This is a genomic window from Mucilaginibacter sp. CAU 1740 (assembly GCF_039839285.1).
Lineage (GTDB): Bacteria > Bacteroidota > Bacteroidia > Sphingobacteriales > Sphingobacteriaceae > Mucilaginibacter.
In genome coordinates, this window is the sequence record NZ_JBDOQS010000001.1 from 860709 (window position 1) to 918379 (window position 57671).

Below are 57671 nucleotides of genomic sequence, written 5' to 3' on the forward strand. Positions count from 1 at the left end.
TTGACCGCTGGTTCCTTAATCAGATCCAGGAGTTGGTTAATTTGGAAACTGAACTGCGCCGTTATTCATTGAACAACGTTCCTGAAGAGTTCCTGTTCAACCTAAAACAAAGAGGTTTCTCTGACGTACAGATAGCCCATATTTTGGGTAACGTAACCGAAGAGGACGTTTACCAGCGCCGCAAGGCCTTAGGTATGCACCGCGTTTACAAAATGGTTGATACCTGCGCTGCAGAGTTCCCGGCTAAAACTCCATATTACTATTCAACTTACGAGGGCGAGAACGAATCGATCTCATCTGATAAGAAAAAGATCATTGTATTAGGCTCGGGCCCTAACCGTATTGGTCAGGGTATTGAGTTTGATTACAGCTGTGTACACGGCTTACTTGCCGCTAAAGAGGCTGGTTTTGAGGCCATCATGGTTAACTGTAATCCTGAAACCGTATCAACCGACTTTAACATGGCCGATAAGCTATACTTTGAGCCGGTTTACTGGGAGCATGTTCGCGAGATCATTGAGCTGGAAAAACCTTACGGTGTAATTGTTCAGCTTGGTGGCCAAACAGCCCTTAAAATGGCTGAGAAAATGCACGAGCACGGCATCAAAATTATCGGCACATCGTTCGATAACATGGACATTGCCGAAGATCGTGGCCGTTTCTCAGACCTGTTGAAAGACCTTGGTATCCCATATCCAAAATACGGTGTTGCCGAAAGCGCTGAAGAAGCCCTTGAAGTAGCTCACAAAGTTGGTTACCCAGTGTTGGTTCGTCCAAGCTACGTATTAGGCGGACAGGGCATGAGCATCGTAATTAACGATGAAGACCTGGAAAAAGCTGTAGTAAGCTTACTGCGCAACCTGCCAGGCAACCGTGTACTGATCGACCACTTCCTTGACCGTGCTGCCGAAGCCGAGTCAGACTCGATCAGCGATGGCGAGGATACCCACATTGTAGGCATCATGGAGCACATTGAGCCTGCCGGGATTCACTCAGGCGATTCATACGCTGTATTGCCACCGTTCGATCTGTCGGACAATGTGATCAGCCAGATTGAAGAATATACTAAAAAGATAGCCAAAGCCCTTAACGTGCGCGGTTTGCTTAACATACAGTTTGCCGTTAAGGATGATAAAGTATATGTAATTGAAGCCAACCCACGTGCTTCACGTACTGTGCCGTTCATTGCTAAAGCTTACGATGTGCCTTACATCAACATAGCTGCTAAAGTTATGCTTGAGGTTAACAAACTGAGCGATTTCACTATCGAGCGCAAGCTTTGGGGTTATGCCATCAAAGAACCGGTGTTCTCGCACGATAAATTCCCGGAAGTTACTAAAGAGTTAGGCCCGGAAATGAAATCGACAGGTGAGGCTATCCGCTTTATCCCTAACCTGCAGGATCCATACTTCAGGACTTTGTACAAAGAGAAATCGATGTATTTGAGCAGATAATTAAAACATTAAATTACGGTCTTTTGTAGTTTAAATGCTAATAACGTGAACCTGCAACCCTAATTGCAGGTTCACTATTGTTGTATTTAGTTGTTATAGATTGAAAGTTAATTCGGCTAATGATCAGGCCATCAACCTAAAAAGTGTTGATCCTGAGGATATGAACGATGTTTTAGTGAAAATTGAAAAATCATTTAACATCAGTTTAAACGATACACCGGCCAACGAAGTGCAAAACTTTGGTAAACTGTGCGATGTAGTGGTTGAAAAAGTTAAAAAAACTAATGATGGCTGTACCACACAGCAGGCATTTTACAAACTTCGTAATGCTATTCATGCCTCTGCAGGCCATGATAATGACATCATAAAACCCCAAACTAAGCTTACAGATCTTTTTCCGCGCGATAGCCGTATTGAAGCCATTGCAGCTATAGAAGAAGAGATGGGTTTCGAGATCAAATTGCTTAAGCCAAAACAGTGGATAGTGAACGCGTTTACTATGCTATTGGTGGTAAGTTTTGTGTTCGCTTTCTATTACCTTGCTATTGGTATTGCCGGGATAATTGTTGCCGGTTTAGGCCTGCAACTGGCCGGCCGCCTTGGTAAAGAGATGCACATCAAAACCATCGGCGATTTGGCTGAGAAGATTGCTCGTGAGCATTACATTAAATGTAAGCGCGAAGCATCGGCAGTAAACAAAAACGAAGTTTCTGAAAAATTAAAGCAGCTTATTGTAACAAACGCATAGATATTGTCGTCAAGGTTAATGCAATATCGTTAACCTTGACGATCAATAATATCCTGCTTTGAAAACAATCTTTATCCTGTTTATTGTTCTGGTTGCATGCGGAACAATAAAAGCTAACGCACAAGCCAAAAATGCCATAGGTATTGGCTTTGGCTTTAATACCTCCCGCGAAAATAGCAACGGTTACGGCGGCCTTTTACAGGGCGAAATTAAGGTAACCAAAGTTGTGAGCATTACACCTTATTTAGGTATAGAAGTGCCTTATATAGCACATGCCGGGTTATCTGCCCGGTATTACTTTAACAAAACAATTTACGCTTCGGCTGGCGCTTTTGGCCATATTGATGGAGATTACAGCGGCGTAGGCGGTACAGGAGGAGTGGGGTTTATCCTTGCATCGGGTCGTCACCAAACGTTGGATCTTAACTTTCATGGCGATTACCTGAAAAAAGACCGGGCTACACCCGTGGCTGGTTTCCGGCTTATTTATAGCTTTTCGTTTACCAGGCTCGAATAAGTTTATTTATCCACCACTAATCCCTTTACTTCAAAAGTCACAACCCGTTTAGGGTCGGTTTTAACCTTATGTTGCTTTTTCCCGCTAACTGTATCGCCTGCTAAGTGTTGCAGATCATCCGCGATGAACTGTTTGGCGGCAATGCCCGAGATAATTACTGTTCGGCCTGCCAGTTCTTTCGGGATGCTAACCCCAGCGTTATAAAAATGCGCGGCAATCACCCTGCCTTTCCCGGCGTCAAGCTCAAACCAACCGCCATTGGGTTTGGTCACCCTGATTACCTTGCCTGCTATGGCGGTGGTGATACGCGTTTTCTTTCCCATAAAATCTTCCAGTTTTGAGGCGGGCATCATTACGGTGGTATCGGGCTTTTGTCCGTAAACCATACCATGGGGAATAGGCGTGTGTTTCTGGGCCTCAATTGTGCCCGAAAAGAGTGCCAATAGGATGAAAGGGATCAACTTTTTCATACCAATTGATAACATACCGATTGCAAAAAAGTTGACTGGTATCGTACTGGTTTACCGATGTTTTTTACTTATATGTCGATAATTGATGTAATAAGTATGTTAATAATTGTTAAAATGTTACTTTCGGGCAATTTGCTACGTATTGATAAGTTAATTTTGCATGCGTACTCATAATAACTTTAAACTGACTCGTGAAAAGAAACTTTACTAAGACCTTTTTATTTGCCGCTTTTTTAGCTGTGGTTGCTTTGGCAATTACAAGCTGCGGTAAAAGCGGTACGGCTACCCCGGTTACCGTACCAGATATGACTACTATGGATGTAGTAGTGCCAGCTACCGATGGTACAATAGCTTACACCGGCGGTTTATTTAATGCACAAACAGATGGAACTTTGAGTGCTTATGGCATTTGCTATAGCACAACCAATCAAACCCCAACCACAGCTGATACTAAAACACAGGACACCGTGTTATCGTTGGCATATCTTACCAAGTTAAAAGGCTTAACAGCTAAAACAACTTATTATGCCCGTGCTTATGCAACTAACAGTGCAGGTACCGGTTACGGTAAAGTGGTTCAGTTTACTACAAGCGATGGCACAGCCCCGGCAGGAGGTACTGTTACAACACTGGCCGGTAATAACCAGGATTTTTTAGATGGATTGGGCGAAGCCGCCGCGTTCGACGGGCCGCAGGGATTAACTTTGAGTACGGATGGTAACCTTTATGTTGCCGATTCATATAACAGCGCTATCCGTAAGCTTACACTGGGAGGCAATGTTACAACGTTAGCCGGTAACGGAGAAATAGGTTATGTTGACGGAAGCCTTACAGATGCCAGGTTTTATGCTTCGCAAGGTGTTGTTACTGATGCCAGCGGAAATATCTATGTAGCTGATTACGGAAACAACAATATCCGTAAAATCACTCCTGCCGGTGTTGTAAGTACTTTTGCAGGTAGCGGCGATGCCGGTTACACAGATGCTACCGGTATCAAAGCAACATTCAACAACCCACGTGCCATGGCTATCGATGCTTCGGGAAATATATTTGTGGTTGATCAGGGTAACAACCTGATCCGCAAAATTACGCCAGCTGGTGTGGTAACTACATTTGCAGGCAGCCGTGGTGCAAGTTATTATGATAATGCTACAAATACCAGCGCAACATTTAACAAACCTAATGGTATTGCTATTGACGCGGCTGGTAACCTTTACATAGCCGAGGCTTTAAACCACGCCATCCGTAAAGTTACTACAGCAGGTGTGGTAACCACTTTTGCAGGTGGTAACAAACGTACCGATTTTGTTGGTTCGCCATCGGCAATTACATTTGATGCTTCGGGTAATATGTTTGTAGCCGATCAGAATGGTCGCATTTTGGAAATAACTAAAGACAAAGTGTTAAAAGTTGTTGCAGGTAAAGCAGGTATAGCCGGTTACGCTGAAGGCACTGGCGACGCTGCCCAGTTTAACTCGCCACAAGGTATTGCAGTTGATGCAAGTAAAAACGTTTACATTTCTGATTACTATAATAACCGTGTGCGTAAGATAACCTTGCCGTAGGTTTATTCAATAAAAAATATTAAGCTCCATAGCAGCTTCCGTTGAGGATGTAGCTATGGGGCTTTTTTGTTTAGAAAATTATTAAAAAGGATTAAATGAAATTGATATGTCCCCCGGGCATCATTGCAGATAATAAAAGCTGAGCCATTGAAGGAAGTATGACATTAGGCGGGCGGGCCTGTCACCCTGAGCTTGTCGAAGGGTCGCGCGCAGAGGCCACCCACCATGCTTCGACAAGCTCAGCATGACACCCATTTTTAAACATGTCATGGGTAGTGTATAGGGCAGATTTGCTTAGTCCCTCTGCCTCTTGGGGATTGCTTGGTACCTCGCAATGACGACTTTTATATGATTGTAGCAGCTTTCTAAAGAAAAACTTTGCGGCTTAGCGCCTTTGCGTGCTTAAATCATCACCCAAACAACAAATTAAACACCTCTTCAATAGTGCTGACAATTTTGATATCGATATTATAGCGCGACAGATCCATGCGCTTTTTATCCTGACCGCTGGCGGGGAGATTATATTTGGAGATGAAGATCTGGGTGAAGCCCAGCTTCTGCGCCTCGGCAATGCGTTGTTCAACCCGGTTTACTGCACGGATCTCGCCCGATAAACCAAGCTCGCCCGCGAAACAGGTTTTAAAAGGGATAGGGATATCCTCGTGCGAGGATATGATCGCCGCAGCCAAACCAAGGTCAATAGCCGGATCTTCAACCCGGATCCCTCCGGTTATATTCAGGAAAACATCTTTAACGCCAAGCCTGAAACCGCAGCGCTTTTCTAATACAGCAAGCAGCATGCTCATTCGTTTGGTGTCAAAGCCGGTTGCGGTACGCTGAGGCGTGCCGTATGGCGATGGGCTTACCAATGCCTGGGTTTCTATCAGCATTGGTCTCATGCCCTCTAAAGTAGCCGAAATGGTAACACCGCTCAAAGGCGTATCACGATGGGAGAGCAGGATCTCGGAAGGGTTAGAAACCTCGCGCAGGCCTTCGCCCATCATTTCGTAGATGCCCAATTCAGATGCTGAGCCGAAACGGTTTTTGATGGTGCGTAAAATGCGGTACACATGATGCCTGTCGCCCTCAAACTGCAAAACGGTGTCAACCATGTGCTCCAGTATTTTGGGACCGGCAATCATGCCATCTTTAGTGATATGGCCTATCAGGAAAACGGGTGTTGAAGTTTCTTTGGCAAAACGCAACAGCTCGGCAGTACATTCTCTTACCTGCGATACACTGCCCGGTGTTGATTCGATATGCGCCGAATGCAGGGTTTGGATCGAATCGATCACTACCAGATCCGGCTGCAGGGTTTCTATCTGCTTAAAAATGTTTTGGGTAGATGTTTCGGTAAGGATATAAGCACTTTCGCCAATGGCTTCTCCCTGCGGAGAATGTGGTGCTAACCTTTCAGCCCTCATCTTGATCTGCTTGTCGCTTTCCTCGCCCGATACATACAATACTTTTTGGTGAGGCATATTGAGCGCCAACTGCAGCATCAGGGTTGATTTACCAATGCCGGGCTCCCCGCCAATCAATACCAGCGATCCGGGTACGATGCCTCCACCTAAAACACGGTTAAATTCTTTATCAGGTGTAGGTATCCGGTTCTCTTCGGTGTAAGTAATATCGGCCACCTGCACCGGCTTGTTAGCCCGCTGCTGACTGGTTGACGATGGTTTCCATGCCGGCACCGAACTGCCACCTTTTTCTATCACCTCCTCAACAAAAGTATTCCATTGCTGGCACGAAGGGCATTTACCCAGCCATTTAGGCGATTCGAAGCCACAGCTTTGGCAGAAATAAGCGATTTTGGATTTGGCCATTATTATTGGATATGCAGATTACAGATGTGCAAATATGCAGATTATTTTGATTTTTACTAAATTAATTAGTAATGCCAACATGTTATCTAACAGATCCAGACTTGCGAAGTTTTTAAAACTTCGCAAGTCTTATTCGTTTGGTTATATTATTTCTTGTCTGCGTATTCTCTAAAATATCCACACTCCTTTAGTACTTCTTTATAGTAAGCCGTTTTATTATACTTTTCTTTTAGCTCGGCAAAGTAGCTGTAGTATTTATCCATTACGGTTTGGCTGCCTGTTATATCGGTAAACTTGTCGCCGCCTTTAAATTCCGGATCGCCATAAATATCATTAAGGGCACATTTGCTTAGCATAAAGGTGCAGCGGGCGCGCTGTTCGCCGGTAGCTGCATTTTTGCGGGCAAGTTCATAATACTTCGCTGCAATTTGCATGGAGGTGATCATGTTGTCCATCTTTTCTTCGTTATCGTAATAATACCTGTTTGTTGGCCCGGCTGGTACCGGGTCCGATTCATAAAACATCCGCGCATTTCCGTAGTAGGTAATGTTGTAATAGGCGTTTGCTACCTGGTAAGCATTGCGATATACGTTTTTGCCGGCCTTAATTTCTGTTTGCATATTATTAAGTGTTTGCAAAAAACTAAGTGCGGTAAATTTTTGCTTTTGCGGCGCGGCATGGTCACAATCGTGGCAATCAACCAATCGCCCGTTAAAAGGGTTTCCCAGAAGTGTGGTAGTGTCTGGCTTCATTTTTTTAAGCCAGGTTGTGGCTTTTTCCGTTTCCTGTTTGTAGGCCAGCATAATGCCCTGGTGATAGTAAAGGTTATCAACGCTATAGTGGTAATAACGAAGCATGGCCTGTTCAAATGGTGTTTTTGTAGGCTTGTTCATTAGGTTAATGAAATGCGTAACGTTAGCGCTATCCGTATAAAAAGCACGAGTATCATTATCGCCATCAGCATCAAAACAAACTCGTTTAATGGAGTTGCCCTGCTTTTTATATAGCCTGGCTATAGTGCCCGTGCAACCGGCAAGGGCGTCGCTGAACCTTAAATTAGTTATCTCAATTTTGTTATCGCGCAGGTTGGCCAACCAGTTTAAGGGTTCAACCAAGTTGCCTTCGGCAGTGGCATCTATTTTCTTCAGGCTTTTAACATACAGCAAAATATCCAGTAGTTTACTTTGGGCAGTGAGCATTTTATCGCCTGCAGGTATTTGCTTTTTAGCGGCCGCGTAAAACTTACCGGCAGCCATGTAGTTGCTATCTAAAAAGTTAAGGTAACCGGCTGCCAGGTTCCAATAATATGGCTTGGCGGTGTTATTTTTTAGAGCGATACTTTCAACAAGGCGTTTGTTGTAGGTTTTCACTTTACGCACCGAGTCTGTTTGTTGTGGAGTTTCTGCCCAACCACCCCCTGCTTCCCGGATGTTGATGAGTCGGCTAAGTAATAGATCAAGTTTTTCAGATTTTGGATCGATGGCTACGATCTCTTTAATAGCCCGGCCTTCGTCATATTGTGCGCCCAACAAATGCCATAGCGTAATTTTCTCCTGTGGTGTTTGAGCTAATTTTAAAGTAGCCTGCCAGTCGCTTTCATTTTGCGGATGGAAACTCCAGTAATTGGGGATTTTAAGATTATAGGTATAATCATAACACAGGCTATACAGGTAATTGGATAACGCATAGTTTTTTTGCTGATAGTAATAGCCGGCCACATAACCCATAGTACGGTACCAGGTAAGGTTTTTAGGGAAAGCTGTTTTATACTGCTCAAACACCTTTACAGTTTTATCATTTTTACCAGTGTTGTTAAAGTAATAGTAGCGCACCATCTGAAACCAAAGGCGTTGTTTAATAAATTGTTCGGTTTCTTTATTAAAAGCATTAACCAGCATGTTTTCGATGTTGGCCGGCGAGTGTTTCGGTGTTACCTTATCCCAGCTATAATTGTCGTCGTTTACAGCATATGCTTCGGCGGCTTTGGCCAGTTTAAGATAGGTATAAAAAGAATTTAACAGATCATGAGTAACCAGTCCTGTATTTATAGCGGGGTACCTGGTCGGCAAGGTTTTAAGTGTACCGGTAAACTTTCGGTAAACTGTATCAACCTGGCCCGGTGTAGCTTTCAGCAATAAAAATTGCAGCGAGGCTTTAGCAAACTGATGTTTGAAACGGGCATCCCACTCGTTAACTATAATATCATTGTATTGCGTATTACTGCTTTCGGCATAACCAATGCCATAATACTCGTAGTAGCTGGAATAAAAGAAAGGCGAGTACTGTTTATTAACAAAATATTCAGGCGCGAAAACTGAGTAATCCGAATCGTCCGAATCGGCGCAGGCCCAGATCACCCCAGTAGTGGTGACGGTACAAAAACTAAAGACGAGCAGAAACCTGCTTAAGTGCTTCCGCGTTAAATTTTGACGAATCGATGTTGGCCAGTTCATAGTAGATGATGGTTTTATTTTGCTGATGAGGCAGGTTTTTATTTAGTTGCGTTGCGGCGGTGTTTAACGTGTTAATGTCCGTTTCTTCAAGTTTAAAAATATCATTTTGTTTGATATAGATACCTTCTAAAAAGAAACTCTGTTTGGCGCGGTAATTATTAGCTTGCCGGGTTTGCTCGAAATTATCCCGGTTATCCAGTTGTTGATGCCCTATTTTACCATACACTTGTATAACCCGTCCATCGCGCACATGGATAGCCCAGCCGAACAATGGCAAGGCAATATCTAACCTAAATGGATAAGAACTGATATAACCGGCATACTTATCAGCATCGTCCGGGTTATAAATTGAGTTAGGCTGATCAGGTACCGCGTTAAGCTTGCCCATATTGTAAAACATCAACACACCGGCATCGGCAGGGGGGGTACCTGTTCGCCCTTTATATTTAACCTGGTGCAGGCGGATGGTAACCTGTAATTGCTTTTGGTTAAGCTTTTTAAAAGCCTTGAGAAAACCAAAATATTTGCCACGGGTAGTGAGCGACCAATCGCAATCTACCTGTATTTTACTGTAGTTGATATGGTTTTGAAAAGCGATATCATTTACCAGTTTATCGCAATGTTGGGCGAGGCTGTTTATAGCTGTATCGGCAATGTTTTGGAATGTTTTATTGGTGATATAGATAACCGGGGTGATATTGATACCATTTACTGGTTGCTTAAACTGTACAATGGCGTTTGGATAAGCGCGGTGCAAACTATCATTCCAGGTTACATCAAAAAAGCGGATGTACGCGTTGTTGCCGGTTTGATGTAATAAGTCGGTTTGCTGTTGATTAAGATTGAAGCCGGTTTTCCAATAGTAGAAGGCTGTGGTATTGTTGTTTGGCTTTTTACAGGCCGAGAACAGCAATAAAACGGTGACACAGCTTAGGTAGTATTTGTACATATTGGCAGGTAGCTACCGGCAAATTAAGCGATTTTTAAGTTAAACTGCCGGTATATGCCAAACGGTAAAAAGGAGGTATGGTTTGAGAAATAAATAAAATTATAAACTCATCTGGTCGAAGTTCAGCGATAGCGTAACTTCGACCAGTAAAAAAATAAACCAAATCGCAAAAATGAACTTGGTACTTGATAATCAATTGAAAAACTATGTGTATTCACTGGCAGAGCAAGCTGGTGACGAATCAGAGATACACCCGGTCGACAGGAAGTTTCTCGAAAAACATTTAGATGAGATCAAGTCTTATAATACTCTCTCTTTCCTGTATTACAATTTAGAGATGGTTAATGATCTTTATGTTACCCAATTATTTGCCTGCCTGCCAGAAATATGGAAAGATATTAAGCTGGATAATTTAATAACACTCAGCGAGAACTTCACCAATGTGTTTTCATATTATACTTTAATCAAATTCACTTATAAGTATATAGAGATAGATATAATCGAAATAGTTTTAAATATCATCATCGCTAAAAAGGACCGTAATTGTTTAAAAAGTGTGATTGATTATTTGCACAGGCAATGGAATGTTTTGATAAAGTCGGAAGAAACCATGATGGATTTTGAAGATGGTTTCATTGATGTTGATTACCAAGAATGGATGGATATAAAACAAAAGTTTCTATTGGATAAAAGGGTAAAGCCGGTGTTACTAACATATCCCGAAATGAAAATATATGTACGTGGATTTACTATATAAGCTTACCCGATTTATAAACGCGATGTGCTGAAGTGTATTTGCAACCGGTAAAGCTGATTAAACTATATCATTCCTCCAGTTTAATCTTCAAGCCTCGACCAGTTAAGAGAATAAAAAAACCGGTGCGGTGATTATCTATAGCTATTTTTTCAATTCCTCGTCAATTTTTGCCACCAACTCCTTCTCCATGTCATCGTTATAACCATCTACACTCTTAACAATGCGACCATCTTTATCAACAAGGTAAAAATTAGGTGTTCCCACAGTTTTGAATGCCTTTTTTGTTTGTAATACACCTAAATAAACTGGAAATTCAAGATGGTTAGCCTCTTTATATTTTGATACCTTATCCGCAGCTTCAGAAGTGAAAATACTTACGATAGAGAAATTTGACGAGGCGTATTTTTTGCTTATCCTGTTTAATACCGGGTTGGCAAGCGCGTTGGCCGCGCAATTGGTAGCATCGAAGGCTATTAGCAATATCTTGTTATTAAAATCGGTAAGGGGTACATCTTTATTTTGCAGGTTTTTTAGTTTTAAGGCAGGGGCCATACTACCCTCAGTAAGCAGCTGTTTGTTTTGTAAACTAAATGAAGCCAAATCAAAATTTAGTGCGTTAGCCGGTATTGCCTGGTTAATTTTGATGTTGGTAAAGTGAGCCTCTTCAAAGAAAGTTAACCGCCCAATAGTTTGTCCCCCTTTTTCGGTAATGCCTGCACCAATTTCTTTAAAAAATACAGGGAGGAGTGTAGCTTTATTAATGGCTACGTAATCGTAAGTAAAATCGTGCCTGCCATTTACCATCTCGTCAAAGCTCTTTATGAAAAAGTAACTACAGCTCAGGCCGTTAATAACTGTGTCTTTTCTTTGAAAAATATTTGGCCGGTTCTTTTCAAGCGCATACTGGATCTGCTCAATAACCGACATCATACCCAAGTTTACTTGGTCTGCTTCTGGTTTTGTGTGAAAGCTATAGGTACTATCATCCAAATCAAGCTGGTAAAGGGTATCATTCCTTAAAACAACTTCAAATTGAGGTTGTCCTTTCCCTGAAATAGTTTTATCTCGTTTTTGCTTTGTCAAACCATGTGCGTTAAACTTGAGCAGGCAACGCATGTTGATATAATTTGTATCTCCCTCGCTAAGCGGATTTTTTTGCGTTAAATGATAGCTATAGCTTAAGGTTTTTAAAGACTGTACTTTATCAACAGTTTTTTGCAAGCTTAGGGCTGCCTTGTTTTGCCCATATGCAAAAAAGGAGATGAATAGGCTAATCAGTAATACCGTGATTTGTTTCATTTTATAGGTAGGTTTATCCAAAGGTAAATTTTATTTACTGTAAAATCCAACCTGTAAAATGTATGCTTGCGCTTAAAACAAAAAAAAGAGCAGGTGCTCATCCAAACACCTGCTCTTTTAAATTTCTTTAATGTTGTGCTATTTTCAAACAGTTGCACTTCTGAAAGTTTTACAGTTTAATTTCTTCGTCTTTTGATGAGAAGAAATGGAACTCTGTGATCTGGTAGGATGGGTTACTTTTAACCTTTATCCACTGTCCGTATTTAACAAACCACTTCATTTGGCGGTTGTAGATGCCTTTTTTAATATAGGCTTCAATGTACGGGTGTACACACAGGGTTATGCCCTTTTCGTTTTGCTCGGTCAGGATAAAATTGAAATTGTTTTCAATATCGTCCATCAGCAAAATGGTTGGCCTTATAGTGCCGGTACCGTTGCAGGTTGGGCAAACCTCGCTGGTTACAATGTTCATCTCCGGCCTTACACGCTGACGGGTGATCTGCACTAAACCAAATTTGCTTGGAGGCAAAATGGTGTGCTTGGCACGGTCGTACTGCATTTCGGCACGCAGAAAATCAAAAAGCTCCTTGCGGTTTTGCGGTTTGTGCATATCGATAAAATCGATCACCACTATACCACCCATATCGCGCAGGCGCAGTTGCCTTGCAATTTCTTTAGCAGCTTCCTTGTTTACCTGGTAGGCATTCTCTTCCTGGTTTTCTTTGCTGGCCGTGCGGTTACCGCTGTTTACGTCGATAACGTGCAAGGCTTCGGTATGTTCAATTACCAGGTAAGCACCACCGGCAAGGTTAACTGTTTTGCCAAAGGCCCCTTTAATTTGTTTTTCGATTCCGAAGTGATCAAATATCGGCTCCTTATGCTTGTGCAACCGGACGATATTTTCCATATCGGGCGAAATTTCATGAATGTATGAACGAATTTCTTCGAACATACCATTATCATTGGTATAGATGTGCTGAAAATCGGGGTTCAAAATATCCCGCAGGATAGTTGATGTACGCCCAATTTCGCCTAAAACTTTTTTAGATGGCTCAACTGATGGCAGTTTAGTTATAAACTGTTCCCATTTCGAGATCAGATCGAGCAGATCTTTCTGTAGTTCGTCAACACCTTTACCCTCTGATACTGTACGGATGATAACGCCAAAATGCTTTGGCTTAATGCTTTCAACAACCTTACGGAGGCGGTTACGCTCGGTATTGCTTTTTATTTTTTTCGAAATTGATATCGCTTCCGAAAAAGGTACTAAAACAACATAACGGCCTGCTATTGACAGGTCGGAACTTAAGCGTGGCCCCTTGGTTGATATGGGTTCTTTAGCTATTTGTACCGGTATAAGCTGATTTTTGGTTAATATCTCAGAGATCTTTCCTCCCTTATTGATATCGGCCTCCAACTTAAACCCATCCAATAGCTTTGATTGATATCCCCCGCTACGTACTTGTTTGGTAAGCTTTAACAGGCTTTGCACCTGCGGCCCCAGATCAAGATAATGCAAAAAGGCATCCTTCTCATAACCAACATCCACAAAGGCAGCGTTAAGGCTTGGCATAATTTTTTTAATGCGGCCCAGGTATATATCACCAACAGTATAATTGTTGGTAACCTGTTCTTTATGAAGTTCTACGAGTTGTTTATCCTGTAGTAATGCAATAGTAGCTCCGTTAGGGGATGAATCGATAATTAATTCCTTTATCAATTGCTACTCCATTTTAACGGCAAATACCGTAAGTTAATATTGGGATAAAAACGCTAATAATAAAAAGTACCCGCCCCGTATTGAGGCAGGTAAAACTCTTCTTATTGAGTCTTAAGTTATTAGTCGGAAGTTTAAAATCATAAAGACTTTATACTTAAGACTTAGAACTATTGACTTAATAAAAAAGCTTATTTCTTTTTATGTCTGTTTTTTCTTAAACGTTTTTTGCGTTTGTGGGTAGCCATTTTGTGTCTTTTACGTTTTTTACCGCTCGGCATAATAATAATTTTTAAATGTGTGTTAGTTATTTAATTCCTTGATATATCCATCAATGCGCTGACTGAATACAGGGTCAGGCATCATTTCCTTGCACTTTTGGTAAGCTTCGATAGCTTCCTTTTTCATGCCAAGTTGCTTGTAACTTTCGGCCAGGTAAAACGTTGGCTCAAGTTTCTCTTTTCTGTCAAGCGTAAGCAGTGTTTTAAACCTGCCAACCGCTTTTTCATACTGGCCCGATTTCATGGCGAACATACCTAAGTTAAGGTTAGCGTTCCAGTTGTTCGGGTCTTTTTTAACAACCTCAAGCAAAAGCGCGATGCCTTGCATGGGGCCTGCTGCACCGTTTACGTAAGCTATACCTAAGCCTGTTTTACCTTCAAGGCTTTCGGGTTGCTGCTTTAAAACATTTTGAAATGCTTCGGCGGCGTTGCTTACAAAAGCGGGCTGCAATAAAGTATCCTGTGTTAGTTTATATGCATCATTAAAACGGTTACCTGCGTTTACCCAGTCCTGTACTTTGTTTTGCTCACGGGCAGCAGCCTGGTAGTAAAACGCGGCGGGTGCAGGTTGGTTAACATCGTCCCACTGTTTGGCAAGTTCCCTTTGCAGGGCTACCGCGTCGGTTCCGGATGCTTTTTTTAATTGGCCTTCAAGGTCGTTGATCTTAGCTGAAAGCGCACCCCCAATAGCGGCTTTTGCAGGTTCAGATACCATATCAACGGTAACATTGGCGGCAGGTTTTTTAGCGCCTGCTTCGGCAGTCATGGCCGGTTTGCCTTTTTTATCGTCTTTTGGTTTAACCAGGCCTTTTACAGGCAAAAAATACAAATAGCCCATAATAACAACTACGGCTGCACTAACTGCTATTTGTTTTTTATTCATGATAATGGCGTATAATTATTTGCTGCTTTTGTTACCTGATTTTACTTTCTCAACAAAAGTTTTAGCTGGTTTAAAGCTTGGTACAAAGTGCTCAGGGATAATGATGGCAGTGTTTTTTGAAATGTTACGGGCTGTTTTTTTAGCACGTTTTTTAACCACAAAGCTACCGAAGCCTCTTACATAAACGTTTTCGCCGCCAACCATCGAGCTTTTAACAACTTTGAAAAACGCCTCAACAGTTTCTTGCACGTCTACTTTCTCTATACCTGTTTTTGATGAGATTTCAGTTATAATTTCTGCCTTAGTCATATCTTATTTACTTAAATTTTTTTATAAATACTTAACTGTTTTGGGGTTGCAAAAGTATTGCTTTATCCGTTAACAGCGAAATATTTATCCGATTTTTTTTGTTCAGCCCGTAAAACCTACATTATCGTTACAATTTTGAGTATGAGAGCCTTATAAATGATTGATGAAGTGCCTGTTTTGTGAGAAGTTTTTAAGATGAGAAATGTACTGTTTTACACTAAGTGTATCAGTGGGAATGTAGGCCTGACGTAGGTGAGCGCGTGTAGATTTACTCACCCGGTCTACGCTCCGCTGGACCACCCTCTCTACAGCAAGCTGTAAAGAGGGTGAGGAAAATAAGGAACTTCAAAACCCCTTCTTTACGAAGTAGAGAAGGGTGACGAGCGCAGCGATGTCGGGATGAGTAAACTCGCCGCTCAGATTATCCTTCCTGTGTTTGTTTTTAGCACAGCCAATCCACCTGCACATCATTACATTTACACCGATGAATTTTGCCGACGAAATAGTACAATGGTACTTAGCAAACAAACGAGACCTTCCCTGGCGCAACACAACCGATGCCTACACCATCTGGCTATCAGAAGTGATACTTCAGCAAACCCGTGTAGAGCAGGGGATGCCTTACTTTTACCGCTTCATGGAAAAATACCCCGATGTAAGCAGTTTCGCTGCCGCGCACGAAGATGAGATCCTGAAATTATGGCAAGGCCTTGGTTACTACTCGCGCGGCCGCAACATGCTTAAAACAGCCCGCTTGGTTCAGGAATTACATGGCGGACGGTTCCCCGATAGTTATAATGATCTCATTAAATTAAAAGGCATAGGCGAGTACACAGCCGCGGCTATCTCATCATTTGCAGCTAATGAGGCGAAGGCTGTTGTAGATGGAAATGTTTACCGGGTATTGGCCCGTTACTTTGGCATCTACGAACCCATTAACTCTACCCAGGGCAAAAAAACATTTCAAAAGCTTGCGGATGATTTTCTTAATAAGAAAATGCCGGGATTGCATAACCAGGCCATGATGGAGTTTGGCGCGATGCTATGCAAGCCCAAAAATCCGGCTTGCGGCATTTGCCCCGTACGCCCGGATTGTGGAGCTTTTAAAACCAATGCCATCAACGCTTTACCGGTTAAGCTGAAAACCTTAAAAGTGCGCGAACGCTTTTTTAATTACTTTTTGATAACCGATGGCGATACAGTTTTAATGAATAAAAGGGGCGAAAACGATATCTGGGCCAATATGTTCGACTTGCCAATGGTTGAAACAGCGTCTGTTTTGCCTTTAAATGAATTACTCAAACAACCAGAGGTTTTAAGCGTTTTTGGTAATACGATCGAGGCTACCGAAGTTTCGCCGGTTCATAAACACATTTTAACACACCAGCGGCTTTTTGTAAGGTTGATAAAAATAGATGGTCAACCGGTAATAAAAACCGATAAAAACTGGATGAAAACAGATGTTCAAAACCTGCGGGAGTTGGCTTTGCCGAAAATTGTATTTATATTATTAAAAAATATTTTTAATTTGTAAAATAATTTTGCGTTAATTTAGGGCATGTCTGGAATAAACAAAGTAATACTCGTTGGCCACTTGGGGAAAGACCCCGAAATACGAAATTTAGAAGGTGGGGTGTCTGTAACGAGTTTCCCTTTAGCAACTTCAGAAACATTCAATAAGGATGGCCGCAAGGTTGAACAAACTGAGTGGCATAACATTGTAATGTGGAGGGGATTGGCAGAAATAGCGGCCAAATTTCTGTCGAAGGGAAAGCTGGTTTATATAGAAGGCAAATTACGCACCCGGTCTTTTGAAGACAAAGAGGGCGTAAAAAAGTACACTACCGAAATTGTAGCCGAAAACTTTACTATGCTTGGTCGCAAAAGCGATTTTGATGCCGATACTCAGAAAACCTCATCAAGAAATGGAGAGTCGTTTGTTGACGATTTGCCGGATGAGGGGAATTATTAATTTGATGGTACTTTACTAACCAAACCCCAGAAAACAAAACAGCCCCCGGAATTTTCCGGGGGCTGTTTTGTTTGAGAGTAAATCAATTATAAAAAACGTCATTGCGAGGTACGAAGCAATCCCCGACTTACAGGGTGGACTTGCATGGCCCCTCTGCTTATTGGGGATTGCTTCGTGCCTCGCAATGACGTGTTGGGTTTGGGGTATATCCTACCTTCCTCCCGCAGGGCACTTAGCCTTCAAATACTGCGTAAACAAAGTTTTTAAATGCTGATTAGTACCCTCACCCTCAGAAATAGAGTGCGTACGGTTAGGGTACGACATTAACTGGAACTGACGGTTGTATTTGATCAGCTCATCAATCAGCTCTTCGGCATTTTTGTAGTGTACGTTATCATCGCCGGTACCGTGAATGTACAGCAGGTTACCTTTCAGGTTTTTAGCGTAAGTAATAGGCGAACCTTTAATGAATGCCGCACGACCAGCATCATCTGTAGGTACGCCCATGTAACGCTCCTGGTAAATGTTATCGTAAGTAAGCTGATCGCCTACCGCGGCTACCGCGATGCCTGTTTTATAGATATCACCATACTGGAACATCAGGTTAAGAGTTGAAGAGCCACCACCGCTCCAGCCATGCACTGCAATGCGGCTTGAATCAACAAAAGGCCATTTAATGATCTCTTTAGCGGCCATAGCTTGGTCGCGGATGTTGATGATACCGATGTTTTTGTAAATAGCCTTGCGCCATGCAGCACCTTTAGGCGCAGGTGCACCACGGCCTTCAACCGACATGTAGATGTAACCATCATTGGCCATGCTGCCTTCATACAATCCATTACGACCGGTACCCCAGGTATCGGTTACGGTTTGGCCTGCCGGTTCGCCGTAAACGGTGAATAACACAGGGTATTTTTTATTAGGATCGAAATTGGTTGGCTTCATCATCCAGCCGTCCATTTCAATGCCATCAACAGTTTTTATTTTGAAAAACTCGGGTTTGTTTTTGGCTGATTTATCAACGCTGATCTCAGTGCCGGCAATGTGTTTATGCTCGGGCAGGCTTACTACCTCACTTTGCGGACGGGTGTAGCTGTTGTTGAATTTATGCAAAGCCACCTTGCCATTGGGCGAGATATCGTAGCTGTGTGTGCCCGGCTCATCAGCAGGCGAAACACGCTCGGCCTTGCCGCCGCTCAGTTTAATTTTGTACAGGTATTTTTGAGTTGCATTATCTGGCGAGGCGATAAAATACACATAACCTAAAGCCTCATCAACCATATCAATGCTGATCACATCGTAGTTGCCTTTGGTGATCAGAGTTTCCTTGCCTTCGCGGGTTACTTTGTATAGGTGACGCCAGCCGTCTTTTTCGCTTAGCCAAACAAAGCTTTTTCCTTTTTCAATCCAGCCCCAGCCAACCGGGTCGCCGCCTGCTACACGTTCCTTAACGTCTATCCACGAGTCGTTATGCTCTTCGCGGATAGCGCGGGTTGTGCCGTTTGATACATTGCCGATAAAAATGCGGCTTTCGTTTTGGGCGCGGTTTAATTGCTCCAATACAATTTCGTTTGAGTTTGCTGCCCATTCCATGTTAGGAATATAATGTTGCACGGCATCGCCCGGAACATTGATCCAGGTGGTTTTGCCTGTACCAACAGTAATAACACCAACCTTGCACGAGCTTGGATCTTCGCCAGCTACAGGATACTCAACCGGAACTACAAAAGGATAGATCGAATCGGTAGTGTTGAGCATTTTGTAGGTTTTGATCTTGCTGGCGTCTAACTGCCAGTAAGCGATAGATCTGCTATCCGGCGACCAGCGGAAACCATCGCGGCAGCCAAATTCCTCTTCATAAACCCAATCAAAGGTACCGTTAATCAAGGTGCGGGTACCATCGGTAGTTAACGCTTTAACCGAACCATCGGCCAAATCTTCCATATAAATATTATGGCCACTCACATAAGCTGCCTTAGTTCCATCTGGTGAAAATTTGGCGAACATTAATGATGATTCGGGCAGGTTTTTGCCCAGCTGCCAAAGTTTTTTGGTGTTGCTATCGTAAACCCAATAATCGCCGCGGGTATCATAACGCCAAACTTTTTTGGTGTTGGTGTTGATCAGTATTTTTTTGTTGTCATCACTAACCGTGAACCTTTTAACACTAATAGCGGCATGACCGGCTGGGGTCAATTCTTCTTTGGTAACAAATACAGTTTTTTTCGAAGTGTCGCGTGCGTCGATCATTTGGATCTGGCCACCGGTAATGCGGTAATACTGGTACCCATCGCGGGTCCAGTTAACACCGGTACGTTGCGCTTGAGCATTGAACTGCACCGAAGTTAGCAGCAGCGCGGTAAGGAAAGTTAATCCCGAACGGTAAAATTTCATGTTCATTTAGTTTGAATTAATAGAGTGGCCTTATTTTTATTTATTAAGTAATGCCTCTGTAAATTTTGCGTTAATTTAGCACAATCAACAAATCTAAAGCCATCTGTAATGAAAAAAATACTTCTATTAATCGTTGCATTCGCACTTTTTTCTGCATCGGCAAGCGCACAGCATGCCGATAGGAGCAAGTTCATTAGGGATAGTTTAGATCTGTACATCAGCAAAGCCCTTACCAATTGGCGGGTTCCTGGTATGGCCGTTTGTATTGTAAAAGATGGCAAGATAGTACTGATGAAAGGTTATGGTATTAAAGAGCTGGGCCTGATGAACAAGGTTGATGAGAATACCCTGTTTATGATAGGCAGCAATACCAAGGCTTTTACCGCCACTGCGTTGGCCATGCTGGAAGCTAACAAAAAACTCTCGCTTGATGAAAAGGTAACCAAATACATTCCCGAGTTTAAAATGCAGGATAAAAACTTAACCGATGAGGTGATAGTGCGCGACCTGCTTAGCCACCGCCTGGGCTTTCAAACTTTTCAGGGCGATTTCACTTTTTACAACACCGACCTTACTCGGGCAGATGTGATTCAGCGTTTGGGTAAAATGAAAGCCGTTTATCCCTTCCGTACCCGTTGGGGATATACCAATTCGGCCTTTTTAACTGCTGGCGAGATCATCCCGAGGGTTGCCAACGGGCATTCGTGGGAGGCGTATATTAAAGAAGCTATTTTCGCTCCGCTAGGTATGGGGAATAGTTTGGCGCTAACCAAAGATCTGCCTAAATCAATAAACCGCACCGTGCCGCATACCATTGTTGATGGCAGGTTAACGCCGGTACCTTACGGACAGCTGGATGATATGGCACCGGCAATGTCTATCAGTTCGTCGGTAAATGATATGAGTAAATGGGTTATGGCTTTGCTGAATAACGGAAAGGTTGGCCAACGGCAGGTGATCCCGGCGGCGGCAATTCAGGCCACCCGCCAGCCGCAGGATATTGTGGGCAGCGTTCAACACCTGAACGGCGAAACCAACTTTCAGCTTTATGGACTGGGTTGGTTTATTCAGGATTATTCAAATCATCGTTTAATTATGCACGATGGAGGGGTAACGGGTTACCTATCGACAGTAACGCTTGTACCGCAGGAAAATCTGGGCATCGTGATCCTCACCAATACCGACCAGAACGAAATTTTTGAAGCCCTACGCTGGGATATCCTCGATGCATACCTGAAACAATCATTCCGCAACTATAGCGAAACCTATCTTAAAAAGTTCAGAGCTAACGCTGCAAACGCGCAGGCCATTGATAGAAAGTTGAAAGATTCAATAGCGCTTAACCCCAAACCTGCTTTGCCGGTAAACAAATACCTTGGCAAATACAGCAATGAGTTTTACGGCAATATGGAGATCACGCAAGGGCAAAACAATAACCTCGAGATGCGTTTTGAGCATCACCCTAAAATGTATGCGCTGATGCAGCCCCTTGGCGGCAATCGTTTTTACGTAACTTTTTCGGAACCGATATTAGGCAAGGCTGTTTTCCCTTTTACAGTGCAAAATGGCGATGTTACCAGTGTGCGGGTTAAAGTAGATGACTTTGTGGAACAGGCGGCTTATGAGTTTAAGAAGTTGTGATATAGAGGGCTGGATGTTATATTTGTATGATGCAATTATCAGCTAACGAAATACAAACACTAAAGGATTACTTTTCCGGGCAGCCGGTAGTGAAGGCCTATTTGTTTGGTTCATACTCGCGTAACGAAGCTGAAAATGATAGTGATGTAGATATATTGGTTGATCTTGATTACTCAAAGCATATCGGCCTTGGTTTTGTAACCATGCAGGAAGACCTTGGGCAAAGGCTCCATAAAAAGATCGATCTTGTTTCATCTCGTGCTATTTCCAAACACCTTTCTCCTTTTATCGATAAAGATAAAATCCTGATATATGAAAGGTAAAATAGGAGATAAGCAGCGATTGCTTCATATTGTTGAAGCGATTGATGAAATTCAAACTTACACTGCCAATTCGGATCAGAATACTTTTATAGGTAACTCAATGATGCGTTTTGCATGCGTAAAACAAATCGAAATAATTGGTGAAGCTGCAAATTATATCACGCCAGAAACTAAAGCCCTGTTTATTGATTTAGATTGGAGACAGATCATCGGCATGAGGCACATCCTTGTACATGAGTATTTTGGAGTCGACTTTGAATTAATATGGCAGGTTATTGTTAACGATCTGCCGATATTAAAACAAAAAAGTCTCGACGTCTTAGCCCTTCTTTAATATCTCCCTTAAAACTTCAAATTAACCTTTAACCATTCCTGTACTTCGTCCTGGCGGGTAATTTCGGCGGGGAGTTTATCGTGAATGAGTTTTTCCATTTTATTGCCGGTATTAGCAAAGCGATAATCCCACATCAGCATCAGTTTATTGATGAGGTAAATTACTTCATTGCCCTCATCCTTAGTGAAAACTGTATCATCGGGCTTGCCGGTCACACGCGGATCGTTATAAAGGTAAGCGTTCCATTTGTAGTCGGTGTAATGCAGGTTTCGTTTCGAAAAGAGGATCATGTTGGCGTAATTTCTTTAAATGTACGCATAAATAAGCGCATTACTTGTTAATGCTATAAATGGGGAGGGATGTAAGCAGGTCATATAATAACATTGATATTAAACTTTCCCGATTAAATAGTAATTTCAGCGCAGTTAATTTAAGTTGATGAAAAAATTACTACTATTCAGTGCGGCTTCGCTGTTGGCATTTAACGCTATGGCGCAGGAGACACAAAAAGCCATTTATTACGAAGTTTCGTTCCCTAATGTGGCCCACCACGAGGCCCAAATAACCATGACCGTTCCGCAGGCACCTACGGGGGCGTTTAAAGTGCGGATGAGCCGCTCATCTGCCGGGCGTTACGCCACGCACGAGTTTGGAAAAAACATTTACAACGTTAAAGCTACCGATGTTGATGGAAAAGAACTTGAATTAACACAGCTTGAAGGCGATGTTTACCAGGTTGGCGATCACCCATCGTCGGTAAAAATAACTTATACCCTGTTTGCTAACTGGACTGATGGTACCTATGCCTCTATCGATCCAAGTCACGCGCATTTCAATATGCCTGCAACTTTTATGTGGGTGGTAGGCGAAGATAAACGTCCGCTTACCTTTGCCTTTAACGATCTGGATAAATTGGGTTGGAAAGTATCAACCCAATTAAAACACGTTGATGCCAATGTGTACAGCGCGCCAAATATGCAGTACATGATGGATAGCCCTACCGAGCTTTCAAACAACAATGTAAGCAGTTGGGAAGTAACCAATACCGATGGCAAAAAAGAAAAGATCAACCTCAGCATCCATTCTGATGATAGCCAGGTTGTGGTAGATAATTTCGCTAAAATGATCCAGAAAATGGTAGTGGAAGAAAAAGCGGTGTTTGGCGAATTGCCAACTTATGATTTTGGCGAATACACTTTCGTTACCGATATCAATCCCACCGTATCCGGCGATGGTATGGAACACCGCAATTCAACCTGTATCACTATTCCGGCACCAAAAGTTGAGGGTAGCGAAAAATATTTGATGGGCGTATTTGCGCACGAATATTTCCACAGCTGGAATGTAAAACGCATCCGCCCAAAATCGTTGGAGCCGTTTAATTTTGAGCATGCCAATATGAGCAGTGAGCTATGGTTTGCCGAAGGTTTTACACAATACTATGGCGAGCTGTTATTGGAGCGTTCGGGTTTTGTTTCGCTTGATGATTATACAGGCACCATTGCCGGTTTGGTAAATCAAATTTTAAATACTCCCGGTGCAGCTAAATACTCTGCCGCGCAAATGAGCCGTTATTCTGTTTTTGCCGATGCCGGTGTATCTATCGATCCTAATAATAATACCAACGATTTTACCAGCTACTATACTTATGGCGGGGCTATCGCTCTCGCATTGGATCTGCGTCTACGCAGCGAGTTTAACCTAACGCTTGATGATTATATGCGCGCCGTTTGGTTAAACCGCGGCAAGGTAATGAAGCCATATACTATCCCTGATCTGCAAGCCGATCTGGGTAAAGTAACAAACAACCCAAAATTCGCTGCCGATTTCTTTAAACGTTACGTTAACGGCATCGACAAAAATAACTATGAACAATTACTGGCCAAAGCGGGATTGTTATTGCGCAAAGCACAACCGGGCAAAGGTTGGGCTGGCTCATTAGCCGCGCAGCCCGCACGCGGCAGATCAGGACAGGTACGCCCGGCAGGTGCCGAAGGTTTGCCAATACTATCAAGCACTACAATTGGCACACCTGTTTACAAAGCGGGTCTTGATGCCGGCGATGTGATCCTGAAAGTAGATGGCAAGGATATTAAAGAGCAGAAAGATTTTAACGATATTGTGGCTGGTAAGAAACCGGGCGATAAACTGGTTGTGAACTACAAAAATCGCACTGGCGCTCATGAAACTACCATTACGTTAGAAGAAAGCCCGTATTTTGAAGTGGTAACCTTCGAAAAAGCAGGTATGCAATTAAGTAAAGATCAGGAAACATTTCGTAACAACTGGCTGCAAAGCAAAGTCAAATAAATCATGAAAAAAGTATTTATAACCACTGCGGCTTTATTAAGCCTTTCGGCATACAGTTTTGCGCAAGACGTAAACAAACTGATCGATCAGTCCGATGTAACCCGGATCATCAAAACCCTTTCGGCCGATGATATGCAGGGCCGTGCCACATTTACACCCGGCATTGAGAAAGCAGCCCAATTTATTGAGGCTGAATACAAGAAAACCGGTCTTAAACCAATGGAGGGTAATAAAGGTTACCGCCAAAACTTCAGTATGGTACGTTCAACCCCGGTTAGTTTAAAGGTGAGCATTAACGGTAAGCCCGTAGTTGCTGACAGCGCGTTCGCATCCGCCGCCGAATCATTTACCTGGGCAAGCAATAAAGATGTAGAAGTAGTAACAGTTAGCCCGGATAAGGATTTTCGTGCCGAATACCGTAAAGCCTATAAAAAAGGCACTAATGCGATATTGCTGGTCGACCCTAAATTTCAAGCCTTATTTGGCCGGGTTAAAGGTTTCCTGGGTGCAGGTGCTACCAATTTTAAGGGCAAGGCAAAACAGCCTATTGTATTTGTACTGGGTAAGTTTGACAACGCTACCACTTTCGAGGTTAATTGCGAGGTTGATACTAAGGAGTTGCCTTTGTTTAACGTAGCCGGAATTATTCGCGGTAAAACCAAACCAGATGAGTACGTAGTTTTCTCAGGTCATTATGATCACCTCGGCATTCTTAAACCAGATAAACCCGGCCAAACCGATAGTATAGCTAATGGTGCCGACGATGATGCTTCGGGTACAACCGCGGTACTAAGCCTTGCTAAGTACTACAAAAAGCTAAATAACAATGCTCGTACATTAATCTTTGTTGCTTTCACTGCCGAAGAAATTGGCGAGTACGGTTCGCAATATTTTGCTACACAGGTAAACCCGGATAAAGTGGTGGCTATGTTCAATATCGAGATGATAGGAAAGGCATCAAAATTTGGCACTAACTCGGCATTCATTACCGGTTTTGAAAGATCAGATTTCGGTACCATCCTTCAAAAAAACCTTAAAGGTACTGCCTTTAAATTTTACCCGGATCCATATCCCGATCAGGATTTGTTTTATCGCAGCGATAACGCTTCCCTGGCCGAAGTTGGCGTACCGGCCCACACTATCTCAACAGATCAGATCGATATCGACAAACTATACCACACCGTTGGCGACGAGTTTAGCTCATTGGATGTTAATAATATCACTTCAACCATTAGGGCGATAGCCTTAAGTTCGCGCAGCATAGTTTCGGGTAAGGATACGCCGAAACGGGTGCCGAAGAGGGAGGAATAAAGATTAGTTGTCTGAACCTGAATTTGGGAGAATTACGTGAATTAACAGAATACTAAGTAAATTCATAAATTCTTTAATTCCCCCAAATTCCGGTTCAGACAATATTAACTTTGGCCTTCCATGAACACCATCCCCAAAATAGCAGTAGTAGGCCCCGAATCGACAGGCAAATCAACCATGTCCGAATACCTGGCCGCACACTATAATACCCTTGCCGTGCCTGAATACTCGCGTGAGTATTGCGCCAACCTTGTAGGCGACTGTACCTTTCAGGATGAAATAAACATGTTTCATGGCCAATTGGCACTCGAAAAAAAGCTGCTGCCGCAAGCCAATAAGATCCTCATCTGCGATACTACTTTTTTAACTGTAAAAATCTGGAGCGAAGAAGTTTTCGGTCATGCTCCGCAAGAGGTTCTTGACGAACTTCCCCGCCATCCTTACGACCTTTACTTATTATTAGATATCGACCTGCCCTGGCAAGACGATCCTCTGCGTAACTTTCCCACCAAACGCGAATATTTTATGAACATATGGCACCAGGAGTTGCAGGCCCTCAATGCTAATTATGTAGTAATATCGGGTTTGGGAAGCGATAGATATTACAATGCGTTAAGAGAAATAGACAATTTTTTAACTGCCGATTTGGGTGATTCTGTAGATTTTATTGACGTTTGATTTAATTGTTAGAATCTGGTTATATGTCGTCTGAAAACATATAAAAGCCGTCATTGCTTCGTACCTCGCAATGACGATTTGGAACATAGTAGTTAATTCCTCTCAAGTCGCAGTTCAAATAATCAGCGAAATCAACGTAATCACCCCAAATCAGCGGTCGTAACTCAACAACTTCAAAAAAATTATCCCACATAAAAAATTATTTTACTGTATGCGTGCAACGTTGCAAAATGCCCTGCGTCTATTAACCTGAAGCTGATCACAAACTTGGAAGCGTTATATATTGATAAACATTACAACCTGGTAGTTGAGTGCAAGCAGGGCAGCAAAAAAGCCTGTTATGAACTCTATCGCCTTTACTCGAAAGCTATGCTGAATGTGGCCTTCAGGATTGTGGGCGATATTGCCGAGGCTGAAGATGTTTTGCAGGAAGCTTTTGTGGATGCCTTTGCCAAGCTGAAGGATTTTAGGCAGGATACCACATTTGGCCTTTGGTTAAAGCAGATCGTGGTAAACCGGTCTATCAATATGCTGCGTAAACGCAAGCTGGAGCTGGTTGAGCTGGAAGACGGGCATATGGATAACATTGCCGACGATGAAGGTTGGGACGATGAAGATGTGCAATACCAGGTAGCCCGTGTAAAAGAAGGCATGAAATTATTGCCCGATGGTTACCGTGTGGTATTATCATTGTACCTGCTTGAAGGTTACGATCACGAAGAAATAGGCCAAATATTGAATATATCAGAAAACACATCAAGAACGCAGTTTTTGAGAGCTAAAAGGAAGTTAATTGAAATTTTAAACAGGAAAGGAACAGTATCACATCAAGAACGCAGTTTTTGAGAGCTAAAAGGAAGTTAATTGAAATTTTAAACAGGAAAGGAACAGTATCATGAGCAAGCGATTTGAAGATTTCATGCATAACAACAAAGAAGAATTTAACGACATAGAACCATCGGCTGATTTATGGGGTAAAATTGAGGCGCAACTCAATTTTTTGGACGAGGAGGACAAGCAGCCCAAAAAGCGCGAAGCAAAAACTTTTTCGCTGGGCTTCGTGCTCAAAGTGGCCGCGTCCGTGATCATCGTAATGGGGATAGGGTTCGGCGTGTATTTACAAAGCCAAAAAGGCAGCAAAGGGGTAGATCTGGCCGCCATTAACCCCGAGTATGCGCAACAACAGGTGCATTATGCCTCGCTGGTTGAAACCAAGCTTACCCAACTTAAAACAGCATCTAAAAATGATCCGCAGCTATACAAGGAGTTCAGCGCCGAGATAGCTAAAATGGATTCGACCTATAAAAAACTAAACAATGATTTAGCTACCAGTCCTAACCAGGAACGTGTTTTACGCGCAATGATCCGGAACCTGCAAATACAAACCGAGGTGCTGACTCAGCAATTAAATGTAATTGACCAGTTTAACGAGATGAAAAAGGAACAAAGTAATGAAACCAAAAATATTTAGTGTAGCCCTGCTTGTGCTTATCGGTTTGCTAACCCTAAGCACAGCAAACTTTGCGCAGGTAAAGCCTGTAGCTCCCAAACCCGCGGTGAAGCCTAAAACACCACCTACTCCGCCGCCGGCCGATGAAATGGACAGCGACGATTGGACACCCGCTACCGACAGTAAAGAGTACAAGCAAAAAATGAAGGAGCTGAACGCTAAAATGCGCGAACTGCAAAAGCAAATGAGCAGTCTGCGTGTGCAGCAGCAAAAGCAAATGCGTTTGCAAATGCAGTCGGCAATGAAAAACCTGCAAGGCTTAAGCAAGCTGCATAAATTCAATTTTAACGATAGTAGCTTTAAGTTTAAATCGTTGGATAGCATGAAGTTTCCGAAGTTTGACAGCATGGTGTTTAGCCAGAACTTTGATACGATGGTAAGCCCTAACATCAACTTCGGCTTTAAAAACTTCGACCAGAATTTCAGCTTTAGTTATGACGATAACAGCAGCTACAAAGAAAAAGTGCAAAGCGGCGATATTGTTGAGAAAATCAAAAGCTACAGCAAAAGCTACTCGATTGATGGCAACGACGTAATTAACATCGACAATAAATACGGCAAAGTAATTGTAAACACCTGGACAAAAAACGAGGTGAAAGTTGATGTGCAGATAGTGGTTGGTGCTAATGACGAAGATAAAGTGCAAAAAATGCTTGATGCCGTAACCATCAGAGATAACAAAGATGGCTCGGGCGTATCATTCCGTACCTCAATTAACCAGGGTGATAGTGATGATAATGGCAGCGGAATATGGGGATCGTTGTTCGGGAAAAAGAATTCGGTACGTAAAATGGAGATCAATTATACCGTTTACATGCCGGCTAAAAACCCGCTTAATGTTAGTAACAAATATGGAAGTACTGAACTGCCCGATTTGAGCGGCAAACTAAATATCAGTAATTCATACGGAAGCTTGCGGGCTAAGGCCTTAACTCATCCAGCCAGTCAGATTAGGGTGCGATATGGCAGCGCCACTATCGAAACTTTAACAGGAAGTGATTTAGATGTAGCCTACGGTAGCCTGAGCCTTGGCGATTGCGATAAAATTAATGCAGATGTAAGCTACGGTTCGGCAAAAATTGGCAAGATCACCACATCAGGAAATATCAATGTAAAATTTAGCGGCGCGCTTAATATTGGCGAGGTGGATAAGAATGTAAAAAGCCTGTCGGTCAATTCATCATACTCGAGCGTTAAATTAGGTGTAAGTGATGCCCAGAATGCCGATTTTGATATCACTGTACGTTACGGTAGCTTTAATTATAACGGTCACGATGTTAATATCACCAGCAAAACCCCTGCCGATGGCGAGCGTGGTTATAATCCTACCAAAACCTATAAAGGACATTTAGGTAAGGGGAACAGTGATAAAACTATTACTATCAGTACCAGTTATGGTAGTGTGAGTTTTGATTGATAAATCGCAGATTTTTTAGCACGCAAAGGCGCTAAGACGCAACGTTTTGTATAAAGTAAGCTTTGCCGTCTTAGCGTTCTTAAAACTCTGAAGCCAACCACAAAAAAACTTTGCGTCTTCGCGTCTTTGCGTGAATAAATATTTACCCCGGAAAGCTAAACTTTCCCATCAAAACCTCGGGATTATCTCCTATCTTCACCGGCTCCCCACTCAAGGCTTCATTTCCCAGCAAAGCAAATAATATCGCCTCCTTAGCATCAGGGTTGATGCCTAACGCATTACTATCGTCAACAAAAACATCTGGCAACATTTTTTTCAATTCACCAATCACAAATGGATTCCTTGCTCCGCCGCCGCTGGTGAAGATTTTTAGGTTATGAGTGTTGATATTTTCTTTTATAAAGGAAGTTATTGACGCTGCTGTGAATGCGCTAAGTGTGCTGATTAAATCCTGAGGGCTAATATTTTCGGTAGATGATGCTTTTTGCGCTTCCGCAACCAAGTCAAGATTAAACAATTCTGGTCCGGTAGTTTTAGGGGCTTTTTCTGTTAGGAACGGATGAGCAAGTAAAGCTTCCAATAAAGGCTGGTTTACAGTACCTTTATAAGCTATCGCCGAATCTTCATCAAATGGTTTGTTAAAGTATTTACGGCAGGCAGCATCTATCAGCGTATTACCTGGGCCAATATCTGTACAGAGCACCCTGCTGAAATCATTATCGCCGGGTAGCCATGTTAAATTGGCAATGCCACCGACGTTAAGTAGCACCCGGTTCTCGCCGCTTTTGTTGCCTAACAATACATCGCCATATAAAGCTAAAGGGGCACCTTCGCCACCAGCTGCTATGTGTTTTTGACGAAAATCGGAAATAGTGAAAATCCCGGTTTTAACTGCTACATGATCGCCGTCGCCAATTTGTAGGGTGGCGTTGGGGTAGTTTGCATGCTGATGCAAACGTTTGGGCGCATGGTAAATAGTTTGGCCGTGACTGGCAATGAAATCAACTTCAGCGGGTTGAATGTTCCATTCATGTAGTGCCTGTAATATCAATTCGGCATGATAGGTGCCGATGTAGGCATTAAGCAAAGTCACCTTTTCCAAATCGGCCTGGCGTTTGGCAAATACTTGCTGTACTTCCTGTTTAAAACTTTCGGGGTAGGGGATGGTGATAAATTTTACCAGCTCAAATTGAGTGCTGATGCCATTGCCTGTGAACCTGCATAGGGCTATATCCAGCCCATCCAACGATGTGCCCGACATTAAGCCTATGCCCATTTTTGTTGGTTTTTGGGCAATATTGAACAGGTGTTGCAAGTTGGAATTTAAGGGAACCATAGGCTTAATTTGTTTACCGGCGCGGCCTTTAAAAGTTAATTTAATAGCGGTGCTTTGTAAATATCTGATATATTTGTTTTGGAACAAAAACCTCAAAACATTTCCCAATTACATGGCACGATTAAATTTATTGGAAGAGACACGGTACGAGAAACTACCGGTAAGCGTGTACAGCGACGCGAAAGCTGGTTCGGTAGCAGTAGCCGACAGGATAGCGAAGCTGATTAAAGCCAAACAGGCCCGTGGCGAAAAGGCTGTGCTCGGTCTGGCCACCGGTGTAACCCCTATTGCGGTTTACAGCGAACTGGTACGCCAGCACAACGAAGAAGGTCTGAGTTTTAAAAACGTGATCACTTTCAACCTGGACGAGTACTATCCCATGAAACCCACAGCAGCCCAAAGCTATGTGACTTTCATGTACGATAATTTGTTTAGCCATATTGATATCCCTAAAGAGAATGTTCACATTCCGGATGGTACACTGGATACCGAAGCGGTTGTAGCTTTTTGTTTGGAATATGAGAAAAAGATAGAGGATTTGGGCGGCTTAGATCTGCAGATATTGGGTATCGGCCGTACCGGTCACATCGGTTTTAACGAACCAGGTTCGGCACCAAACTCGGGAACCCGTATGGTAACGCTTGACGACCTTACAAGGGCCGATGCCGCAAGAGATTTTGGTGGTAAAGCCAACGTGCCAACCAAAGCCATCACCATGGGTATCGGTACGATATTCAAAGCAAGTGAGATAATTTTGATGGCCTGGAACAAAAAGAAAGCGCCAATCATTAAAAAAGCTGTTGAAGGTGAGATCTCGGGCGAGGTACCTGCTACCTATCTGCAACTATCAGATAATGTGGAGTTTGTGCTGGATGTTGAGGCTGCATCAGACCTAACCCGTTTTGATACCCCATGGTTAGTGAAAGATTGTGTTTGGGACAATCAATTGAAAAAGAAAGCCGTGATCTGGTTAGCCAACGAGATCAATAAACCTGTACTGAAACTTACTGAAGAAGATTATAATACTCACGGTATGGCTCAACTGGCTGTTGAGCAAGGCCCGGTGTACAATATCAACATCGATATTTTTAACCAGATCCAACATACCATTACCGGCTGGCCGGGTGGCAAACCAGATGCCGACGATTCGCAAAGGCCGGAAAGGGCATTGCCTGCTAAAAAACGTTCCATCATTTTCTCACCACACCCGGATGATGATGTGATTTCGATGGGCGGAACATTTATCCGTTTGGTTGATCAGGGGCATGATGTGCATGTAGCCTACCAAACTTCGGGCAATACCGCGGTATGGGATGACGATGTATTGAGGTATATGGAGTTTGCGATAGATTTTACAAACTCTATCGGCGAAGACGCAGCACATCTTCAAAAATCATATGAAGAAATGCGTGCCTTTTTCCCAACCAAACAACCTAACGAGATCGACACGCAGGAGATCCGTAACGTAAAAGGCTTTATCCGTAAAACGGAAGCTATTTCTGGTGCAAGGTATGCCGGTTTGCAGGACGATCATATCCACTTTATGGCTTTACCATTTTACGAAACAGGTAAAACCAAAAAGAACTCGGTAGGAGAGGAAGACATCCTGTTAACTATCGACTTACTTCAAAAAATAAAACCACAACAGATTTTCGCAGCAGGCGATTTTGCCGACCCTAATGGAACCCACCTTGTATGCTTCAAAATTATCCTTGCTGCATTAGAGAGACTGAAAGGCAAAGAAGCATGGGTAGAGGATTGCTGGTTATGGATGTACCGCGGTGCATGGCACGAGTTTGAAACGCACGAGATCGAAATGGCCGTGCCACTATCGCCACAGGAAGTTATCCGCAAGCGTAACGCCATTTTCAAACACCAATCGCAAAAAGACAGACCGGTATTCCCTGGCGACGATGCACGTGAGTTCTGGGTACGTGCAGAAGATCGCACCCGCGACACTGCTCAACGCTATGACCGCCTTGGCCTCGCCGAGTATGAGGCGATGGAAGCGTTTAAGCGATATATGTTTTAATAGATTTTGACCCAGCGCCCGTGAAAACACGGGCGCTTTGCATAATTGCTGTGAGGAAACTATAGCGGCAGAAAGTAAAAAAAGCGAGGCCTGTGCGATTCCCTCACCTGGGAGGGTGTAGGGAGGGGTTTCATCGCCCAGCTTATCCAATACTTGGCGTATAAACCCCTCCCTTCCACTGCACATTCCAATCGCACCCCTCCCGAGGGAGGGAATTATAAAGCACCATGACAGAAACAACACCTACCATCGATAAACCCAAACGCCTTCTCTCCCTCGATGTATTTCGCGGAGCAACCATTGCCATGATGATCCTCGTGAATGATCCCGGCGATTGGGGCCACATCTATGCCCCTTTGGAGCATTCCAAATGGAACGGCTGCACCCCGACAGACCTGGTGTTCCCGTTTTTCCTGTTCATGGTAGGCGTATCGGTAATTTATTCGATGGAAAGCAAGAAGGCTACGGTTTCGCATACCAAGCTGATATTGAAAGCGCTGAAACGGATGGTGATCCTGCTGCTTATCCCCTGGGCAACACAATACGCCTTCCATCCTGATGGTGGCCTGGCCCATTTACGCTTGCCGGGCGTATTGCCCCGCATAGCCCTGGTATATTTTATCACCACCGTACTCTATCTCAAAACATCGCAAAAAACACGCGACTGGATCTTTGCGGGTTCACTGATAGGCTATTTCGTTATCATGACCTGCATTCACGTACCCGGCGTAGGATACGCTAACCTCGAACCAGAAACTAACATGGGTGCCTGGATAGATAGACTGGTATTTACCCCGGATCACCTTTGGCGCGAATCGCACACCTGGGACCCGGAGGGTTTGCTGGGAACTATACCCGCAATAGCAACCGCGCTATTCGGCATCAGGGTAGGCACATGGCTTAAACGTAAAGATCGTGATGGTCAGGTGAAAACCAACTGGATGTTTACCTATGGTGTATTGGCCGTTTTAGCCGGATTGATCTGCGATCTTTTCTTCCCAATTAACAAAGCCTTGTGGACAAGCTCATTTGTGCTTTATACCGGCGGCTTGGCAACTATTGGTCTGGCACTCAGTTATTGGCTTATCGATGTGCATGGGTACAAGCGCTTTACTTATCCATTTGTGGTATTTGGTGCCAATGCTATCACGGCCTATGTACTATCCGGCTTTATTCCGCATTATATGGGCATGATCAAAATAGGTGGTCACTCCATTTATCAAACGTTTTTTGCTCCGTATTTTTCACCGGTAAATGCATCGTTAGTAAGTGCTATATTTACGGTGGCCATTTTATGGCTGGTGATGTGGATCTTCTACATCAAAAAAGTATTTATCAAAATTTAAAGCTTGTCAAAACATTAATTTCCACAACTATACTTTGTAACTAAGAATTTCGTTTCGCATCTTAGTACCCTGACTATTTAAACTTTATAATGAACCTGAACAAATACGTTCCGATGGCCATGTTGGCCTTAACCCTTTCGGGCGGCAGCGCTTTCGCGCAAATAAAAAAGAAACCTGTTCCATCGCCTAAAAATAAACCCGGAACCGCAGCGGGCATCGCACCTAAAAGCGATGTTTTACCTGTTGATAAAGATGTGATCATTGGTAAATTACCCAATGGTTTAACCTATTATATCCGTGCCAATGCCGAGCCTAAAAGCCGTGCCGAGCTTTACCTCGTTAACAAAGTAGGTTCTGTTTTAGAGAACGACGACCAGCAAGGCCTGGCCCACTTTACCGAGCACATGGCCTTTAACGGCACACGCGATTTTCCGAAAAACCAAATGGTTGATTACCTTCAAAAAGCAGGCGTAAAATTCGGCGCTGATTTAAACGCATACACCGCTTTTAACGAAACCGTTTACCAGTTGCCTTTGCCAACAGATACAGCAGCCGTTTTTGAAAAAGGTTTTAACATTTTGGCCAACTGGGCTGGCTATGTAAGCTTCGACCCTGCCGAAATTGATAAAGAGCGCGGTGTTGTTTTAGAGGAGGAACGCCTGCGCGGTAAAAATGCACAGGAGCGCATCCAGCAGCAAACTTTGCCAATATTGCTTAATAACTCGAGGTATGCGCTTCGTTTACCTATTGGCAAGGAGGAGATCCTGAAAAACTTCAAGCCCGAAACCATTAAAGCTTTTTATCAGGATTGGTACCGCCCCGATTTGCAGGCTGTTATTGCTGTAGGCGATTTCGATCCGAAACGTGTTGAGGCGCTCATCAAACAAAACTTCTCAACCCTTAAAAACCCGGCTGCCGAAAAACCACGTGCAAAATATAGCGTGCCTGCAACGCCGGGCACCGCGGTAAAAATTGTTACCGACCCGGAGTATCCATACACGATGGCTCAGATCATTGTAAGGCATCCAGGCACAGTTACTAAGAATACTGCCGATTACATGCAGCAAATTCGGGTACAATTGTTTAACCAAATGCTGGGTTCACGATTGAACGAGTTACTTCAAAAACCTAATCCACCGTTTTTATACGGTCGCACAACTTATGGTAATTTTATAGGCGATCAGGATGCTTACACCTCGTTGGTAGTAGCCAAGCCTGGTGAGTTGGAAAAAGCTGTTAAAGCGATAGTCGCCGAATCGGAGCGTGCCCGTAAATTTGGCTTTACCCTTACCGAATTGGAGCGTGCTAAGCAAGATGCCCTTGTTGGTATTGGCAATGCTTACCGTGAAAGGGACAAAACGCCATCGACCCGTTTTGTGCGCGAATACCAGGCCAATTTTTTAACCGGCGAAGCTATCCCGGGTATCGATTTTGAATACAACTATTACATTAGTAATATTTATAAAGTAAGCCTGGCCGATATGAACGCCATGGCCGGTAAATTTATCAGCGATCAAAACCGCGTGGTGATTTTACAAGGGCCGGATAAGGATAAAGCATCTTTGCCCGACGAGAAAACTTTGCTTAACTGGATAGCCACCGGTGGCCAAAATGTTACGGCTTATGTAGATAACGTATCGTCCGATCCGCTGTTGGCACAGATCCCGGAAGGAAGCAAAACCGTTAAACAGGATACCGACGAAAACTTAGGTACCACCACGCTTACTTTAGCCAATGGCATTAAAGCTATACTAAAACCAACCGAATACCGTAACGACCAGATATTGGTAAACGGCTATGCCTTTGGCGGTACATCATTAGCAAGTGATGATGATTTTACATCGGCCAACCTTGCAGCGCCAATTATTATGGGCAGTGGTATTGCCCAGTTTAACCAGGGTATGTTGGATAAAAAGCTGGCAGGCAGAAACGTAAATATCTCAACCTACATCAGCGAAACAACCCAGGGTGTTTCGGGCAGTACATCACCTGCTGATTTTGAAACGGCAATGCAGCTTATTTACCTGTATTTTACCCAGCCACGTAAAGATCAGGATATTTGGGATGCCAATATGGAGCAAACCCGTGCCGTACTTACCAACAGGGGCCTTGATCCGGGGAGCGTTTATCAGGATACGGTATCGGCTGTACAAAGTAATTACAACTTCCGCGGCATGGTCACCACTGTTCCGAGGTTAAACGCGGCAACGCTTGATAAAGCCTATAGCTTCTACAAAAAACGCTTTGGCGATGCCAGTGGCTTCACTTTTACCTTTGTTGGTAATTTTACGGTTGATGCTATTAAACCATATATCGAACATTACTTAGGCGCTTTGCCATCAACTAATAGTAAAGAGACTTACAAAAACCTCAATATACAGCCGCCGCCGGGTGTGATCACCAAAACTGTAAACAAAGGCGTAGGTGAAAAAAGCACCGTGCAAATTATCTTTAGCGGCGACTATGATTTTAGCGAAGCCAACAATATCCAGATAGACGCGCTTGAAGAGGTATTGAACATTAAATTGATTGAACGCCTTCGTGAGCAGGAAAGCGGCGTATATGCACCAAGCGTAAGGGCCAGCTACCACAAAATTCCAAGCTCTCGTTATAGTTTCACTATCTCGTTTGGCTGCGCACCCGAAAACGTAGATAAAATGATTGCTGCAACTATCGAAGAAATAGGCAAGATCAAACAAGCAGGGGCCTTGCCTGCTGATATCCAGAAATTTGTAGCCGAAGAAGCCCGCAGTACCCAACAGCAATTAAAGCAAAACGCTTTTTGGGCCGGTTACCTGGCCTCATCGGCACAAAACGGCGAAAACCCGGATCAGATATTGAGCCATGTAAGTAACCTGGAACAGATCACCGCTCAAAGCACTAAAGATGCCGCTAACAAATACCTGAGCGGTAAAAATTTAATTAAATTGATCTTGATGCCGGAAAAGAAATAAGGGTATCTAAATAAGATATAAAAGATAAGGCCTATCCACCCGGATAGGCCTTATCTTTTTATAAAATCCCTTATGCTGTCCGCTGGTTAGCGGATCAGCGCCGCATCATAAAGACTGCCATTGCTAATAAGTCGTTTGAGTATAAAAGCCGTCATTGCGAGGTACGAAGCAATTCCCAAGAGGCAGAGTGGCTATGCAAATCCGCCCTGTACAGTCGGGGATTGCTTCGTACCTCGCAATGACGTGTTGGTTATAGTTGCTCTTTTCGAACTGTTATCTAAAACAGCTTTTCAGCAAGCTTACTTAGCGAGTGGGATGTTGAAACGAGTTCAACACGATATTATTTATAAGATGAGCTTTAATGCATATTCAAATAAGCCGCTGCCGTATCATTAACCTTATGCACTACCACCCCAACGCATTTGCCGCTGCCATCAATCTCGAACGAGATCCCTTTGGCCAGATCCGTGTAAACCTTCACCTCGCCTTTTTTACCGGTGTAGTTACTTGTAGCTTTTAAAGTATAGTTTTTGTCGATATCCGTCTTTACAGAACCAACACCAAGGCCATCGTTGGTTTTAAATTTAGGCGATGTCACCAGAACTTTACGCACGTGGCTCACCGATTCGTCCTTACCACCCATATTGTGGCGTGCGAAAACCGCTGTTCGGTTGCCCGATGGACCATGCCCTGCAAACCAAACCATCAACGAACTGCCCATGGCCGCGTCCGAACTGTCGGGCTTGCCCAATTGCTTCATCACATCACGCACATCGCCATCTAAAACAATATGCCCAATGCCCTTGCCGGGAGTAACAAGCCAGTCGGTTCCTGTGACATTATTGGCCTCACTGGTATCCGAAGCTAAGGTATGGTGTACGGTTGTGTCCTTTTTATCGTCAATATGCTGGCCAGTGGTATCCTTAGGTATTTTGTTGGTATCGGCCAGGGTAGTTTCTTTTTTATTGTTATTACCGCAAGCCATCAAACAGATGGCTATAGAGGCTATTATCAAGCTATTTCTGATCATCATATTACCATAACCAATTTAATAGTTATTTTGTTGGCTCGATTATTTTGCAGGCTATAACCAAACAGCAAAATATTTGTTAACAGGATAATGACAAGCAAAGGCCAACAGGTTATACAGCAATGGTACGCGGAAAAAAAGTGGGAACAATTCCCTTTTCAGGCAGAGATGATGGATGCTTACCTGGGCGGCTATTCGGGCTTGTTGAATGCGCCAACCGGTAGCGGAAAAACCTTTGCGCTGTTCCTTCCTTTTTTGGCCGGGTTCATCAACAAGCATCCCGATACTTATAAAACCCAACAAAATAATGGCCTGCTGATGCTTTGGATAACGCCACTACGCGCCCTAACCAATGATATCCGCAAAGCCATGCAGGAAGCCTGCGACGAGATAGGCCTGCCATGGCGAATCATGACCCGAACCGGCGATACATCAGCTGCAGAAAAATCCGCCCTCAAAAAAAAGTTACCCGAAGTACTGCTCACCACCCCCGAAAGCCTGCACCTGATGCTGGCCCAAAAAGAATATCCGAAGTTATTTAGCCAGTTACAGGTGGTAGTGATCGATGAATGGCATGAGTTGTTAGGGACTAAACGTGGCGTACAGGTAGAGTTGGGATTGTCTAAGTTGAAAGTCTTAAGTCTTAAGCCGGAAGTCTTAAGTTCTAAGTCCGAAGTATTAAGTCAAAAGTCAAAAAACTTAGAACTTAATACTCACGACTTCGGACTTAAAATCTGGGGTATATCAGCGACCATCGGCAATCTCGAACAAGCTGCCGAAGTTTTGTTAGGAAATGATTTCCCTCAGCAACAAATAAAAATGGTGAGGGCCAACCTGGAGAAGAAGTTGGATATCCGCTCTATCATTCCCAAAAACATCGAAAACTATTCGTGGGCGGGGCATATCGGTTTAAAGCTGTTGCCCGAAGTAATGGAGATAGTGGCCAAAAGTAAAACCACGCTGATATTTACCAATACCCGTTCGCAGTCCGAAATTTGGTATCACGCTATTTTAGATAATTATCCTGAGTATGCGGGAATTATGGCTATGCACCATGGCTCGTTAGATAATGAACTGCGTAACTGGGTTGAAGCTGCTTTACATGCTGAGGCTTTGAAACTGGTGGTTTGTACATCGAGCTTGGATTTGGGGGTGGATTTTCGCCCGGTAGATACAGTGGTACAGGTAGGCAGCCCAAAAGGAGTTGCTCGTTTTATGCAGCGTGCAGGTAGGAGTGGGCACCACCCGGGGGCTACATCGCTGGCCTATTTTGTGCCTACTCATTCGCTCGAGCTGTTGGAGGGTGCTGCCCTAAAAGAAGCCATTAAAGATAAAATATTTGAAAGCCGTGACCCGATGTTGCTCACCATGGATGTGCTGATCCAGTATATGGTTACGCTGGCTGTATCAGATGGTTTTCGGGCTGAAGAGCTTTTCAAAGAAATTAAAACTACATACGCTTTTGCCGATCTGAGCCGAAACGAATTTGGGCAACTCCTTGATTTCATTACCAGCGGTGGCAAAACCTTGGCTCAATACGATGAGTTTTTAAAAGTAGAGGTTGAAAACGGCCTGTATAAAGTGAATAGCCGCCGGGTAGCTATGCGTCACCGCTTAAGTATCGGCACTATCACCAGCGAATTGAGTATCCGTGTAAAGTGGCTAAGTGGAGGTAGCTTAGGCACTATTGAAGAATCATTTGTATCCAAACTAAAACCCGGCAATACCTTCTGGTTTGCAGGGCGAAGCCTGGAGTTTGTACGGGTAAAAGAGATGACGGCCTTTGTTAAAAAATCAAACTCAACCAAAGGAATCATCCCAAGCTGGAACGGCGGGCGGATGCCTTTATCATCGCAATTGGCAGCAGTATTCAGGCTGAAATTGGATGAAGTTGCCCATGGCCTTGAACGGGACGTGGAAATTAAAGCACTAAAGCCACTTTTTGATTTGCAGCAACAGTTATCTCATTTACCCCAAAGCCATGAGTTTTTGATCGAATCTTTTAAATCCAAAGAAGGGCATCACCTGTTGTTTTATCCTTTTGAAGGGAGGTTGGTACATGAAGGTATGGCATCGTTGCTGGCCTACCGCATTAGCAAAATTAAAACAGCCAGCTTTTCTATCGCCATGAACGATTATGGTTTTGAGCTGCTCGCCGACGAGGATATCCCTATTGAAGAAGCATTGGAAGACGCGGGCTTTTTTTCGATAGATAACCTGATAGATGATATCCAGCATAGCTTAAATGCCAATGAAATGGCAAGACGAAGGTTTAGGGATATAGCCCACATTGGCGGGCTGGTATTTACAGGCTATCCCGGTCAGCAGATTAAAAACAGGCATTTACAGGCATCGACATCTTTATTGTTTGAGGTTTTTAGTGAATATGAGCCGGATAATTTATTGATCCGCCAGGCTTACAATGAGGCGCTGGCTTTTCAGTTAGAAGAGTTTAGGTTGAGGGCCGCCTTGCAGCGCATCCAGAAACAAAATATTATTTTAAAAGTGATTGAACGGCCAACGCCTTTCGCATTCCCGATAATGGTAGATAGCCTCGGCAGGGAAAAACTCACTACCGAAACGTTGGAAGAACGCATAGCCAAAATGGCACGCAGCTATGGTGCCGAAGGTGTGGCTGAACCTGCTGAGCGTAAAAGCAGGAAGCCTGGGATTACGAGGAAGAAGGGGTTTTGAGCTAACAAACTTGTTACCTGATCCTATTAAACCTATCGGTAACGTTTAAGTCTAAACAACAAAACACCTATCCAGATCAAGTATGAAAAACCTAAAACTGCACCATTTAATTATAGCGCTTTGTTTTGTTATAACATCGTGCGTTACAACAAACTATTTGGGGGATACTTATCCCGCTACCGATAAAATCGACGTATTTTACGATGCCAAAGACGTGAAGAAAGAGTATAAGGTAATTGGCCATTTAATTACCGACTACACAAGCGATTCAATTGAAGCTAAAGAGGCATTATCAGGAAAAGCGAAAAAAGTTGGCGCTGATGGCATTATTATATTGCAGGTTACCGGCAGTGGTGATCATGCATCTATCCGGGCCGATGCTATAAAATATAATTAAAGCGCCTTTTAATCCCCGCTGTCCGTAGACTCCGTCTACGGACTAATATGCCCGGAGTTTGCAACTCCGGTAATAATGCTTTTTTATACCTTTGCCACCATGGAAACCATCACCTGGCATGATTTTGAAAAAGTAGAATTGAGGGTAGGCACCATCCTGGAGGCCATCGATTTTCCCGAAGCCCGTAAACCAGCTTTTAAAGTAAGGGTTGATTTTGGCGAGTACGGCATCCGCTGGTCCAGCGCGCAGATCACCAAGCATTATACCAAAGAGCAGTTGGTTGGCAGGCAGATAGTTGGTGTAACCAACTTTCCTAAAAAACAGATAGCCAATTTTATGTCGGAGTTTCTGGTTACCGGTTTTGCCGATGAGAACGGCGACATTGTATTAACCGCTGTGGAAAAACCTGTGCCAAACGGCAGCAAACTTATTTAAATGAGATACATCAGTTTTGAGGACGAGCCAGCCATATCGCCCGATGAATATTTTATGGGCGAAGCGCTAAAAGAAGCCCGTTACGCTTTAGAGGAAGACGAGATCCCCATCGGCGCCATCGTTGTTTATAATGGCCGCATCATTGGCAAGGGCCATAACCTTACCGAACGCCTGAATGATGTATCGGCCCACGCAGAAATGCAGGCCCTCACCGCCGCGGCAAACCTGATGGGTGGTAAGTATTTGCAAGGCTGCACGCTGTATGTAACCATGGAGCCTTGTGTAATGTGCGCCGGGGCATCATACTGGTTTCAGGTAAGCAAAATAGTTTTCGGCGCTTTTGATAACAAACTGGGCTTTGGCCGCATCAATCAAAAAATAACCCATCCTAAAACTATCATCACCGGCGGCATCCGCGAGGCCGAATGCAGCCAGTTGGTGAAAGATTTTTTCAAGGGGAAGAGGAAGAAATAGGATCAGAATTTACAGGATTTTAGAATTTACAGAATGATTTTATTCGCCAATGTGCATTCTGCTAATTCTTAAATTCTGAAAATCCTGATCAAAAACATGACAATTATTTAGAACAAATCCATTTATCAACCCTTATATTTGTTACGTCACAACAAACATTAAACTTTAAAATTAATAACTAAAATTATGGCATTTACACTACCGGCGTTATCCTACGCTACCGATGCTCTGGAACCGCACATTGATAAACTGACCATGGAAATTCACCACGGCAAACACCACCAGGCTTATGTTACCAACTTAAACAAAGCTTTAGAAGGTAAGCCTGAGGCTGATAGCAACATTGAAGATATCATCAAAAATATCTCAAAATTCCCAGCTGCTGTACGTAACAACGGTGGTGGTCACTTTAACCATACTTTATTCTGGACTTTGTTATCACCAAACGGTGGTGGCGAGCCTACTGGCGCTTTGGCCGATGCTATTAAAAGCACTTTCGGTTCATTTGCCGATTTCAAAACCAAAGTATCTGAAGCAGGTGCAACTCGTTTTGGCTCTGGCTGGGCCTGGTTAATTGTTACTGCCGATAAAAAACTGGCTGTAACTTCAACTCCTAACCAAGACAATCCATTAATGGACATCGCCGAAGTAAAAGGTACCCCAATTTTGGGCATCGACGTTTGGGAGCATGCTTACTACCTGAAATACCAAAACCGTCGTCCGGATTACTTAGCTGCTATCTGGAGCGTAATTAACTGGAACCACGTTGCTGAGCTTTACGCTAAAGCAACCGCTTAATTTTATTTAAGCTGATATTGAAAGCGGCAGGATCTGATGGTCCTGCCGCTTTTTTTGTTATCCACCATGTCATTGAGAGTAAGTAAAAGCCGAAGCCTCTGAAGGGTTTATGACATTAGGCGGGATGGCCTGTCACCCTGAGCTTGTCGAAGGGTCGCGCGCAGAGGCCCTACCCACTATGCTTCGACAGGCTCAGCATGACACCCATTTTAAACTTGTCATGGGCAGGCGCAAAGCAATTTCCTTTACAGGGCGGATTTGCATAGTTGCTCGGCTAATCGGCGATTGCTTCGTGCCTCGCAATGACGTGATGAAGAAATTGCTCTTCAATTATAAACCAAAAGCATATTGCTATTATAATCTACTAACTTTGTGGACTTTTTTACATCATGATCAAAAAGCCCATCGAAACCCTCCTCGCCGAATCAAAAGACGAAGGGGAACACTCATTAAAACGCTCCTTAGGGCCGGTTAACCTTATCCTCATCGGGATAGGCATTATTATAGGTGCCGGTTTGTTTTCGTTAACCGGTATAGCGGCGGGGCAACATTCGGGCCCGGCGGTTACCATATCATTTTTAATTGCGGCGGTAGGCTGTGCTTTCGCGGCACTTTGTTATGCCGAGTTTTCGGCTATGATACCGGTGGCGGGTAGCGCGTACACCTATTCATACGCTACCATGGGCGAGCTGTTTGCCTGGATCATCGGGTGGGATCTGGCCCTGGAATATGCAGTTGGGGCCGCTACTGTGGCTATCAGCTGGTCGCAGTATCTAACCAAATTCTTATCTTGGTTTGATCTGTACCTGCCTCCTCAGCTTACAATTTCGCCTTTTGAAACTGCTAAGGCAGCAAATGGTGATGTAGTGAGAGGATTGATCAACCTGCCAGCCGCTTTGATCGTGATTCTGGTAACCAGTATTATCATCCGCGGTACTAAAGGCTCGGCCTGGGTTAATGCTGTTATAGTAACGTTAAAGGTAGGGGTGGTGTTGGTATTTATAGCGGTAGGCTGGTCGTTTATCAATCCGCAAAACTATCACCCTTACATTCCGCAGAATACTGGTGTATGGGGCGATTATGGCTGGTCGGGGATATTGAGGGGTGCCGGACTGGTATTCTTCGTATTTATCGGTTTTGATGCTGTATCAACCGCAGCGCAGGAAGCTAAAAATCCGCAACGTAATATGCCTATCGGTATTATCGGTTCCTTGCTGATCTGTACTGTTTTGTTTATTGTATTTGCCCATGTGATGACAGGCATGGCCAACTATAAAGAGTTTATAGGCTCGGGCGCACCGGTGGCCATAGCTATTGAGAAAACAGGTTACCAATGGCTGAGCAAGGCCATTGTATTGGCAATATTGATAGGTTATACATCGGTTATTTTGGTTGACCTATTAGGCCAATCGAGGGTTTTTTTCTCTATGTCAAAAGATGGTTTGCTACCAAAAGTGTTTTCGGAAGTGCACCCTAAATTCCGCACGCCCTGGAAATCTAATATTGTACTCTGCGCTTTTATCGCCATTTTCGCCGCGTTTGTTCCCATCAAGGTAGTTGGCGAGATGACCAGCATTGGTACCCTGCTGGCCTTTGTAATGGTATGTGCCGGGGTACTTATTTTACGCAAGCAACAACCTAATATTCATCGCCCGTTTAAAACTCCGCTTGTTCCGTTAGTGCCAATACTGGGCATCTTAACTTGCTTTGCCATGATGACTTTTTTGCCTGGCGATACCTGGTTACGCCTTATCATTTGGCTTGCAATTGGTTTGGTTATCTATTATACTTACGGCAAAAAGAACAGTGTTATCCGCAAAATGCTCGCGGATAAGCAGCAGCGCTACTAATTAATGACGGAAGCTATTTTAAAACTGAAAGTTGAACGCGTAAAGTGGGAATCGGCAGATGTTGCTACGTTTTATTTAAGCGCGGTTAATGGTCGCGTTATACCTTATGAAGCAGGCCAATTCATTACACTGATATTTAATCATAGGCAGGAAGAGATCAGGCGGTCATATTCGCTAAGTTCATCGCCCGCTGAGCCGTACCTTGCTATCACCATCAAACGCATCAGCAATGGCGAGATCTCCCGTTTTATGCTTACCAAAATAAGTGAGGGGGATACTCTTACCGCGTTGACTCCGGCAGGCCGGTTCATCATCAATAATTATCAGCAGCAAAAAGATATTTTTTTATTTGCAGGTGGAAGCGGGATCACGCCGATATTTTCGCAATTGAAATATGTGTTAGCACGCGAAGGTAAAAGCAGGCTGGTGCTCATCTACAGTAACCAAAACGCCAATTCCATTTTATTTAAAGATGAACTGGAAAACCTGGCTGCTGAGCATCCCGAAAGGTTAACCATCATCCACCTGCTTAGCAGCGAGGCTAACCGTTTAAATACGGATAAAGTTGAAAAGTTGGTTAGGCAACATACCCGCTTTAGCGTTGCCGAAGCAGAGTTTTATTTATGCGGGCCGTTCCCTTATATGCGCATGATCAGATTCGATTTGGTTTATATGGGGATTGAAAAAGATAAAATCCGCCGTGAAAATTTTGTGCTTGAAACGGTTCCGGTTACTACAGCTTTTACCAGTTTCCCTCCCCGCAGTATCAAAATACAATACCTCGGTGAGTTACACGATATTGTGGTTGGTGAAAATCAATCTATCCTTCAGGCTGCCCTTCAAAATAACATCCCGCTGCCCTACAGTTGCCGCGGCGGTGTTTGCTCAACCTGCATGATGAAATGTACTGCCGGAAAAGTTGAAATGGCGAAGAATGATGTGTTGACCGATGCGGATATTGCCCAGGGATGGGTATTGACTTGTACAGGCCATCCTGTGGATGATGGAGTGGTTATCGGATTATAGCCAAAAACGTCATTGCGGGGTACGAAGCAATCGCATACTATACGGGGCCGGCCCTGCTTGCGTGCGATTGCCACGCTACGCTCGCAATGACATGTGGGTAGGAGCTACTTAGTTAGCCGGTAAATGCTGCCTCACCGTCCTTCTATGCACCACAGTTTTAACCTTTTTCGATTTGGATTTTTTACGCTTACCCAGCCAGATAATAAAGCCGGTTATTGGCAAGCTGGCGCAAATTAAACTCGCCAAAAAAGCGATGATCTTACCCGGCAAGCCTAAAATTTGTCCTACGTGGATATCGTAGTTCATATAATTCATTTTAGCACCGGCGCTGCGCTGTTCATGAGCTGTGCGGTTTAACAGCCTCCCGCTGTATTTATCAAACGAGTAGCTATCGCTTTTATAATAATGCATGGTTTGCGCGTAAGCTGTAACTCCTACGGCACCGGCTTTAGTGGCATCATCATAAATCAGGTACATTTCGGCTTTTGGTGAACCTGCTCTGGCAGCCAGGAGCGCTTTATTAATAACCTGGGTAGTATCTACCTTACCAATTAATAACGAATCGGATTTAAATACAGCCTTTTCTTCCGGATGTGCTTTGCCAAGGTTGGCCGTGGTGTAAATGCCTTCACGCACCCAATCATATGCGATGGATAGGCCGGTAATTGCTAAAATTATGGCAACGCTTGTAGCATAAAAACCCAATACGTTATGCAGATCATAATTTACCCTGCGCCAGCGGCCGCCCCATTTGATAGTGAAACTGCGTTTGCGGTCGCTTTTGCGTTTTGGCCACCACAACACAATGCCGGTTATCATCAGCACGATAAAAACAATTACCGATACGCCAACCACCATCTGACCAACCTTTGCAGGCAACAGCAGGTATAGGTGAATGTATTCAACAATAATGAAAAAGTTTTTGGTAGGGCTTTCGGTGTGGATGATCTTACCTGTGTATGGGTTCATGTAAACATACAACAGCCCTTGCTTGGGCACGCTTACTAAAACACCGGCCGGGCGGTCAATGCCGTAATAATAAATATAACTCGCGGTAGCACCTTTTCGGCCTTTTAAAGCCTCTGCTTTAAGCAGGGAAGGAGCCATGTAGGGTTTGCTTTGAACTTCTACGTGACGATAATCATATAGCGCATCCTGGATCTCATCCTGAAAGCAATAGATACAGCCGGTAATACTCACTATAAACACCACAAGCCCGGATATAAATCCGAGCCAGCGATGTATAAATAATAGGGTTTTCTTAAATGGCGTCATGCATTAAAATCTATAGCCAATACTTAAGCGCACGTTGGTTGGTGCTTCGGCTTGCCATGTGTAAACGGTTTTGCCTTCGGCATTGAGGTAATCCTCGTGGCCACCAGAGTATAGATATTTATTAAGTACGTTGTTCACATTTAACGCGAAGCTTAACTTTTTGATCTGGTACGATGCTCCGGCATCTAAGCGGAAGTAGTTAGGCAGATCGGATGTGCCGGTGCCAAGGCTCCATGGCAAACGGTCAATTTGCCATTGGTAACCTGTTGAAAAGCCCAGACCTTTCAATGTGCCGTGTTGTAAGCGGTAGGTTAACCATGCGTTAGATACATGTTTAGCAAATCCTGGTACCGGTGTGCCAATAAGTGTAGCATCCGTATTTTTTGAAATTTTCGAATCGGTATAAGCCCAGTTAACCATCAGGCTAAGGCCGGTAATGATCTCGCCGCGGGCATCAAATTCAATACCTTTAGTACGGGTTTGGCCTAATTGTACCACATAGTTTTGTGATGGATCGTTGTGGTTTGGATCGGCTACCAGCTGGTTGTTTTTGAGGATGCGGTATGCTGATAATGATGTGTTCCATTTGCCATCAAACCAATCGCGTTTTATACCAAACTCAAGGTTGTTGCCTGTAATTGGTTTAACTTTTTCACCACCGAAGATATTACCGTTTTGCGGCACGAATGATTGATCATACACACCATAAGCCGAGGTTGAAGGATCAATGCTTACACTAAGCCCTACACGCGGTGTGAATTTTTTGCTGCTTGCCTCTTTGGGTGTTGCATATGGATCGGTTGTTACCGCGTGGGTATAACGACCGGCAAGGGTTAAACGTACTTTCTGATCAAAAAAGCCTAATTCGTCCTGTGCGTAAAATGACTGGTATTTTTCGGTAGTTACAGAACTTGCTCCCCGTACACTAAGCGGCTGCGACCTATCAAAAGTAGGCAAAGTAACCGGGCCGTTGTTTGGATTGTGGATATTGAAAGGGTTAGCCGGATCTGGATCTAACGAACCTGATTGCAGGTAATCTGGGATATAATATTTGTCGCCGATATCAACACCACCTAATAAACGGTGAACAATTTTGCCTGTATTAAACTCGCCGTTAAAAAATGCCTGGGCAAATTTATTTTTGTTAACAGCATCCCACAGGCCAAGGTTACGATCAACATCACCATTTGCTTTGATGCTGTTTATCCAGTAGCTATAGGCATCTTGTTTATAGTAAAAATAAGCACCTTGCGCAGTAACTTTCCACTTGCTGTTAAAAGCATGTTCATAAGTTAAAAAAGCGCTATGGTCTTTTATGCCCGATGATGGTGAGTTTGATGGGGCGTTGGTAAAATCACGAGGTAACGAAGCATAACCATCTGTCGAGAACAGGTAAGCAGTACCAAAAGCGTTCATGCGCTGGTACTGGTAAGTGTACTCGGCAGTAATGGTGTTTTTGCTATCAAATTTGTAGCGTAATACCGGGGCGATAGCCGTGCGGTTGGTGAAATCATAAGGGCGCCACGATTTTGACATCTGCCCCATCAGGTTAAGGCGGTATTGTAATTTACCATCTTTGGTAAGCACGCCATCCAGATCGGCAGTGGCACGGTAGCTGTTAAAGCTGCCTGCGGTAAAGTTGAAAGCCTGGCTTGTGGTGCCTGTAGGCTTTTTAGTTACTACGTTGTAAAAGCCCGATGGATTACCATTAGCCAACATAAATGCGGCAGGGCCTTTCACAAATTCAATCCTGTCAACAAACGACATATCTTCGGTAAGTGGCCCCCAGGTAGCTTCGATATTCATACCGTTGCGGAAAGGTGCAAGCCTGTCGCCGCGGCCGTTAACACGGGCGTAGTTGCCCCAGTGCTCCTGCATGGTTAAACCGCTCACGTTGCGCGATACGCCTTCAAGCATGTTGAAAATTTGCTGGTCTTTGATCTGGTCTGATGATACAACCTGGATGTTCTGAGCTACTTCAAGCAATGGTTCGTTAAGCCTTAAGCTTGGTGAAGGATCATCTATCTTATATTTTTGTTTACGTCCTGAAATCAACACCTCACCAATTTGGTTGGCATTTTCGCGCAGCATAAAGTTTGCTACCGCGCGCTGGCCATCAGCCACTTCAATTGTTTTTTCTTCAGGCGTTAAACCAACAAATGTTGCTTTAATGGTATAGCTGCCTGGCTTTACTTTATTAAAGGTAAAACGACCGTTTTCGTTGGTAACGGTGCCGCTGTTCACTCCATCGCCTTTAAGGCTTACGGTAACACCCGGCACGGTTTGGCCATCGGCTGTTGTAATGGTACCGGTTATGGTGCCGGGTTTAACATCGGCCTTTGCCGGTTTTATATTAAAGAGGAGAAAAACTACCAGGAGGGAAAAAGAAAGTAATTTACGAAATGTGTGTAGGGGTTGATTCATTGTTATTTAGACTAAATATAAATAATTGCCGCAAAAATAGTCACGCGAGTGTTACAATGCAAATTATTTATAATAAATCTAAATAAAAGGATATTGATGCTTGACTTATAGTCATTTACGTGACCAATAGCTTTAAGATCTATCCTAATTGATTGTTGTGTTGTTGGTTGAGATTAAAGTGTTGAGGGCACAGTAGTATTTTACAAGAAGATTTAAAGAGACTCCAACTACTCGAACAATCTGATCAGTTGGAGTTAAGACTTACGAAGTTTTTAAAATTTCGTAAGTCTGCCCTGTATTATAAGCTAACGTCTTTGTTTAATATTTAAAATGAACTGCTTCCAAAATGGAAATAGCTAAAAAAGCAGAACTGTATCTCCCTCCTTTATTCTATATATCCATCACCTCTTTCTTCTTCTTGCTCTTCATCCGTTTGGGCACAAACTCAAGGATCTCATTTTTCAAAGCCTCTATCATACGTCGTTTTAAAAAGTTACGTTGTATCACGATACTCACTTCGCGGGCAGGCTCAGGCGAGCGGAAGTGGCGTACTTTATCAAGCTGTTTCTCGGTAAGTTCGGATAGGGCAAGTTCGGGTAGGATGGTGGCGCCGTTATTTTGATCAACCATGCGTTTAAGGGTTTCAACGCTGCCGGTATTGTACTCAAAATGCTGAAAACCACGGGTTGATTTGCGTCGTTGGCAAATGTTCAATACTTGCTCGCGCATACAATGTCCTTCGTTCAATATCCAGATCTCTTCCATATCGATATCATCCGGAACGATGTTTTTCTTTTTAGATAGCTTGCTGTTTTTTGATACGTAGGCTACAAAGTTTTCATAAAATACAGGGATCTCGGTAAGGCTGGTTTCGTGTAGGGGGGTAGAGAGGATGCCACAATCAAGCATGCCTAATTTTAATTGCTGGATGATCTCTTCGGTGGTTTGTTCCCAAACTACCAGTTTTACCTGTGGGTATTTTTCGATAAAACCGTGAATGATCTTAGGCAATATATAAGGTGCTACAGTTGGGATAATGCCTACGCGTAATTCGCCGGAAAGTTCCTTTTGCCTGTCGGTGATGATCTCTTTGATCTTTTCACTTTCAGATAGCATGATCCGGGCCTGATTAATGATCTCGATACCAATTTCGGTAGGTACAACGGGTTGTTTGCTGCGATCGAAGATCTTTACACCGAGGTTATCTTCCAGTTTTTGCACCTGCATGCTAAGCGTTGGTTGGGTTACAAAACACTTATCGGCGGCGGCCACAAAACTGCGGTAGGTATCAACCGCCACAATATACTCCAGTTGTGTAATAGTCATGTAATATAGAAAAATACTATACGAAGATAATAATTATTGATTTTTTCTATTGAAATATTTTTGTCAAGTTTGAATTATCAAACACAACTAATATGGAAAACAAAAGGAAGCTCACCACTGCCTCGGGCAGGCCTTATGTAGAGAATGAAAATTCGATGACTGCTGGCCCACGTGGCCCGGTTTTGTTACAGGATTATATTTTGCACGAAAAAATGGCACACTTTAACCGCGAACGGATCCCCGAGCGTGTTGTGCATGCTAAAGGCTCTGGTGCTTACGGTACATTTACCGTTACAAACGATATCAGCCAATACACCCGCGCTAAAGTTTTTAATACTATAGGTAAGCAAACCAAATTATTTTTGCGTTTTTCAACCGTGGGTGGTGAAAAGGGCTCGGCAGATACGGAGCGCGATCCGCGTGGTTTCGCCATTAAATTTTATACCGAAGATGGTAACTGGGATCTGGTTGGTAACAACACCCCGGTGTTTTTTATAAAAGATGCCAAAAAGTTTGGCGATTTTATCCATACCCAAAAACGCGATCCATATACCAATACCAAAAGTGCAACCATGATGTGGGACTTCTGGTCGCTTAATCCCGAAAGCCTGCACCAGGTAACCATTTTAATGAGCGATAGGGGCACACCTTACGGATACCGCCATATGGATGGCTTTGGTAGCCATACGTTTTCGCTTATCAATGCAAAAAATGAAAGATATTGGGTAAAATTCCACTTCAAAACTCAGCAAGGTATTAAAAACTTTACCGATGCCGAAGCTGCCGAAATGCGTGGAAAAGCCCCTGATTTTGCTCAGCACGATCTGTTAACGGCTATTGATAATGGTGATTTCCCAAAATGGACCTTGAAGATCCAGGTAATGCCCGAAGCCGATGCCAAAACATACCACATCAATCCCTTCGATTTAACCAAAGTATGGCCGCATGCCGATTACCCGCTGATTGACGTAGGCGTGTTGGAGCTAAGCGAAAATCCGGATAATTACTTTGCCCACGTAGAGCAGGCTGCTTTTGCACCGGCGCACCTTGTTGATGGTATTGGTTACTCGCCAGATAAAATGCTGCAAGGCCGGATCCTTTCATATCCGGATGCGCACCGTTATCGTTTAGGTGGCAATTACGAGCAGATCCCGGTAAATAAATGCCCGTACCTGGTAAGCAATTATCAGCGCGATGGCCAGATGACAGTAAATGGCAACGGAGGTTCAAACCCTAACTATTTCCCTAATAGTTTTGATGATATCGAAATAGATCAAAGCTATAAAGAACCGGCTTGGGATTTCGGTAGCCCTGTAGGCGACTGGTACGACCGTAACGCCGAAGGCGAAAACGACCACTATACCCAACCCGGCGATTTGTACCGTTTGATGGATTCGCAAGCCAAAAAAGATCTGATCAACAATATCGTAAACTCGATGAAAGGTATCGAGGGTCCGAAAAAAGATCTGATCACTAACCGCCAGCTGTGCCACTGGTTCAGGGCCGATATCAACTTAGGTATGGCCATAGCCAAAGGCCTCGAGCTTGACCTGGCCGAAACTATGAAGCAGATGCCTCAATGAGTTTAATCCCCCTACAATAACTTATGAAAAAGAACGGCTGCCTTGAAAAGGTGGCCGTTTTGCTAACCTGTTAAAAAACGTCATTGCTTCGTACCTACCCATAATATGTTTAAAAAAGGGTGTCATGCTGAGCTTGTCGAAGCATGGTGGGCGGGCCTCTGCGTGCGACCCTTCGACAAGCTGCCATTGACAAGTCTATAACGCGTTGATAATCAGGTCTGAAAAAAATGTCATTTCCAATGCGATTATTTGTGCGCAAATATACCCCAACTCAGGGTGACAGGTCGGCCCACCTGATGTCATATAATCCTTCAGAGGCCCTGGCTTTTATTACTCGCAACAACGTGCGGTTATTTACATAAAACTATTGAAAGTCTTACTCATCCCTCCAACTGCTTCAAAACCATCTAGCATAAGTGTTTCCAATAGGCACAACCCGTCCCCCAACCTCAACCTCTGTAGCCGAATACGTTTGAATATGACCAAGCGCGATGATATACGAGCGGTGCACCCTCATAAAATGGCTCACCGGCAATTTCTCTTCAAAATAGGTTAGCGTTTGATATGTTATTATTTTGCGGTCGATGGTGTGTACTTGTACATAATCTTTAAGGCCTTCAATATATAGGATGTCTTTTAACAGCACCCTCACCATTTTTTTATCGGCTTTAATGTAAATGAAGGCTTCGGTTATATCATCTGCGGTGTTAACTTTTACAGTTTCCTCTTGGTTCACAGAATTTGTGAGGCTTTCATATTTCTCGATCGCCTTTAAAAATCTATCAAACGGAACGGGTTTTAACAAATAGTCTATCACGTTAAGCTCGAAGCTTTCGAGGGCGTATTCGCGAAAGGCGGTTGTTAATATCACCGGTGGTGAATTTTTAACCGAACGCAAAAGTTCAAGGCCGCTTAGCTGCGGCATTTTAATATCCAGGAAAAGCAGATCAACCTTGTTGTTTTTTAGCGCTGTGAAAGTTTCGGCTCCATTGATGCATGAGGCCACAAGGCGCAGCTGTGGTAACTGCGAAATGTAGCGCTCAATAATGCCCCGGGCAAGTTCTTCATCGTCGGCCAAAACACAGTTAATTATTTTCATAGGTCTATTTTAAGTTCTGCTTCAAACGATTCATCATTTTTGTTAATACGGAGGGTGTGCCTGTTAGGATAAAGCAGTTTTAGCCGCTGTTGCACATTGACAAGGCCGATACCGGGTTTATTGGGTATTGCTTTGTTGGTATAACTATTCTCTACCTTAAAAAATAGTTGCCCATCTTTATAATTAAGGTTTATAGTTATCCAGCCCGAACCTTCTTCCACGCCATGTTTAAAGGTGTTTTCAACAAATGGTAACAGTAACAAAGGGGCTATGTTTACGCCGCCTGTAAGCCCTGCACATTGAAAGGAAACTTCCACGCGGTTACCAAAACGGGTTTGTTCAATGCTGATATAGTCTCGCAGGTAATTGATCTCATCGTTAAGCGGCACCTCATCATTTGCTGTTGAGTAAAGCATGTAGTGCATCAATTGCGATAAGCGGAGCACCATGTTGGGCGCAAGATCCGATTTATCGAGTGTTAGCGCATACAGGCTGTTAAAAGTATTGAACAGGAAGTGAGGGTTTACCTGGGCTTTCAATAAATTGAGTTCGGCCGTAAATTTTTCTTTTTCTACCTGTCGCAAATGTTTTTCGTGCCTTATGTTATCCCTCATCAGCCTAAACATCATGGTAATGGCAGCCACAATGCTTATTTCTAAAGCCAGCCGAATGATCCTGATCGGGATCCATAAATGTTTTACCTCTTTTGCATACCGGGCTGGGTTGTGAACCTGTTCCCAGGGCAATATCAAATAATGTGTAAGCGTGCGCACTAAGGTGCCTCCGCTAATTATCAGTAATAGAAAAAATAGCCCGTATAAAATATAACGCCGCCTATTGTACAGGCGGGGCATCAGCACCTGCAGGTTTATATAGGTGACCGCTATGGTTACAGGTACAGATACGCCGATGACTTGTGGGGGAAATTCAAACCGAAGCTCATCTACATCGGCCCATTTATAAACTACTGCCTGGTATAAAATATAGGCCAGCCAAAACAAACCATGCCTTAATATATCCCGGTACTGTATGTTTTTAAATATAGGCATGGTTAAAAATCGGGATTTTTTGCTGGTCGGAATAATTTTTTCGTCAACAGAATATAATCAACTGTTAACCGGGTTTTTGTTACCGTAAAATAAGTTAAACCGGCTAAAACTATTGTTAACGGCTTGTGATCTACCGTTCATCTAAAAATAAAAAATAGGCCGGTATTTATATTTCTATTTGCTCAGAATCAACAATATAATAACAAATGAAAAAGTTTTTGATCATAAACTGCCTTTTGTTGGCAGTTGTAGGGCAACTAAAAGCACAAACATACCGCAATTATGCGCATGTAAAAGAGTTAGGTAAATCAGGCCCTTATAATAACACTCAACATCAATCATTTCCGGATTTTACGTATCAGCCGTCCTCAAACCCTCAGCTGGTTGAACTGCGGAAAACGTTCAATCTTGATTCGGTAGCAGGTAAAGGATCTCAAATCGATAGGGTAATCCGTTTACTAAACTGGTTTCACAACCAGGTGCCGCACCAGGATACTTTAAATATCGATTCGTTGAATGCCATGAACGTGATCTCCTTTTATCGCAGCCATAAAGTAGGGCAGGGCTGTTATGTGCTGTCGATAGGGATGAACGATGTGTTTTTAGCCATGGGCTTTAAATCGCGCAGCGTGATCTGCTTTTCGGGCTTGTACCCGGTGGCGCATGGCGGGCATGTGGTTAATGCGCTTTATATCGATTCACTGAACAAATGGATCTATATCGACCCACAGGAAAACGCCTACATGAAGGACGAAAAAGGCATGTTTTTAAGTATTGAAGAAGTACGCCAACGAATAATAGACGGCAGGCCTATCGTTTTAAACAGTACCGCCAATTATCATAACATTCCAACCAAAAAGGAAGATTACGTTTATACCTTTTTAGCCGAACACCTGTACCGGATGATTTGCCCGGTGGTAAGCGAATACAATTCGCAAACTATTACTCCCGGCAAGGTTTTTACTTATGTGGAACTGCTGCCGGCGGGAAGTAAAGATCCTAAAACCGATAGGTTTGAAACATCCATAGGCGAACGGTATAATGTGATCACTTTTCATACTAATAACAGCAGCGCGTTTTGGAAAAAGCCGTGATAGGGTTTTAAGTAACTAAAAATGTCATTGCGAGCGCAGCGTGGCAATCGCATGCTATACAGAGCCGCTCTGCCTCCGTGCGATTGCTTCGTGCCTCGCAATGACATTTCTTAAAATCAATTTCTGCGTAAAATCTACAGCTCTGTTTTCTTTCTCCCCCAAAACAAATCGCATAAATCCTTACTTTAGGATATATGCTGCCATTACTAATTTCCCAACAAATTCGCGAAGGTGATGCCTATACCATCGCCAATGAACCGATCTCTTCTGTAGATTTGATGGAACGTGCCTCAAGGGCTTTTGTAGGTTGGTTTGTAAACCGCTTTCCCGATAAAAACGAACCCATAACTTTTTATTGCGGTACCGGGAATAATGGGGGCGACGGGCTGGCTATAGCCCGCATACTTTGCGATCATCATTATAATAAACTTAAAGTTATTATTGTTAGGTTTTCGGCAAAGGTATCCGACGACTTTCAGGTAAATTATGAGCGATTAAAAGAGACTTGCGTAACCATAAAAGAGCTTGAGAAAGGAGAGGAGATACCGGAAGATAGCAGTCGCGTAATTATAGACGCTTTATTAGGTAGCGGACTCAATAAGCCACTAATCGGCGATTATGCCAGACTGGTTAATTTCATTAACGGGTTAAACAAAACCATAGTTTCTGTTGATGTGCCCACCGGCTTTTTTGCAGAGGGCGAGGTAGCCAAAGATACCATAGCGATAAAGGCAAGTCTGGTAATCACCTTTCAACAACCCAAGGTCAATTTCCTGCTGCCCGAATCGGCACTTTATGTTGATTGCTGGGAGACGGTTAATATCGGAATCAGCGAAAAGTTTGCATATTCAGTAAACTCGCCATATCAATTGGTTGAGGAGAAGGATGCGAGGCAACTGTTGAAACCCCGTCACCATTTTAGTAATAAAGGAACTTATGGGCACTCGCTGTTGGTGGCTGGGCAAGCTAAAACAATGGGAGCGGCTTTGTTAAGCTCATCTGCAGCAGCACATGCAGGTGCGGGGTTAATTACCGCTTGTATTCCTGAAAGCGGCTTAATTGCTTTAAATAGCTATCGGCCCGAGGTTATGGCAATCACCCGAAAGGAGAAAGAGCTGCCCGAAATTGATTGGGATAAATTTGCTTCGATAGCGGTTGGCCCCGGCTTAGGAAAAGATGATGACGCGTTAAAATTGTTAAAAGACATCATTAAAAATTACAAAAAGCCTTTGGTTATTGATGCCGATGCCCTAAACCTGCTTGCCGAAAACCCCGCCTTGTTTGCTGAATTACCAGACGGAAGCGTGCTAACCCCGCACATGAAAGAATTCGACAGGCTTTTTGGTGATCATGATAACTGGTGGCAGCGCCTGCAAACAAGCATCAAAAAAGCCAAGGAGTTAAAAATTTGTATCATCCTCAAAAACGATTATACTATAACTGCTATCCCCGATGGTAAGGCCTATTTTAATTCGACAGGTAATCCCGCTATGGCCAGTGGGGGGATGGGAGATGTGCTAACCGGCATAGTTGCCGCCTTGTTAGCACAGAAATATCCGCCGGTTGAGGCTTGTATCCTCGCGGTGTATATTCATGGTAAAGCTGGTGATGAATTGGCCTTGCCTAATAGGCTCAACGTAGTTTTGCCGGGTAAGCTTATCACGCAACTCCCGGTAACTATGGCAAAGTTAAGGGCATAAAAAAACGGCCTGCAAGTATCATACAGCCGTTTAATTAACTATTAACTGATCTTATAAAAGAACGAAATACTCAAATTTGGGATGTTAGGTTTTTATTTTTCATGTTGTTTGGTAGCCTAACTAATCATAAGACGCATGTACATCTCTATTAGTTACAAAAAAACGAATAATTGGTTTGGCTTTAGGTTAAAAATATGTTAAATAATTTACATTCTGTACTTTACATTTACATAATGTAGATTTTAGATAGGTTATAACGCAAAAAAAGCGGATATAGTTTGCAATTGCAAACTATATCCGCTTTTTTTATTGAAATACCCCCATTTGGGTATCTTTTTATGCTGTTTTTAGTATTTCCCTAACACTACCATCTCGCTTAGTGTTGGGCTAACGCTGCCTCCGCGAGGTTCAAGTGTTACTGCAAACGCATCTGCATTAGCTATGGCCTTCATGTTTTTGAAGCCGCTTGTATCAGATGTAGCATCAAATACACCCAGATCAACCGGTTTACCGCCAACCAATGCCCAAAGCTGGTACTGGTGAGTGCTATCGTTAGCAGGCAGTTTAAGGCCTTCCATATCAATAACCACTTTTTGTTTAGTTGGGCTGAATGCTACCGTCATCACCG

The 57671-nt window shown here is 43.5% G+C and carries 48 protein-coding genes (2 of these 48 cut by a window edge); 29 read left to right on the plus strand and 19 right to left on the minus strand.

The features are described from left to right. The 3 genes from carB to AAFN85_RS03955 all read left to right on the plus strand — a co-directional run. Positions 1-1454 carry the 3' portion of a carbamoyl-phosphate synthase large subunit gene (gene carB, locus AAFN85_RS03945; RefSeq protein ID WP_347525656.1) on the plus strand. Its footprint begins 1363 nt before the window's first position, so the window shows 1454 of its 2817 coding nt (coding positions 1364-2817); its start codon lies beyond the left edge, outside the window; its stop codon occupies positions 1452-1454. A 100-nt stretch (positions 1455-1554) separates the two neighbouring features. Next, a complete protein-coding gene (locus tag AAFN85_RS03950) occupies positions 1555-2202 on the plus strand; it encodes a hypothetical protein (RefSeq protein WP_347525657.1) in 648 nt (215 codons plus the stop codon). 58 nt (positions 2203-2260) lie between these two features. Next, complete coding sequence (locus AAFN85_RS03955) at positions 2261-2719, plus strand: hypothetical protein (protein ID WP_347525658.1); 459 nt, start codon at positions 2261-2263, stop codon at positions 2717-2719. Positions 2720-2721: 2 nt separating this feature from the next. On the opposite strand, the gene AAFN85_RS03960 is transcribed toward AAFN85_RS03955, so the two are convergent. Next, the gene (locus AAFN85_RS03960; RefSeq protein ID WP_347525659.1) at positions 2722-3189 is read right to left on the minus strand and encodes a DUF4920 domain-containing protein; all 468 of its coding nucleotides are present in this window, start codon (positions 3187-3189) and stop codon (positions 2722-2724) included. Between the two features lie 191 nt (positions 3190-3380). Here AAFN85_RS03960 and AAFN85_RS03965 point away from each other — a divergent pair, with 191 nt between their 5' ends. Beyond that, the gene (locus AAFN85_RS03965; protein WP_347525660.1) at positions 3381-4754 is read left to right on the plus strand and encodes an NHL repeat-containing protein; all 1374 of its coding nucleotides are present in this window, start codon (positions 3381-3383) and stop codon (positions 4752-4754) included. A gap of 410 nt (positions 4755-5164) precedes the next feature. On the opposite strand, the gene radA is transcribed toward AAFN85_RS03965, so the two are convergent. From radA to AAFN85_RS03980, 3 genes are all read right to left on the minus strand, one after another. Next, on the minus strand, positions 5165-6583 hold the full coding sequence (gene radA / locus AAFN85_RS03970) for a DNA repair protein RadA (RefSeq protein ID WP_347525661.1): 1419 nt from the start codon (positions 6581-6583) through the stop codon (positions 5165-5167). A gap of 146 nt (positions 6584-6729) precedes the next feature. Further along, a complete protein-coding gene (locus AAFN85_RS03975) occupies positions 6730-9036 on the minus strand; it encodes a hypothetical protein (protein WP_347525662.1) in 2307 nt (768 codons plus the stop codon). Further along, positions 8966-9985 (minus strand): hypothetical protein, encoded by a 1020-nt coding sequence (locus tag AAFN85_RS03980; protein WP_347525663.1) that lies wholly within the window; start codon positions 9983-9985, stop codon positions 8966-8968. Before AAFN85_RS03980 ends, AAFN85_RS03975 begins: the two co-directional genes overlap by 71 nt. Positions 9986-10157: 172 nt before the next feature. On the opposite strand from AAFN85_RS03980, the gene AAFN85_RS03985 reads away from it, so the two are divergent. After that, positions 10158-10742 carry a hypothetical protein gene (locus AAFN85_RS03985; protein ID WP_347525664.1) on the plus strand — a complete coding sequence of 195 codons (585 nt, stop codon included), beginning with the start codon at positions 10158-10160 and terminating at the stop codon, positions 10740-10742. A gap of 141 nt (positions 10743-10883) precedes the next feature. On the opposite strand, the gene AAFN85_RS03990 is transcribed toward AAFN85_RS03985, so the two are convergent. From AAFN85_RS03990 to AAFN85_RS04010, 5 genes are all read right to left on the minus strand, one after another. Continuing rightward, entirely contained in the window at positions 10884-12041 is a 1158-nt protein-coding gene (locus AAFN85_RS03990) for a TlpA disulfide reductase family protein (RefSeq protein ID WP_347525665.1), read from the minus strand. A 169-nt stretch (positions 12042-12210) separates the two neighbouring features. Continuing rightward, entirely contained in the window at positions 12211-13761 is a 1551-nt protein-coding gene (locus AAFN85_RS03995; protein WP_347525666.1) for an Rne/Rng family ribonuclease, read from the minus strand. A gap of 188 nt (positions 13762-13949) precedes the next feature. Then, positions 13950-14039 carry a hypothetical protein gene (locus AAFN85_RS04000; protein WP_008506795.1) on the minus strand — a complete coding sequence of 30 codons (90 nt, stop codon included), beginning with the start codon at positions 14037-14039 and terminating at the stop codon, positions 13950-13952. Between the two features lie 22 nt (positions 14040-14061). Continuing rightward, positions 14062-14922 carry a tetratricopeptide repeat protein gene (locus tag AAFN85_RS04005; RefSeq protein WP_347525667.1) on the minus strand — a complete coding sequence of 287 codons (861 nt, stop codon included), beginning with the start codon at positions 14920-14922 and terminating at the stop codon, positions 14062-14064. Positions 14923-14937: 15 nt separating this feature from the next. Continuing rightward, positions 14938-15231: an HU family DNA-binding protein gene (locus tag AAFN85_RS04010; protein ID WP_347525668.1), complete on the minus strand. Its 294-nt coding sequence runs from the start codon at positions 15229-15231 to the stop codon at positions 14938-14940. 484 nt (positions 15232-15715) lie between these two features. On the opposite strand from AAFN85_RS04010, the gene mutY reads away from it, so the two are divergent. Further along, the gene (gene mutY / locus AAFN85_RS04015; RefSeq protein ID WP_347525669.1) at positions 15716-16765 is read left to right on the plus strand and encodes an A/G-specific adenine glycosylase; all 1050 of its coding nucleotides are present in this window, start codon (positions 15716-15718) and stop codon (positions 16763-16765) included. Between the two features lie 24 nt (positions 16766-16789). Then, the gene (ssb, locus tag AAFN85_RS04020) at positions 16790-17203 is read left to right on the plus strand and encodes a single-stranded DNA-binding protein (RefSeq protein WP_347525670.1); all 414 of its coding nucleotides are present in this window, start codon (positions 16790-16792) and stop codon (positions 17201-17203) included. A gap of 210 nt (positions 17204-17413) precedes the next feature. Here the strand turns inward: ssb and AAFN85_RS04025 are convergent, their stop codons facing one another. Further along, positions 17414-19597, minus strand: coding sequence for a DPP IV N-terminal domain-containing protein (locus AAFN85_RS04025; RefSeq protein ID WP_347525755.1), 2184 nt, complete (start codon positions 19595-19597; stop codon positions 17414-17416). Positions 19598-19705: 108 nt separating this feature from the next. Between AAFN85_RS04025 and AAFN85_RS04030 the strand changes: the two genes are divergently transcribed. From AAFN85_RS04030 to AAFN85_RS04040, 3 genes are read left to right on the plus strand one after another with little or no spacing between them, the layout of a single operon-like run. Beyond that, positions 19706-21238 carry a serine hydrolase gene (locus AAFN85_RS04030; protein ID WP_347525671.1) on the plus strand — a complete coding sequence of 511 codons (1533 nt, stop codon included), beginning with the start codon at positions 19706-19708 and terminating at the stop codon, positions 21236-21238. Positions 21239-21264: 26 nt separating this feature from the next. Next, the gene (locus AAFN85_RS04035) at positions 21265-21561 is read left to right on the plus strand and encodes a nucleotidyltransferase domain-containing protein (RefSeq protein WP_347525672.1); all 297 of its coding nucleotides are present in this window, start codon (positions 21265-21267) and stop codon (positions 21559-21561) included. Further along, the gene (locus AAFN85_RS04040) at positions 21551-21895 is read left to right on the plus strand and encodes a HepT-like ribonuclease domain-containing protein (protein WP_347525673.1); all 345 of its coding nucleotides are present in this window, start codon (positions 21551-21553) and stop codon (positions 21893-21895) included. Before AAFN85_RS04035 ends, AAFN85_RS04040 begins: the two co-directional genes overlap by 11 nt. Positions 21896-21903: 8 nt before the next feature. On the opposite strand, the gene AAFN85_RS04045 is transcribed toward AAFN85_RS04040, so the two are convergent. Continuing rightward, positions 21904-22185, minus strand: a complete 282-nt coding sequence (locus tag AAFN85_RS04045) for a hypothetical protein (RefSeq protein ID WP_347525674.1) — start codon at positions 22183-22185, stop codon at positions 21904-21906. Between the two features lie 148 nt (positions 22186-22333). Here AAFN85_RS04045 and AAFN85_RS04050 point away from each other — a divergent pair, with 148 nt between their 5' ends. The 6 genes from AAFN85_RS04050 (at position 22334) to AAFN85_RS04075 (ending at position 29121) form a co-directional block, all read left to right on the plus strand. Continuing rightward, on the plus strand, positions 22334-24205 hold the full coding sequence (locus tag AAFN85_RS04050) for a PDZ domain-containing protein (protein WP_347525675.1): 1872 nt from the start codon (positions 22334-22336) through the stop codon (positions 24203-24205). A 3-nt stretch (positions 24206-24208) separates the two neighbouring features. After that, on the plus strand, positions 24209-25516 hold the full coding sequence (locus AAFN85_RS04055) for a M20/M25/M40 family metallo-hydrolase (RefSeq protein ID WP_347525676.1): 1308 nt from the start codon (positions 24209-24211) through the stop codon (positions 25514-25516). A gap of 120 nt (positions 25517-25636) precedes the next feature. Then, positions 25637-26194 (plus strand): ATP-binding protein, encoded by a 558-nt coding sequence (locus AAFN85_RS04060; RefSeq protein ID WP_347525677.1) that lies wholly within the window; start codon positions 25637-25639, stop codon positions 26192-26194. A 267-nt stretch (positions 26195-26461) separates the two neighbouring features. Further along, positions 26462-27040: an RNA polymerase sigma factor gene (locus tag AAFN85_RS04065; protein ID WP_347525678.1), complete on the plus strand. Its 579-nt coding sequence runs from the start codon at positions 26462-26464 to the stop codon at positions 27038-27040. 49 nt (positions 27041-27089) lie between these two features. Beyond that, positions 27090-27665, plus strand: a complete 576-nt coding sequence (locus AAFN85_RS04070) for a hypothetical protein (protein WP_347525679.1) — start codon at positions 27090-27092, stop codon at positions 27663-27665. After that, positions 27646-29121, plus strand: coding sequence for a hypothetical protein (locus tag AAFN85_RS04075; RefSeq protein ID WP_347525680.1), 1476 nt, complete (start codon positions 27646-27648; stop codon positions 29119-29121). Before AAFN85_RS04070 ends, AAFN85_RS04075 begins: the two co-directional genes overlap by 20 nt. A gap of 142 nt (positions 29122-29263) precedes the next feature. On the opposite strand, the gene AAFN85_RS04080 is transcribed toward AAFN85_RS04075, so the two are convergent. After that, the gene (locus AAFN85_RS04080; protein ID WP_347525681.1) at positions 29264-30457 is read right to left on the minus strand and encodes an anhydro-N-acetylmuramic acid kinase; all 1194 of its coding nucleotides are present in this window, start codon (positions 30455-30457) and stop codon (positions 29264-29266) included. Between the two features lie 112 nt (positions 30458-30569). Here AAFN85_RS04080 and nagB point away from each other — a divergent pair, with 112 nt between their 5' ends. The 3 genes from nagB (at position 30570) to AAFN85_RS04095 (ending at position 36789) form a co-directional block, all read left to right on the plus strand. Then, positions 30570-32489: a glucosamine-6-phosphate deaminase gene (gene nagB / locus AAFN85_RS04085; RefSeq protein ID WP_347525682.1), complete on the plus strand. Its 1920-nt coding sequence runs from the start codon at positions 30570-30572 to the stop codon at positions 32487-32489. A gap of 227 nt (positions 32490-32716) precedes the next feature. After that, positions 32717-33835 (plus strand): DUF5009 domain-containing protein, encoded by a 1119-nt coding sequence (locus tag AAFN85_RS04090; protein ID WP_347525683.1) that lies wholly within the window; start codon positions 32717-32719, stop codon positions 33833-33835. Between the two features lie 89 nt (positions 33836-33924). Then, the gene (locus tag AAFN85_RS04095; RefSeq protein WP_347525684.1) at positions 33925-36789 is read left to right on the plus strand and encodes an insulinase family protein; all 2865 of its coding nucleotides are present in this window, start codon (positions 33925-33927) and stop codon (positions 36787-36789) included. 358 nt (positions 36790-37147) lie between these two features. Here AAFN85_RS04095 and AAFN85_RS04100 read toward each other — a convergent pair whose 3' ends face one another. Further along, complete coding sequence (locus AAFN85_RS04100; RefSeq protein ID WP_347525685.1) at positions 37148-37822, minus strand: hypothetical protein; 675 nt, start codon at positions 37820-37822, stop codon at positions 37148-37150. Between the two features lie 87 nt (positions 37823-37909). On the opposite strand from AAFN85_RS04100, the gene AAFN85_RS04105 reads away from it, so the two are divergent. The 7 genes from AAFN85_RS04105 to AAFN85_RS04135 all read left to right on the plus strand — a co-directional run bounded on the left by AAFN85_RS04105 (position 37910) and on the right by AAFN85_RS04135 (position 45493). Then, positions 37910-40513, plus strand: a complete 2604-nt coding sequence (locus AAFN85_RS04105) for a ligase-associated DNA damage response DEXH box helicase (RefSeq protein ID WP_347525686.1) — start codon at positions 37910-37912, stop codon at positions 40511-40513. A gap of 82 nt (positions 40514-40595) precedes the next feature. After that, positions 40596-40910 (plus strand): hypothetical protein, encoded by a 315-nt coding sequence (locus tag AAFN85_RS04110; protein WP_347525687.1) that lies wholly within the window; start codon positions 40596-40598, stop codon positions 40908-40910. A gap of 99 nt (positions 40911-41009) precedes the next feature. Further along, complete coding sequence (locus tag AAFN85_RS04115; protein WP_347525688.1) at positions 41010-41345, plus strand: tRNA-binding protein; 336 nt, start codon at positions 41010-41012, stop codon at positions 41343-41345. Further along, the gene (locus AAFN85_RS04120) at positions 41346-41819 is read left to right on the plus strand and encodes a nucleoside deaminase (RefSeq protein ID WP_347525689.1); all 474 of its coding nucleotides are present in this window, start codon (positions 41346-41348) and stop codon (positions 41817-41819) included. It abuts the gene before it with no gap. Between the two features lie 186 nt (positions 41820-42005). Next, complete coding sequence (locus tag AAFN85_RS04125; RefSeq protein ID WP_347525690.1) at positions 42006-42617, plus strand: superoxide dismutase; 612 nt, start codon at positions 42006-42008, stop codon at positions 42615-42617. Between the two features lie 389 nt (positions 42618-43006). After that, complete coding sequence (locus AAFN85_RS04130) at positions 43007-44467, plus strand: amino acid permease (protein ID WP_347525691.1); 1461 nt, start codon at positions 43007-43009, stop codon at positions 44465-44467. Between the two features lie 3 nt (positions 44468-44470). Then, positions 44471-45493: a ferredoxin--NADP reductase gene (locus AAFN85_RS04135; RefSeq protein ID WP_347525692.1), complete on the plus strand. Its 1023-nt coding sequence runs from the start codon at positions 44471-44473 to the stop codon at positions 45491-45493. Positions 45494-45601: 108 nt separating this feature from the next. Here the strand turns inward: AAFN85_RS04135 and AAFN85_RS04140 are convergent, their stop codons facing one another. The 3 genes from AAFN85_RS04140 to AAFN85_RS04150 all read right to left on the minus strand — a co-directional run bounded on the left by AAFN85_RS04140 (position 45602) and on the right by AAFN85_RS04150 (position 50518). Further along, positions 45602-46768: a PepSY-associated TM helix domain-containing protein gene (locus AAFN85_RS04140; protein WP_347525693.1), complete on the minus strand. Its 1167-nt coding sequence runs from the start codon at positions 46766-46768 to the stop codon at positions 45602-45604. A 3-nt stretch (positions 46769-46771) separates the two neighbouring features. After that, positions 46772-49192 carry a TonB-dependent receptor gene (locus tag AAFN85_RS04145; RefSeq protein ID WP_347525694.1) on the minus strand — a complete coding sequence of 807 codons (2421 nt, stop codon included), beginning with the start codon at positions 49190-49192 and terminating at the stop codon, positions 46772-46774. A gap of 390 nt (positions 49193-49582) precedes the next feature. Next, positions 49583-50518: a LysR substrate-binding domain-containing protein gene (locus tag AAFN85_RS04150; protein WP_347525695.1), complete on the minus strand. Its 936-nt coding sequence runs from the start codon at positions 50516-50518 to the stop codon at positions 49583-49585. 92 nt (positions 50519-50610) lie between these two features. On the opposite strand from AAFN85_RS04150, the gene AAFN85_RS04155 reads away from it, so the two are divergent. Continuing rightward, entirely contained in the window at positions 50611-52101 is a 1491-nt protein-coding gene (locus AAFN85_RS04155) for a catalase (protein WP_347525696.1), read from the plus strand. Positions 52102-52498: 397 nt separating this feature from the next. On the opposite strand, the gene AAFN85_RS04160 is transcribed toward AAFN85_RS04155, so the two are convergent. Both AAFN85_RS04160 and AAFN85_RS04165 read right to left on the minus strand, forming a co-directional pair. Further along, positions 52499-53200 carry a LytTR family DNA-binding domain-containing protein gene (locus AAFN85_RS04160; RefSeq protein WP_347525697.1) on the minus strand — a complete coding sequence of 234 codons (702 nt, stop codon included), beginning with the start codon at positions 53198-53200 and terminating at the stop codon, positions 52499-52501. Beyond that, positions 53197-54249 (minus strand): histidine kinase, encoded by a 1053-nt coding sequence (locus AAFN85_RS04165; RefSeq protein WP_347525698.1) that lies wholly within the window; start codon positions 54247-54249, stop codon positions 53197-53199. Before AAFN85_RS04165 ends, AAFN85_RS04160 begins: the two co-directional genes overlap by 4 nt. Before the next feature lie 206 nt (positions 54250-54455). Here AAFN85_RS04165 and AAFN85_RS04170 point away from each other — a divergent pair, with 206 nt between their 5' ends. Beyond that, positions 54456-55343: a hypothetical protein gene (locus AAFN85_RS04170; RefSeq protein ID WP_347525699.1), complete on the plus strand. Its 888-nt coding sequence runs from the start codon at positions 54456-54458 to the stop codon at positions 55341-55343. Positions 55344-55537: 194 nt separating this feature from the next. Then, entirely contained in the window at positions 55538-57043 is a 1506-nt protein-coding gene (locus tag AAFN85_RS04175) for an NAD(P)H-hydrate dehydratase (protein ID WP_347525700.1), read from the plus strand. Positions 57044-57390: 347 nt separating this feature from the next. On the opposite strand, the gene AAFN85_RS04180 is transcribed toward AAFN85_RS04175, so the two are convergent. Next, positions 57391-57671, minus strand: partial view of an anti-sigma factor gene (locus tag AAFN85_RS04180; protein WP_347525701.1) — the end only. The gene runs 547 nt beyond the window's last position; the window shows 281 of its 828 coding nt (coding positions 548-828); its start codon lies off the right edge, out of view; the stop codon is at positions 57391-57393.

Bases quoted from the DNA above. Each gene is read 5' to 3' on its own strand.
- AAFN85_RS03960 (WP_347525659.1), bottom strand. From the start codon at position 3,189: ATGAAAAAGTTGATCCCTTTCATCCTATTGGCACTCTTTTCGGGCACA.
- AAFN85_RS04125 (WP_347525690.1), top strand. From the start codon at position 42,006: ATGGCATTTACACTACCGGCGTTATCCTACGCTACCGATGCTCTGGAA.
- AAFN85_RS04135 (WP_347525692.1), top strand. From the start codon at position 44,471: ATGACGGAAGCTATTTTAAAACTGAAAGTTGAACGCGTAAAGTGGGAA.
- AAFN85_RS03975 (WP_347525662.1), bottom strand. From the start codon at position 9,036: ATGAACTGGCCAACATCGATTCGTCAAAATTTAACGCGGAAGCACTTA.
- AAFN85_RS04175 (WP_347525700.1), top strand. From the start codon at position 55,538: ATGCTGCCATTACTAATTTCCCAACAAATTCGCGAAGGTGATGCCTAT.
- AAFN85_RS04095 (WP_347525684.1), top strand. From the start codon at position 33,925: ATGAACCTGAACAAATACGTTCCGATGGCCATGTTGGCCTTAACCCTT.
- AAFN85_RS04145 (WP_347525694.1), bottom strand. From the start codon at position 49,192: ATGAATCAACCCCTACACACATTTCGTAAATTACTTTCTTTTTCCCTC.
- AAFN85_RS04000 (WP_008506795.1), bottom strand. From the start codon at position 14,039: ATGCCGAGCGGTAAAAAACGTAAAAGACACAAAATGGCTACCCACAAA.
- AAFN85_RS04025 (WP_347525755.1), bottom strand. From the start codon at position 19,597: ATGAAATTTTACCGTTCGGGATTAACTTTCCTTACCGCGCTGCTGCTA.
- AAFN85_RS04055 (WP_347525676.1), top strand. From the start codon at position 24,209: ATGAAAAAAGTATTTATAACCACTGCGGCTTTATTAAGCCTTTCGGCA.
- AAFN85_RS03985 (WP_347525664.1), top strand. From the start codon at position 10,158: ATGAACTTGGTACTTGATAATCAATTGAAAAACTATGTGTATTCACTG.
- AAFN85_RS04050 (WP_347525675.1), top strand. From the start codon at position 22,334: ATGAAAAAATTACTACTATTCAGTGCGGCTTCGCTGTTGGCATTTAAC.
- AAFN85_RS04160 (WP_347525697.1), bottom strand. From the start codon at position 53,200: ATGAAAATAATTAACTGTGTTTTGGCCGACGATGAAGAACTTGCCCGG.
- AAFN85_RS04140 (WP_347525693.1), bottom strand. From the start codon at position 46,768: ATGACGCCATTTAAGAAAACCCTATTATTTATACATCGCTGGCTCGGA.
- AAFN85_RS04030 (WP_347525671.1), top strand. From the start codon at position 19,706: ATGAAAAAAATACTTCTATTAATCGTTGCATTCGCACTTTTTTCTGCA.
- AAFN85_RS04100 (WP_347525685.1), bottom strand. From the start codon at position 37,822: ATGATGATCAGAAATAGCTTGATAATAGCCTCTATAGCCATCTGTTTG.
- AAFN85_RS04005 (WP_347525667.1), bottom strand. From the start codon at position 14,922: ATGAATAAAAAACAAATAGCAGTTAGTGCAGCCGTAGTTGTTATTATG.
- AAFN85_RS04040 (WP_347525673.1), top strand. From the start codon at position 21,551: ATGAAAGGTAAAATAGGAGATAAGCAGCGATTGCTTCATATTGTTGAA.
- AAFN85_RS04010 (WP_347525668.1), bottom strand. From the start codon at position 15,231: ATGACTAAGGCAGAAATTATAACTGAAATCTCATCAAAAACAGGTATA.
- AAFN85_RS04075 (WP_347525680.1), top strand. From the start codon at position 27,646: ATGAAACCAAAAATATTTAGTGTAGCCCTGCTTGTGCTTATCGGTTTG.
- AAFN85_RS04105 (WP_347525686.1), top strand. From the start codon at position 37,910: ATGACAAGCAAAGGCCAACAGGTTATACAGCAATGGTACGCGGAAAAA.
- AAFN85_RS04155 (WP_347525696.1), top strand. From the start codon at position 50,611: ATGGAAAACAAAAGGAAGCTCACCACTGCCTCGGGCAGGCCTTATGTA.
- AAFN85_RS04110 (WP_347525687.1), top strand. From the start codon at position 40,596: ATGAAAAACCTAAAACTGCACCATTTAATTATAGCGCTTTGTTTTGTT.
- AAFN85_RS04080 (WP_347525681.1), bottom strand. From the start codon at position 30,457: ATGGTTCCCTTAAATTCCAACTTGCAACACCTGTTCAATATTGCCCAA.
- AAFN85_RS04120 (WP_347525689.1), top strand. From the start codon at position 41,346: ATGAGATACATCAGTTTTGAGGACGAGCCAGCCATATCGCCCGATGAA.
- nagB (WP_347525682.1), top strand. From the start codon at position 30,570: ATGGCACGATTAAATTTATTGGAAGAGACACGGTACGAGAAACTACCG.
- AAFN85_RS03980 (WP_347525663.1), bottom strand. From the start codon at position 9,985: ATGTACAAATACTACCTAAGCTGTGTCACCGTTTTATTGCTGTTCTCG.
- AAFN85_RS04165 (WP_347525698.1), bottom strand. From the start codon at position 54,249: ATGCCTATATTTAAAAACATACAGTACCGGGATATATTAAGGCATGGT.
- ssb (WP_347525670.1), top strand. From the start codon at position 16,790: ATGTCTGGAATAAACAAAGTAATACTCGTTGGCCACTTGGGGAAAGAC.
- AAFN85_RS04070 (WP_347525679.1), top strand. From the start codon at position 27,090: ATGAGCAAGCGATTTGAAGATTTCATGCATAACAACAAAGAAGAATTT.
- AAFN85_RS04130 (WP_347525691.1), top strand. From the start codon at position 43,007: ATGATCAAAAAGCCCATCGAAACCCTCCTCGCCGAATCAAAAGACGAA.
- AAFN85_RS03990 (WP_347525665.1), bottom strand. From the start codon at position 12,041: ATGAAACAAATCACGGTATTACTGATTAGCCTATTCATCTCCTTTTTT.
- mutY (WP_347525669.1), top strand. From the start codon at position 15,716: ATGAATTTTGCCGACGAAATAGTACAATGGTACTTAGCAAACAAACGA.
- AAFN85_RS04115 (WP_347525688.1), top strand. From the start codon at position 41,010: ATGGAAACCATCACCTGGCATGATTTTGAAAAAGTAGAATTGAGGGTA.
- AAFN85_RS04090 (WP_347525683.1), top strand. From the start codon at position 32,717: ATGACAGAAACAACACCTACCATCGATAAACCCAAACGCCTTCTCTCC.
- AAFN85_RS04170 (WP_347525699.1), top strand. From the start codon at position 54,456: ATGAAAAAGTTTTTGATCATAAACTGCCTTTTGTTGGCAGTTGTAGGG.
- AAFN85_RS04060 (WP_347525677.1), top strand. From the start codon at position 25,637: ATGAACACCATCCCCAAAATAGCAGTAGTAGGCCCCGAATCGACAGGC.
- radA (WP_347525661.1), bottom strand. From the start codon at position 6,583: ATGGCCAAATCCAAAATCGCTTATTTCTGCCAAAGCTGTGGCTTCGAA.
- AAFN85_RS04150 (WP_347525695.1), bottom strand. From the start codon at position 50,518: ATGACTATTACACAACTGGAGTATATTGTGGCGGTTGATACCTACCGC.
- AAFN85_RS04045 (WP_347525674.1), bottom strand. From the start codon at position 22,185: ATGATCCTCTTTTCGAAACGAAACCTGCATTACACCGACTACAAATGG.
- AAFN85_RS04035 (WP_347525672.1), top strand. From the start codon at position 21,265: ATGATGCAATTATCAGCTAACGAAATACAAACACTAAAGGATTACTTT.